Origin of the sequence: Nostoc sp. (assembly GCF_036917935.1) — a bacterium.
Taxonomy (GTDB): Bacteria; Cyanobacteriota; Cyanobacteriia; order Cyanobacteriales; family Nostocaceae; genus Nostoc.
Window position 1 is genome coordinate 115343 of sequence record NZ_JBALEL010000019.1, and the last position, 44466, is coordinate 159808.

A 44466-nucleotide genomic window follows, 5' to 3' on the forward strand; every position below is an offset into this window, starting at 1 on the left:
TTCTTCCCAATAAAATCCAGTACGTAAAATGGGATGTCGATCAATTACAAGTTGCCAAGCTTTTTCAAATGCCTCTATGTTAAGATTGCCACGTAAAATGAAAACGTGCTGGAAAAAATATAAGGACAATTCACTATCATACAAACAGTGGAAGAGCATACCTTTTTGTACAGGTGTGAGTTCGTATATATCTTCAATATTTTTTGTTGCCATTTGCTTGATTTTAATTATTTTGGTTAACTTTAGATAATAGATTATCCAATTGTTGCTGGCTCAACTTCGCTCTGGTAAAGTCAGAAGGCGTGTACCTTTTTACTTCAATAGACTGACAGTTAATAATCAAAGATTGCAGTGATTCTATAAAATCATCAGCTAAACTTTCAATTGTTTTTCGGCAGTGAATAGCTTTATTGTATGTCCAATGTAATAGCAACTCTTCGTTAACAATAACTCCATTGATCTCTAGTAAATAAGCTCGGTTTGTAGGTTTACTGTAGCTGAGTCCTTGCGAATTTTTAGCCAGAGAGAATAAAGACGACTCTGAAATCATTTGATCGTATTGACCTAAGTAGTTAAAACTCACTTCAGTCTGAGGAAGGGATTGAAGTTTTGATTTTATCTCTTGATCATTGCTTGAATAGCGTAGTATGCCATAGCCAATCCCAGTATTTGGAATCCCACGCAAATATTCTTTTACTGCTATTAATGCATTTCCTGGCTCAGAAGATTTTGGAATATCCAAAATAACTGGGAAACAAGTTGTAAATAAACCAACTGTACGAGATACATTTACATCTTTAAAGATTTTATCTCGACCATTACCTCTGATATCCACCCACAATCTTTGTTCTCCTGTCCATGCTGCAAAAGCTTGCGCCAAAGCTGTGAGTAACACATCGTCAATTTGAGTATTATAGGCTTTGTGTATTTCCTCCAGTAGAGCTTTTGTGTCTTGTTTATTGAGATAGACTGATACTATATCTGCATTAGCTACTGTTTTGTCACCTGTTGGATAGTCAATGGGTAAGTGGCTAAATGGTTTTTGCATTTCTGCCAGCCAATAGTCCCGTTCTGGGATCATTTCTGAAGATTCAGCATACTCCTGTAGACATTGTGTCCACTGCATGTATGAGGTAGTATTATCTGCCAAATCTATCGCCTTGCCCTGACTGATTTGCTGATAAGCTGTTTGCAAGTCTTCTAGCAAGATTTGCCAAGAGATATTATCAACTACCAGGTGGTGAATGACAATTAGCAAGTAGCTAGTTTGCTGTGGTACTAGGTCAAATAAGGCAAACCGTACAAGTGGCCCCTCAAATAAGTTCAAACTTTTTTCTAGTTCCGCAGCTACAGATTCAATAACAAGTTTTCGCTCAATTTCTGGTAGTGACGATAAATCGACTTGCTTCAATTCAATAGTATCATTATAACTAGCATAAATTTGTTGCCAAGCAGATTCTTTTTGGATAAAACGCAGCTGAAATACGTCATGATGTTTGAGCAAATGCTGTAAAGCCTGCTCTAATAAATTGCGATCGCATCCTTTTTGCATTACCAGTAGTAAAGACTGGTTGCAATGATGGATGTCGGGCTGATTCTCCTCAAGGAACCGATGCTGAATCGGTGTCAGGTGTAAATCTTTTGTTCCTAAACCCTGTTCCGGTTCGATGGTTTGAGCAATACATAAGTCTGTTGCTAATTCGGCAATTGTCTGGTAGTGAAAAAACTGTTGAGATGTTAACTTCAATCCTCCTTGGTTAGCTTTAGCAGCAATTTGAATTGTGTTGATCGAATTTCCTCCCAACTCAAAAAAGTTGTCGTGAATACCTATCTTGTCAATTCCCAAAATTTCTTGCCAAATCTCAGCCAGCATTTGCTCGATTTCATTTTCCGGAGCAACGTAATCATTACCTAAGTTAGGACGAGGATGTTTTGCTTTGGAAAGATTGACTGAAGATAATTTTGAATCCAAAAGCGTTAATTGCTCTTGCAAATACTGAGGAGAATTATTTTGCTTAATTAAAGCTGGTAAATCTTGGGTTGAAACAACAAGATGAGACAGTTTACTTCCGAGAATGCGATTAAAAGCATCGATACCTTCTTGAGGTAATATGCCTTTTTTGAGAATTTCTTCGCGTTCTTGCTTAATTTTCTCTGGTAATACAGTTTCCACCGCCAGCCCAACTTCTTGCCAAACATCCCAGCTAATTGATATTGTTAATCGATCGGATGTGGAAGTATGACGGTGAGCATAAGCATCGAGAAAGGCATTAGCTGCACAATAATCTATCTGTCCAAATTCACCCAAAATAGAAGTTTTAGATGAACAAAGCACAAAGAAATCTAAATTTATATTCTTGAAAACTTCCTCTAAAATTAATGTGCCTTTGACTTTTGCGGCTAAGACATTGCTTGCTATATCCCGTGTCTTGAATTGAGTAACACCACCACCAGCAATCCCAGCCGCATGGATTACACCGTTGATTTGACCAAATTTTTGTAATGCTTGAGCAATTACTGCCTGCATTTGTTCATAATTAGTTACATCGGCACTTTTTACCTCAACCTCTGCACCTAATTTTTCAAGCGATCGCACTTTTTGTATCTTCCGACTGATAGAATCTTGGCTATCATGAGTTTCTAGCCATTGTTCCCACTCGTCGCGTTCAGGTAGTCCCCCTCGTCCAATGAGTATTAACTTAGCTTGTAGTGTCTTTGCTAGATGTTCTGCTAATACTAAACCGATGCCACCGAGTCCACCAGTAATCAAGTAAACTCCATCTTGTTTTAACTTGTTTTTGCCTGCAATGCGGTCATCTAATGGGACTGCTTCAAAAGTTTGAATCCAACGGTGAGTTCCACGGTAGGCAACTATTTCATTAGTTTGTTGGAGTGTGAATTCTGCTACTAAATTATCTATGAGTTTTTTAGATAAAGGAGTTTGAGCAGAATGTATTAATAGATCGACAATACTGCAATTTATATTTCGATATTCCTTGGGAATTACTTTGCATGGCCCTAATATCGTAGCCTTCTGTGGGCATAAATTTTCATCGCCAGTTACATCATGTATATTACTGGTTACGACCATCAGCTTGATAGAATCCCAAATATCTTGTTTTCCTATTGCTTGTGCTAAAAATAGCAGACTATAGAAACCGAGATGCTGATAATCTTCAAATAATCCTGGCTCGTGATTGAGCAAAGAATCATTTGGTGTAACGCTCCAAAAATGCGCGAAATGCCATCCGGCACGCTCCGCGATCGCATTTGGTTTAAAATCCTGTTTTTGAAGTTCTTGAAGCAATGCATCATAATCATCTGGGCGCTGGGGATTGATGACATACATCCGGTCATTTAGCTTGCTAAACTGTTCGCCCACCCGCACGATAATGACATCTTGATTGTCTTCTTCAAGTCGTTTGATAAATTCAGTTCCCACTCCATAGTTATCCACAAAGACTAAGCAACGTAACTTTTGCTTGGCTTGTTCTTCTCCTTGGAAGAACTCAAGTGGCATGGATTGTTTCCATACTGGAATATAAAACCAGTCAGTGATATTTGGCTTTTTATCTAATGATTGCTGTGATGTTATTTCTGAGGTAGATGAGGAGTCTAGATCAATAGAGTAACGCTGATTTTCGACGGGATGATTTAGAGTATTTCGATCTAACGATTCCTGGGAAGCTGTTGATTCAAGCCAGTAACGCTGACGCTCGAAGGGATAGGTTGGTAAGGGGAGGCGATGACGGCGTTCATTGGTGTAAAAACTTGACCAATCAATCTTGATTCCCAACATCCACAGCTGACCCAAGGTGTTAAGTAAAAATGCTACATCTGAATGCTGCTCGTGAGGATGAGGTATTGAGGTCAGCACAGTTAATTCTTCAGTACTCAAAGTCTCTCCCCAACCAACTTCTAGCAGAATTCGCTGATTGTCTTTGAGTAACTCTGCAATTCCTTCATGAAAACGTTCTGGTTGCTGTGGTTGTGCCCAATATTTAGGGTCTGTTGCTTCAGCCTGAGTAATCCAAGTCCCAGTAACATTGGATATAAATGGAATTGCTGGAGGATTGAGTTGGACTTTTCCTAACAACTCAGTGGAAGACTGATTCACCACTAGTACCAGGGCATCTTCAAGAGAGAAAACTCCGGCTAAAGTAGCAGCGACGTATTCCCCAACACCTTGCCCAATCATTGCTTGAGGAGAAATACCCCAAGACATCCACAATTGCGCCAAGGCATACTCTATAACAAACAGGGCACTTTGAGCAAAGCAAATTTGTTGGAGTTTCTCTACTGCGGTTTCCTGCTCAGATTCGCTGGGATAAATTACCGATCGCAAATCTAACTCTAGATGTGGTTTTAATATGAGACAGCACCGTTCTACCTGTTTGCGAAACATCGGCTCAGTTTCGTAGAATTCTTTGCCCATGTCTGCATACAGCCCACCTTGTCCGCGAAAGATGAAAGCAATAGAGCGAGTTCCTGACTCTTGAAATTGAGTTAAAACTCCTTGTGAGGCTGGCTGATTCAATGCCTTAATTGCATCTTGGGCATCGGAGCAAACTAATATTTGCCGATGATTAAAGTCTCTGCGCCCCACTTGCAAGGTATATGCTACATCTGCGAGATTCAGATCGGGGTGTAGCATCAGATGTTGGCTCAGATTTTGCGTGGCAGTTTCTAGCGCCGACTCGGTTTTTGCAGAGAGTGCTAACAATTGCCAAGGACGGGAAGGACTAGAAGCTGGAAGTGTTGGGGCTTCTTCCAGAACTACGTGGGTATTGGTTCCACCCATTCCTAAAGAACTAACACCAGCACGGCGGGGAGTCGAGCCTGTTTTCCATTCCCTTAGCTTGGTGTTGACATAAAAAGGACTATTCGCAAAATCTATTTGAGGATTGGGCTGCTCAAAGTTTAAGCTTGGTGGAATTAACTGATGCTTTAGAGCCAAAGCAGTCTTGATTAATGCTGCAACTCCGGCGGCGGCATCTAAATGACCAATATTCGTCTTGACTGAACCAATAGCGCAGAAATTCTTTTTCTCGGTACTGGCACGAAAAACTTTAGTCAGCGCGGCAATTTCAATCGGATCGCCTAAAGCTGTACCGCTACCGTGAGCTTCAATATAGCTGATTGTCTCCGGTTCTACCTCTGCTAACATTACCGCTTCCGCGATCGCTTCTGCTTGACCATCTACACTAGGTGCTGTGTAGCCAACTTTCATCGAACCGTCATTGTTAATTGCAGTACCTTTAATCACAGCATATATGCAATCACCATCTGCGATCGCATCTTGGACTCGCTTGAGAACAACAACTCCTACACCGTTACCAATAGTTGTTCCCTGCGCTTTCGCATCAAAAGCATGACAATGACCATCAGGAGATAGTGCCCCTCCTGGTTCATACAAATAACCAGCTTTTTGTGGCAATCTGATTGAAACCCCTCCCGCTAAAGCCATATCGCATTGATAATTCTGCAAACTTTGGCACGCGAGGTTAGTAGCAACTAATGATGTAGAACAAGCGGTTTGAACTGTAATACTTGGCCCAGTAAGATTTAATTTATAAGAAACACGGGTAGAGAGAAACCCTTTATCATTTCCAATCATCTTTTGATATAATTGCGCCGATCCTATTTGGTCATTGTTTAAATCAAAAGAGAAATAGTTATTTAAGCTAGCACCAGCATAAACCCCAATTTTGCTTTCACACTTACTTGAGTCGTAACCAGCATTTTCTAAAGCTGACCAAGCGCATTCCAAAAATAGGCGATGTTGAGGATCAGTTACTTCCGCTTCTTTCGGATTCAGATCAAAGAATGCAGCATCAAATAAATCGATATTTTCTATAACACCACCAATCTTGACATAATTACGATCATTTACCAACGCCGAAGGTACACCAGCAGCGATTAACTCTTCATCTGTAAATAAAGATAATGACTCCACCCCATCTTGTAAATTTTGCCAAAAAGATTCTATGCTGATCGCTCCAGGAAAACGCCCTGCCATCCCAATAATAGCAACACCTTCCATCAAATCATAACTTTTTTCAATATCATCTTGTTTATTCATATCATTAAACCTTTCTTCTTTTCACTGGATTAAAACTCGGATACCAATTCTCTCTAAACTTGCACTAAATAATTATCTTCTCTCTTCCTCTGTGTTCTCTGCGCCTCTGCGGTTCGTCTAACCAAAATTCAGTGCATATTAATAAAAAAATATAATTCAATCAACTTGAAACTTTACATAGCTAGGCGCAGCTTGAATCCGACTTAAATCATTCTCAAAAATAACTGAATTACCATTTTTATCAACTTCCTTAAACCCGGCAAATTTATAAGATATATACATCATTCTGTTGCGATCGTTTGGTACAAACTCTGCCAAGAGACGAACATGATTGCTTTGAGCCAGACTCATAACATGATTCAACATAATTGTGCCAACTCCTCTCGACATAACGCGACAAGACATCAGCAAAAGCTTTATCGTCCATGACTTAGGCTGACATTCAATCAGAATTAAACCTATTTTTCCGTAGCTTCCATACTTATCTTCCAGACTTGCAATCAGTAATTTATGGTTTTCTGATTGGCGAAAATGATTGAGTTCGTCATAAGAGTAGGTATAACCAGTTGTGTTCAATTGGTTGGTTCTTAGTGTTAACTCTTCTGCACGCTGCAAATCTTCTTCTTGAGCAGAAGATATAGTGAAATTCATATTGAGAGTAGCTAAGAATTCGTCAGTTGTGCCAACAAATTCTTTCTCTGCATTTTGACGCTCAATATCACTGACATACATCAACCTTCTAATTCGTGAATCTTCCGTAATAAAACGGGGATTCATGACTGGCATATCTAAAATATTCCCGATTTCATCTGCGTTTATACACAGGATTTCTGGCAAGCTAAATTTAACTTCTTCTAGCTCAAATAATTGATCGTCGATAAATGCGATCGCATCCAGACCAATATTTAGTACCTTAGCAATTTCTTTCAAAGAAGTAGCTTTAGAGTTCCAATTTATCTGTGGATATAAAAAATACTCTTTTAAACCAAATTCTTCTAGTTTGGCTATTGCTGTAGCACGTTCGTTTTTACTAGCTATAGATTGTATAATACCACGACTATCTAAAGTCTGAATAAGATTTACAATATTTTCTTGCAGAGAAACTTGATCATCTTCCAACAAAACTCCCTGCCACACAGTATTATCTAAATCCCAAACGACACATTTAATAACTTTTTTGTCTTTTTGTTTACTATTTACTTCTTGTTCTTGATTAATAATCATCTCTTAAATTCTCTCTACTAATTTCTTTTCCAAGGCAGTAGTAACAGTTGAAAAAAGATAATCTTGATAACCTGACTCGGCGATAGTAATTTCTTGAATTTGAGTACTACCTTCAATGATTTCCATAATTTTAGAGTCTCGTAAATACCTTTCGACTGGGTACTCACTACTACAACCATTGCCACCATGAACCTGCACGGCATCATTTGCTATTTTGGTAGCTACTGTAGATGCAAAGTATTTAGCAATAGAAGTCTCTATAATTGAGTTAGGATCGTTAATCTCTTTAAGATAACCAGCTTGATAACATAACAATCTTGCTGCTTTCACATTAGTTATCATCTGAGTAATCTTTTGACGAATTAATTGATGTTCTTTAAGGTAAACACCAAACTGTTTTCGCTCGTTTGTATACTTGATACAAGCTTCTAAACAAGCTTGAGCAATACCTACACAACCCGATGCCACACTATATCTACCATAATCAAGTGCAGTAGAAGCAATGTAGGAAAATCCCAAACCTAATTTACCGACTAAATTTTCTTGAGGAATTTGACAATTATTAAACTGCAATTCTGCTGACATTGAAGCCCTAACACCTAAAATACCAGACATTGGTTTTACTGAAAGTCCTGGACTATTTTTTTCAACCAAGAAAGCAGTGGGTTTCCCCTCGCATTTGGCAAAGACCAAAAATATATCTGCTATTTGTCCATAGGTAATCCATTTCTTTTGCCCGTTTAAGATATAAGTGTCACCAGCAAGTGTAGCTGTGGTTTCTACACTTTTAGCATCGCTACCTACATTGGGTTCGCTTAATGCAAAAGCAGCGATGATTTCTCCAGATGCAAATTTGGGAAGCCAATACTGTTTTTGAGATTTATTACCCCATTTACACAAAGCATGAGCAACCATGTTGTGTACTGTCAGCAAACTTCGCACAGAAGAACATCCCCGGCCAATTTCTTCGTTGAGAATGCCATAAGTAATCATGTCCATTCCTTTACCGCCATATTCTTGGGGTAAGATAGCACCCAGAAAACCACGTTCAGCTATTTTTTTAATTAGTTCTGGCGGGGTAAATTCTTTTCTATCCCATTCGCCGGCGTTAGGGCATATTTCTTCATTAACAAAAGCTCTAAAATCAGCTTTAACGTTTTTTTGTTGAGCAGATAATTCTAGTTTCATGATATCACTATTGTCAATAAATTGAGCGATGCTCTCAAAAAACAGTCTTTAACAAATTTGTAAAAATTCCGGTATTTAAAACACAGTTAAATAGAAGCTTTTATAAAATTAGTTTTATTGTTTAGTTAAAACCCTACTTGCAATAAACTACTTTATAAAAATGATCTAAAAGTATTTTCGGCGTTCTACTCTTATATGAAACTACCCTGTTAGACAATACCTTTAAAAAAGTCCAAAGTATGCATCAGAGATCCAGAAGAGAATGCATGATAAAGATAATGAGGTGCGATGTTAAAAAAAACTGATAATATGTTATTTTGCTTTAAAAGTTCTTGAATTTTAACATCATACCAAAATGATAATGAGATATTCTCATCTACTGCTGTTACATGATGCCACCAAAAAGGTGGTATATAAAGTATTTCTCCTGGTTGAAGTATAACTTCTATTCTTTCTTGCCAAGGAAACTTCGGAAATGATTCCAAATCGAAAATATCTGGATTTACCTTACTATTATGTCCCATACCAGAACTATCCTCAAGAGGTGGATAGAATGACAAATAATTTGAAGGAGGAAATAAAAGTATTCTTTTTTTGCCTCGAATTTGAACAAAAATATTATGTATTCGGTCAAAATGAAGAGGACTAGCTGAAGTAAAATCTTTACTTGAGAACCCATGCCACAAGCTAACAAATGGCTTACTGCTTAAGTATTCTGGATAAGTTACATCTCCAACAATTTCAGGAAAATACTTTTCAATATCTGCCTCAATTAAATAACATCCTAAACCATCATTGTTATTACCTTTATTTTCTACATAGTCTTTTACATACTCCTTATATTTCATTTCTTTTTCAAGATTATAACCATCATGAAAAGCAAAGTTCTTATAATCAGTCAAAAAGGTTTTTTGAAAAAACCGTATAGGAACCAGATTATTTCCACAATGTTTTATCAGATAATCATTAGACCACTTCTTACAAGCGTCCCAATGTTTAGCAACATCTTCAATTATAAAAGGCTGATACTGTTTCCACGTCTCTAAAAATTGTTCTGTACTAGGTTTGTTGATTCTTAAAATTGATTCTCTAGCTTGAATTCTCATAAAACCTCTAACTACCTACTTGTTTTAACTGGAATTTTTGTGCTGTTTTATGGCTATTGCTCTATTGAATGAATATTAATTCTTTATTTACTCATAAATAACAAAAGTAGTTAAACTTTTTTCTTAAGATGCTCCAAAAAATAAATTATTATCGAACATCTGAATCACTATTCGTAATGATTTAAGCGTTTAAAGCGCAGTCACATAGATAATTTTAAAACTTTATTTTTGGTTGTGTTCTCAATGGAATTTACACTGTAAATTCCATTGAGAACACTGGTTTTCTTTTAACCTGGCATTCTGTCATCAATTAAACTACCTTTTATGAAAGATATAAAATTCATTAGACTTCTGGGAGAAGAGATTGCATGATAGATAAAATGAGGCGCGATTTTAAAAATAGTTGATAATATCTTTTTTTGCTTGAAAATATCTGCAATTTGAATATCATATAAAAATGATAATGAGATATTTTCATCTACTGCTGTTACATAATGCCACCAAAAAGGTGGTATATAAAGCATTTCTCCTGGTTGAAGTATAATTTCTATTTTTTCTTGCCAAGGAAACTTTGGAAATAATTCCAAATCTAGAATATCCGGATTTACCTTACTAAACTCTGGTATGCCAACACTATCCTCAATAGGCGGATAAAATGACAAATAATTTGAAGGAGGAAATAAAAGTATTCTTTTTCTACCCCTAATTTGCACAAAAATATTATGAAATCCGTCAAAGTGAAGGTTAGTAGTTGAAGAAAAGTTTTTACTTGAGAAACCTTGCCAAAAGAAAACAACTGGCTTCCTATTTAAGTATTCTGGAGAATTTACATCTTCAGCAATTTCAGGAAAACGCTCTGTTAAATATGCCTGGGGTAAATAGCAGCCTAAAATATCAGAATCATTTTTATTTTCATCAACTCTAGCTTCTACATAGTCTTTTATATACTCTTTATATGTCATTTCTCTATCAAGAGTATCATAATCACCACCTTCATAAGCAAAGTTCTTATAATCATCAAAAAAAGCTTTTGTATAAAACCGTACAGGAACTACGTTGTCCCCACAATGTTCCATCAGATAATCATTAGACCAATTCTTATAAGCACTCCAATGTTTAGCAACATCTTCAATTACAAAAGGCTGATATTGTTTCCACGCCTCTAAAAATTGTTTTGTGCTAGGATTTTGGATTCTTAAAACTGATTCTCTAGCTTGAACTTTCATAACAACTCCGACATCCTTACTTTCTTTAACTGGAAGTTTTGTGATATTACTTGGCTACTACAATAATGAACGTTAATTTTTTATTCATTTATGAATAACGAGAGGAGTTTTACGTTCAATTAGATTGGCAACAGATTTTATCGTCCGAAAATTTTCAAATTCCAAGTCTTCATTTTCAATAGCAATCTGAAACTCTTGCTCTACGAACAAAACAAGTTGCATGGCAAACATAGAATTGACAAAACCGAGAGCAAAAATATCTTCATCTGGTTGCAAATCATGATTGGGGAAAAATTTGGAAAGGAAAGTTTTGATCTTAGCTTGAATTTCGTTCATGAGTCTTGATATTCCCTATTTATTGATATACGTAAAAACCTTTACCAGTTTTTCTACCATGCAACCCTGCATCCACCATTTTTTTAAGTAAAGGGGATGGTCTGTATTTGCTATCGTTAAAGTTTTCATACAAGACTTCGATAGAAAATAAAATGGTGTCTAGACCAATCAAATCTGCTGTCTCTAAAGGCCCCATTTTATGACCGAAACAGCCTTTAAAGATTTTGTCTATATCTTCTGCTGTAGCAACTTGGTCTTGCAACAGAAAAACAGCTTCATTAATAGTTAACATCAACACGCGGTTAGAAACAAAACCCGGCGAATCATTAACAATAATGCATTCTTTATTCATTTGAGCCAGCATTTTTTTTGCTATCTCAATTGTTGCCTCCGAGGTATGATACCCACGAATCATCTCTACCATCGGCTTCATTGGCACAGGATTCATAAAGTGTATACCAACAACTTTATCGGCACGTTTAGTGACTGAAGCAATGCGGGTAATGGGAATTGCTGATGTGTTAGCGGCAAATACACAATCTGCTGGAGAAATAGAATCTAGCAGGGGATATATCTCTCTTTTAATATCCCATTTTTCGGTAACATTTTCAACTATAAAATCTGCACTATCTAAAATTTTATAATTTGTGGAAAACTCTATTTTTTCAATGATACTATCTGGGGTTTCTTGGCGTTCGCTTTTTTTGAAAAACCCCTGAAAGCGGATATTATTCCTGATTTCGTGTTTAGCTTTATCTAGGATATTTTCCGAAATATCTACTAGCTTGACTTGATGACCTGTTTGAGCAAGGTTTTGTGCAACTCCTATGCCCATTACCCCTGCACCAACAACACCTACTGTTTGAATATTCATAACTTCAACTCATCTCCACTTGGATATTTTTGTATTTAAAAAAGATACGCAGGTAAAGGTATAGAATCACGAAGCTCGTGAGCATAAAATTCTGCCCAATCTATTTGCACTCCTGCTAACCAAAGCCTACCTAATGTTTTAAGTAAGAATGCTAAGTCTGGTTTTCTATCGTAGGAATATCTGAGAGCGGGCAAGATAATCTGACTGACTGCTGGATTATTTTCTATACATTGCAGCGCAAAGCTACTTAGAGTTTGTCCAGGGCCTACTTCCAGCAAAATTGGATATTGCTCTTTCCACAATTTCTGCATACCCGAAGCAAACAACACAGGTTGACATAGATGCTTAACCCAATAATCGGGATTTGTAGCTGATGCTGCTGTTATCCAAGTTCCTGTAACGTTAGATATATAAGGAATTTTTGGTGCTTGAAGGTTAAATGTTTTTACCAACTCACGTAAATCAGAGGTAGCACCCTGCATCATATAAGAGTGAAAAGCATGAGAAGTTTCCAGACGGCGACAAGCTAAACCTTTTTGAGTTAGCTGTTGTTCCAAAACTTCTATAGCATTGGTTTCACCTGCAATTACACCCATAGATGGGCCATTAACCGCAGAGAGTGAAAGTTTGTCATTGAGTAGGGGCGATATTTCTGTTTGCGAAAGTGGAACTGCAAGCATTGCTCCACCTGGCAACTTTTGAATCATCTGCGCTCTTGCAGCAATCAGTGTTAAACCCTCTTCTAAAGATAAAACCTCTGCCAAAGTCGCTGCTACATATTCACCAATGCTATAGCCAATCATTGCCGAAGGACGAATTCCCCAGGATATCAATAGCTGTGCTAACGCATATTCAATGACAAAAATGGCTGGTTGAGCGAGGTTAGTTTGATTGAGTAAAGATGTTGCAGCTACCATCTTTGCATCAGTTGGTGTCTGACTGCGACCTAACATTTTTCGCAAATCTAGACCTGGAGAATTTTCTTGAGGCGATCGCTGCTCTTGTCCAGAAGTTCTGTGTGGATAGATTATATCTCGTAAATCATGACCCAAAAGGGGTTTGAGAAATTCACAACAGTAGTCAATTTGCTTTTGAAACACCGGTTCAACTTGGTAAAGTTCCCCAGCCATGTTGAGGTAATGAGTACCAAGTCCAGGAAACATAAAAGCTATAGGACGTTGTTTTGTTTCTTGGATGTTGGTAAGTACCCGCCTAGGATCTTCAAGTGCTACTACAGCATCTTCTATATCCCGACAAACAACCATTCGCCGATGCTTAAAAGCTGGTTGTTCGTGTTGCAATGTGTGAGCAACATTCGCAAGGTTAAAATCAGGATGCTGTCTCAAATAATCTGCAAGGTTTACAGTCGCAGTTTTTAGTGCTGAGTCAGTTTGAGCAGAAAGCACCAATAACTGCCAAGGACGAGAAGGGCTAGTAAGCATTTTTGACAAACTCCAAAATCTTCACTTCATCTTAGTGAGAATTATTTCTTGATTTCCTCATCAATAATTGTTTTTGTTTCTGACGCGCTTCTATTTGCTTTTGGACGCGATCGCGTGTTCCTATAAAAGAAAGCTGTTGCTCTTGACTTAAATACTGCGCCAAGGAATTAATAGTTGGATTCTGAAACATTTCTACAACTGATAAATCCCGTTGCAAAACTTCTTGTAATTTGCTATTAACTTGAACCATTAATAACGAATGACCACCGATGTCAAAGAAATTGTCATTCACGCCCACCTTTTCTAGGTGTAACATCTCTTGCCAAATAGTAGCGATGGTTCGTTCCATCTCAGTTTGTGGCATCACATAAGTAACTTCTAACTCTGATGGTGTAGGTAGCGTAGACGCATTGGCGAAGCCTCTCGCAGAGAAGCGGCTTGTCGCCAGACATTGCCTATCAACTTTGCCATTGGGCGTTAATGGCAGTGCTTCTAGGATCACAAAGGCATTTGGAATCATGTAGTTTGGTAACTTAAGCTCTAGAAAGCGGCGCAACTCAGTAACTGTGAGTGCTTGCTCTGGGTGAAGGACTTCATAAGCTACCAAACGCTTACAACCTGGCTCATCCTCACGAACTACAACCACACTTGTCTGTACTGCTGGGTGCTGGTTGATGAGTGTTTCAATTTCTTCGAGTTCGATGCGGAAGCCACGAATCTTCACCTGATTATCAATACGACCGAGAAACTCGATGTTCCCATCGCTTAAATAACGAGCCAGATCCCCGCTTTTGTATAACCATGCGCCTTGTTTGGTGCTAAAAGGATCAGAAACAAACTTAGCTAAAGTCAGATCAAGATTATTGATATAGCCTCGTCCGACTCCTTCACCACCAACATATAATTCACCTACCATACCCACCGGCAAAGGTTTGAGGTTTTCATCTAATACGTATACCTTGACATTATGGATCGGCTTCCCAATCGGTACTACTTTTTCTAGCCATTGTTCTGGTTGAGCTACCCGATAAGCCGCGCAGATGTCTGTACACTCGGTGGGGCCGTAGGTGTTTACAATTTGTGTTTTGCCGGGAATAGAGTTGAGCCATACCTTTAGCCGAGATATTGAAATAGGTTCACCACCCAAAAATACATACTTCAATGTCTTCTTCATACACAAGCTTTTATCACCCTGATCTATTAATGGATAAAAGGCACTGGGAGTGCAGTTGAGCCATGTCACTTGTTTGTTACAGACGGATTCAACGATTTGTGCAGCGTCATAGCATCCAGATGGCAAAAGGTGTAACTCACCTCCGACGAGCAGAGGGGCGTAAATATTCTTTTGCGTCAAATCAAAACTCAAAGAAGATATCAGTAAAACACGGTCGTTGCAGGTAAAATTGAATTCCGTCACAAACCAATTCAGGAGGTTGGTAAAGCTGCGCTGATAGACTCCTGCACCCTTGGGTTTACCTGTTGAACCAGAGGTGTAGATCACATAGATTAAATTGTCTGGTGTGACACCGCTGACTTGATTTTCTTGGCTCTGTTGGGCAATAGCTTCCGAATCCGCATCTAAACAAATCACATCCCCTTTGTACTCTGATAAGCGCTCTGCTAGCTGTTTTTGAGTCAACAAAATGAATATGTCGGCATTCTCTAGCATGAAAGTTAAGCGTTCCGGTGGGTACATTGGATCTAGCGGTACATAAGCACCACCGGCTTTGAGAATAGCCAAAAGTCCGATGACCATCTCTAGAGAGCGCTCTGTGCAGATTCCCACCAGTACCTCTGGCTTGACACCCAACTTTTGCAAGTAGTGCGCTAGTTGATTCGCTCGGTTGTTTAACTCGCGGTAGGTTAGTTGCTGGTTTTGAAAGACGACTGCAACAGCATTTGGTGTTTTTTCTACCTGTGCCTCAAACAATTGATGAATGCACTTATCTTGAGGATAGTTTGTCTTGGTATCATTCCATTCAACTAATAATTGCTCTACTTCCGATGGGGTAAGTAGTTGCAAATCGCAAATCCGTTGTTCGCGTAAGCGTTCGCGTAGCGTCTCGTAGAGAAGCTCGTCGTAGACATCGCTAACTATACTTGACAATAAAGTCTGGAAGTGTCCCAGCATCCGGGTAATAGTATCTGCATTAAATAAATCCGTGTTGTACTCACAAGTTGCAACCAACCCTTGCTCAAAATCCTGCATAAACAATGTCAAATCAAATTTAGATGTCCCGTTGTAACCTTCCTCATAAGTAACAGAGACATCTGACAGCCTGGGATTTGATATTGGCAGATTCTGGAGAACGAACATCACTTGAAATAGTGGATTGTAACTCAAATCTCTATTTGGCTGTAGTTCTTCTACTAACTTCTCAAAAGGTAAGTCTTGATGAATGTATGCCTCTAAAGCTGTTGACTTCACCCGCGCTAGTAACTCCAGAAAACTCAGGTCGCCAGAAAGGTCTGTACGTAGTACTAAAGCATTGACAAAAAATCCGATTAGTGATTTAACTTCTGCTCTGTTACGATTGGCGATTGGCGAACCTACTAAAATATCAGTCTGACCTGTGTAGCGATACAGCAAGGTTTTGAAGGCTGTAAGCAAGGTCATAAATAGAGTTACTCCCGAATGACGGCTCAAATTCTTTAGCTCTTTTGTCAGAGTTTGAGAAAGAACTAATTTCGCTTGAGCGCCTTGGAATGTTTGAACTGGCGATGTCTGACGATCGCTAGCTTTGCTTCTACGCGGACGGTCAGTTGGTAAATTTAGTATAGGCAGCTCACCACTTAACTTTTGTTTCCAATAGGCCAATAACGGTTGAATGCGTTCGCACAGCAGCCATTGTCGTTGCCAATTGACAAAATCTCTATACTGAATGGGTAGTTCAGGAAGTGGTAAGAGTTTGCCTGTGGAGAATGTTTCATATAGTGCAGCTAGTTCTTTAATCAGAAGACCGATAGACCAACCATCTGCAATTATATGATGTAGTGTCACCAACAATTGATAATTTTTATCATTTAATTTTAAAATTTTAGCACGTAAAAGCGATTGACAAGATAAGTCAAATGGCTGCTGTGCGAATTCTATAGCTAAACGTTGTGCTTCTGGGGTGCGATCGCCTAGCGTCTCCAAAGGACTCTCGCTATCAGATAGTGAACGCAAATCTTCAACCGCCAAAGTTAAGGGTACAGCTTGATTGACAACTTGCACAGGTTGTCCATCAACCACTGCAAAGCTTGTGCGTAATACTTCGTGTCGTCTAATAATTTCGTTCAGACTATCTTCTAAGGCTGTTAAGTTAACACAACCTTTTAGGCTAATAACTATCGGAATGTTATATGTAGGACTATCGGGATTTAGCTGATTGATGAACCACAATCCTTGCTGGGCAAAAGATAGAGGCTGAATGGATGTATTTTTATCCTGTTGAGTCAGGGACATTGATGGTAGTGCATCCATTGTCATTTGAGCGAGTATCTTGATAACAAGCGATCGCGTACTCATCCCTTCAAAGAAGTCTGCTACCGATACTTCTACTTCTAAGTCAACCTGAATCTGATTTTTCAACTCAAATACTTTTAAAGAATCAAGTCCGAGAGTGCTTAATGGCTCTTCAAGCTTGAGATCATCTGGTGCGATCGAAAGTACACCTGCCAAAAGTTCAATCAGATATGCTTCTAAAAGCGGTTGATATTCCCTTGGGGAAAGTGCCAAAAGTTCAGAACGCTGTAATCGAGTTTCCTTTATAGCAATATCACTAATCTTGAGAATGTTGCTTTCAACTACATTTAATTCGCCATTCTGAAACTGAGCGCGAGTTGTCCGTCGTTGAATCTTCCCACTGGAAGTTTTGGGGATACTACCTGGTTTAATTAAAACTACTGCATAAACTTGTAGTTCATGCTCCTCTGTAATTGCTTGTCGAATTGCACTAACAACTTCTTCTAAATTTGGCTTGGCACGAAACTCCAATTCTTGTACTATGACTAGCTTTTCTTCGTTGTTAACCTCTACTGTAAATGCTGCACTAGCACCAGAACGCAAGGATGGATGACTGCGTTCTGCGGTTAATTCTATATCTTGTGGGTAAAGATTTCTACCGCGAATAATAATTAAATCTTTGGCTCTACCTGTAATGAAAAGCTCGCTATTCTGCAAAAAACCTAAATCTCCCGTCCGCAGAAAAGGGCCTACACCTGTGTCAGATAGATAAGCATGGAAAGTTTCTGTTGTCTCTTGAAAACGATTCCAATAACCTTGACCAACACTCGGCCCAGATACCCAGATTTCCCCGATTTCACTAGATTTGCAACTACTGAGTGTTTCTGGATTTGCGATCGCCACTTCCAGTTGTGGTATGACTCGACCACAACTGACAAAATGAGAAATATCCTCATTGTTAACAGATGATTCAACTACCCGATTAGATTCTAATGCAGACTTTTGGACTGTTTTGATAATCGGTGATGTTGCCTTCTGTACACCAGAAACCATCAGAGTTGTTTCAGCCATTCCGTAACAAGGATAGAATGCCTCTTTACGGAAGCCACAATCGGCAAAAGCTGCGGCAAACCGCTCTAAAGTATCATAACGAATCGGTTCCGCGCCGTTAAATGCCACACTCCAACTACTCAAGTCAAGAGTTTCTTTTTGTTCAGGAGTAATTTTTTCAGTACATAACTGATATGCGAAGTTCGGGCCGCCACTGGTTGTACCTTTGTAGTCAGAGATAGCCTGCAACCAACGATAAGGACGTTGGAGAAAGGAAGCTGGAGGCATGATGATGCAAGGAAAACCTCCATACAAAGGTTGCAATATTCCCCCAATCAGACCCATATCGTGGTACATCGGCAACCATGTCACAAACTTACTTTCTGGAGAATGCTCCATAAATTGGTAAGTTGTGGCAGCATTGTGCAGTAGATTTCCATGACTAATCATTACACCCTTGGGTGTGCCTGTAGAACCAGAGGTGTATTGCAGAAAAGCTATGGTATCCCGATCAATAGAGGGTTGTTGCCAAGCATCTTCTATTCCCAGAGCAAGATTATCAGTAGTTAGCCACTGTAAGGATTCTAAGTCAGTCTTTTGTGACATTAAAGACTGCACTGTCGGCAGGATTTCTGTTGTCGTCAGAGCGATCGCTGCTTGTGCATCTATGGAAATAGCTTGTATTCTCGGTGTGTTACGCTCATTTCTAGGGGGATATGCAGTTACAGCCACAACTCCCGCATATAAACAACCGAAAAAAGCAACCAAAAAATCTAGTCCGGCGGGATAAAGTAGTAAAGCGCGTTCTCCAGTCAAACCCAATGCTTGTAATTGAGCAGCTATTCGACGCGATCGCCGATCTAATTCTTGATATGTTAGCGTTGTTTGTTCTGTTTCCCCATCTAACAAAAAGGTAAAAGCATCTCTATCTGGCTGCGTAGAGCTTCTTAAGCGCAGTACTTCGACAACTGTAGAAAAGTTGCCCACAATATCAAAGAAGCTATGAGAAGATTTATTCATTTTTATTTTCAACTCAACGCGATGTGCAACTTATTTTGTCATTCTGTGTTTCTCTAGGCACGCAAACATATCTAAAACCTTCTCTCTACAAGCATTACAGCATGAAGTTATATAGCTCCAACTACCACTACTTCTTAGTTGAGGAGAGTTATTAATTTCAAAATTTCAAGCCTACTAGTCAACAAAACCAATGATTCTAAGTCGAGTTAGAGAAGTATATGTACTTCCTTAACTTGGGTTTAAGCCTTTAATAATTAATTTAGCCAACCACTAAGAGCGCCTAAACACTAATTAATACTGAATAAATATCTTTATTATTGCAAGTAATTTTTATTTATCCTTGATTAGATTAACGAGAATAAGTCGCTTTAGCAATAGTCTTTTTATAGATAATTTTTATCTATAAATTATAACTTATTAGCTTTACTTATATAACTTTTTTAGTATGATGACGAGCAATATACTTTTTAAAATCTCATCTCAAAACAGATATCTAAGTTTTGCATAGAGCCACATCACCGATGAATTTCGTCCTTTTTGGGGCAAATTCGCAATTTATAAGACTATTTTGGCTTTTGGAAATATTTATTTGGAAAGCAGTTATAGCTGCTAATACAATCTCTGTTTATGTATCAAGCAAACAAATGGTTATAAGAATAATTGTTGGTTGGTATCCAGATTAAATAAAAAAGATTATTAATTAGCTTGTGTCTTGCATCACTTCATAATATGATTCAACTAGCTTAAATCTAAATGAGAATTCTTTTCAAGGATTGTCATTATGTCTTCGGGTACGGCCAAGTAGTGTGATTGAGTGTAAGCGGATAAATGAAGTTAGATAAATTTTTTCAAAGCCTGCTGCTAACAGGTGCAGTTGTTGTTGTTACTAGTACTCCTACTAAAGGTCAGGAAATACCAGAGGATATTCAAGGCAAACCTTTCACCGAAACGGTAGGAAAATCTGCATTAGATAAGAAGGTTACAGTTATAGATAAAGAGTTTGCGAAAGCAACACCCAAAGCAGGTATCGCTAAATCCCCAGTTGATCTCCTTCGTTCCAAAAAAAACCGACTTAAAGAGTCTCAAATTGTAAGTTCACCGCAAACAGCCAAGTCTGGTGAGGCAACTAAAAAGATTCTGCAAGTCAGCGAAATCGAACTTCCCGCTACTAGCGCTCAAATGCTGGTACAGACACCAACACCAACTAACCCCCCTAATCCAGGACAAACAAGTGGGGATCAAGTTGTACCAATCACGGGAGTTAAGGCAAATCCCACCAATACAGGTGTGGAGATAATTTTAGAGACAACTCAAGGGACTAAACTGCAAATCAAAAATCGCAGTACAGGTAATAATTTTATTGCAGATGTATCTGGCGGACAGTTGCGTTTACCGTCGGGTGATGCTTTTACGTTTCGTTCAGAGAAACCCACTGCGGCAATTACTGAGATAACAGTTACGAATATTGATGTAAATACTGTCCGAGTGACGGTAGTCGGTGAGAAGGCTTTGCCTACGGTTGAATTATTTGATGATGATGCCGGGCTGGTTTTTGGGATAACAACTGCTGCAACGGCGATGCAGCCACCACCGCAACCCCAAACACCGCAAGCTCAACAAAAACCTACTAGTGAGACACCGCAAGAGCAACCAGCAGCACAACAGGATCAGCCGATTGAGTTGGTGGTAACAGGTGAGCAAGATGGGTATCGTGTGCAGGATTCTACGACTGCAACAAGGACAGACACGCCTTTGCGCGATATTCCTCAATCAATTCAGGTAATACCGCGCCAGGTGCTAGAAGATCGTAAGCCCAGAACTCTGACGGAGGCAGTGGAAACGGTCAGTGGTGTTTCCAGTGGAGATACCAATTTTAACGCACCCGCAGGAAGCTATGTTATCAGAGGATTTGAACAGGCAGGAAATTTCCGAAATGGCTATCGAGATGTTAATAACAACTTTGGTCTAACAGGAATTAACACGATCGAGCGAGTGGAAGTTTTGAAAGGGCCTGCCTCGGTTTTGTTTGGAGCAGTAGAACCCGGTGGAATCATCAACGTAATCACCAAACAACCCCTCAGTGAACCCTATTACAATCTCGGATTTGAGGCAGGAAACCGGGGATATTATCAGCCCAGTATCGATTTTTCCGGCCCATTGAATGACGATAAAACTTTGCTCTATCGCCTCAATGCCAGCTATCAAAGTTCAGACAGTTTTCAAGATTTTGCCACCTCAAATTCAACCACGATCGCACCCTCAATCAGTTGGAAATTGGGAGATAGGACAGACCTAAATCTATACTATGAGTATATTAATTTCAATGGTATTCCGGAGACTTTTACTACTCTTTTCAGCGATAATACCTTCAAACTGCCTCGAAGTCGCTACTTAAGTTACCCTCTCGATGGCAATGATTATACCACTCAAAAATATGGCTATACGCTAACCCACAAGTTTAGCGAGAACTGGCAGCTCCGTAATAATTTTTCTATAGCTGCTAGTAATGCCACCGAAGAATATACGGTAGGAATAAATCTACTGGACGATCGTTTCTTGCAGCAATATGCTGCAAGACGTAACTACTTTCAAGACAACTATTTTGGACAGATCGACTTGCTTGGTAAGTTTAATACAGGCTCGATTTCACACCAAGTTTTGTTTGGCTTTGATGCCAACCGCTATGTGCAAAATTTCAATGCCATTCGCCTGGCTGTGCCTGCTCTAGATGTCTTCAACCCAAACTATAATATTCCAGAGCCACAAATTACTACTGGAGGTTATAGTTCCTTTCAGACTGTTCAATCTTATGGGTTCTACCTTCAAGATCAGATTAGCTTTCAAGATAATCTGAAGCTATTAATTGGCGGGCGCTTTGATTGGATTTCACAAAATACTGGTACAGACGAATCAGAACAGAATGATAGTGCGTTCAGCCCCAGAATCGGGTTGGTGTATCAGCCCAGCAAATCTATTTCTCTCTACACAAGTTACAGTCAATCTTTTAACCCTAGTCAGGGATTTAACGCTGATGATAGAGCGTTCGAGCCAACTAAAGGAACCCAATATGAAGCGGGCATTAAAGCTGACTTTCTAGAAGGCAAACTTTCGACAACGTTGGCAGTTTATCAAATTACCAAAACGAATGTTACAACAAGCGATCCCGATCCCGAACGAGCTGCTCAAGGTTTTTCCACTCAGGTGGGAGAACAAAGAAGTCGAGGGATTGAGCTAGATGTGGCAGGTGAGATTTTACCAGGGTGGAAGGTGAACGCTTCTTATGCTTATACCAATGCAGAAGTCAGCGAGGATAACTCCATTCCTGTAGGCAATAGATTGGAGGATGCGCCAAACAATCAAGCTAGCCTCTGGACAACTTATGAACTCCAAAATGGCGATTTCAAGGGTTTGGGATTTGGTCTAGGTCTGTTTTATGTGGATGCGCGGGCGGGAGATTTAGAGAACTCATTTGAAATACCCGATTACTTGCGTACCGATGCGGCAATTTACTACCGTAGGGATGCTTGGAAGGCTGGTATCAATATCCGTAATCTATTTGATACGGAATATTACAGTTCTAGCAATGGAGATAGAACAAGAATTAGAGAAGGTGCGCCCTTTACAATCATCGGTTCTATCAGCTGGGAGCTTTAAATTGCTCGCCTGTAGATAATCGGCCGAGCAACTTGCCTGAACACAGCACCAGTCTTCTGGACAACCTGCCAAATATTAGTTAAAGAAAAACATTCTTCGCAATGAGAAAGAGAGCCATTAGTACAATTATGCCATTGTTACTTGTTGTTAAAAGTGTTTGCCTTTTGACTTTTACTAAGGTTATTTGGGTTGTCCACACTGTTTTTTTCAGTTTGCGTAGATTATGGCAACCTCGGCAGATTTGGAGTAATTACAAATTTTTAGCATTCTTTCTGACAATAGTTGCTGTTTTAGCGATCGCAGCCTGTAACAGCAACACACCGCAGCTAGATCGAGGGCAAATAAGTGCAACTGCTATAGGAACTGACAAGTTAGCGCTTGCGCCAACGCCAATAGAAACAAAAGTAGTTAGCCATGCTTTAGGTGAAGTTGAAATTCCACTTAAACCACAACGAGTTGTTGTATTAGAAGAAAATCTGATTCTCGATTCTGTACTAGCGCTGGGTGTAAAGCCAGTTGGTGTCATGTCTTGTCGGGGCTGCGAGGAAAATTTTCGGGGTATACCCAGCGACTTACTTGCTGACATTCCAGTTGTGGGCAATATTGGCAGTCAACCTTCCCTAGAGAAAATTCTGAGTTTAAAACCAGATTTAATTTTGGGGTTAACGTGGCTCAAGAGTTCTTATAAACTCCTTTCCGACATCGCACCTACAGTACTGATCGATTTTCCGAGTATGCACGACTTTAAAGAAAGACTACGATATGTAGCCCAGGTGTTGGGAAAGAGCGATCGCGCCGAAGAACTTCTGACTCAGTACCAAGATCGAATCCAAAAATTGCGGCAACAATTAGGAAAAAAACTAGAAACAAGAACAATATCTGTCATTTATCTTGCAGGTTCAGCAGATATTTTCTATACCTATAGACCAGACTTTCTCGCTTTTGGTCAAATCATTAGTGACGTAGGTTTACGACTAATCCAACAAAATCAAAAACAACCTCAGTTAACATTAAGCATTGAAGTTTTACCCAAATCCGATGCCGATGTTTTATTTATTATGACAGAACTCTTAACAAAAGATTTTAAAAAAGCCAATCCTGAACCTTTACCTTTTTTGCAAAAGCCTATTTGGTCAACACTTAAAGCTGTTAAAAACAAACAGGTATACAAAGTAAATTGGACTGTCGGGGGGCCGATTGGAGCTAATAGAATAATTGATGACCTCTTCAAATATTTAGTAAAAGCATCTTAACTAAGTAAGTGGGGATCTTCGGGTTTAATAAGTAATCAAGCGAACATCATATCAAAGCATGTTGTGTAAAATTAATTAAATTGGCTCATAGTAAGTGGCTCTAGGCGCTTACTACAAACCAATTATTCATACCCACTTACTTATAGTAATCCGCTTTGATTTCTAAACTTACTTGTTACTCAAAATGATCATTCATGCACCATTTCTGTAACACTCTAGCTTTTATCTTACTCCTGACTGCACCCGCCAGAAATTAGCATAAATCCCGTTTTTATCCAACAATTCTTGATGAGTTCCCGACTCAATAAACTCCCCATGTTCCATCACATAAATACAATCAGCATTGCGGATAGTAGAAAGACGATGGGCTATAGCTATCGTTGTCCTATTTACAGTAATCTTTTCCAAAGAACGCTGAATCGCTGCTTCCGTTTCATTATCCACTGCTGATGTGGCTTCATCTAAAACTAAGATAGGTGGATTTTTCAAAACAGCCCTGGCTATAGCAATTCTTTGTCGTTGTCCACCAGATAATTTTTGACCTCGTTCTCCAACTATAGTCTCATAACCTTCAGGGAGTTGCATAATAAAATCATGAGCTTCGGCAATTTTGGCAGCTTCAATTATTTGTTTATCGGTAGCAGTAAAAGTACCGTAGGCAATATTTTCAGCAACGGTACCATGAAATAAAAATAAATCCTGACTTACCAAACCGATACTACGACGCAAATCACGCAAATTGAATTTTTGGATATCGATCCCATCAATAGTAATTGTTCCAGAAGAAATGTCATAAAATCGCAATAATAATTTGACTAAAGTGCTTTTACCGGAACCGGTAGATCCAACAATAGCAATAGTTTTGCCGTAGGGAATATGTAAGGATAGTTTTTTGATTACTGGTTCTCTATTTTGATAAGCAAAAGTAACTTGCTTAAACTTAATTTCACCACGCACCTGAGAAACATTTAAAGATAGATCTCCTCTAATAATGTTGATGGGAGCATCTAATAAATTCATAACGCGATTGACAGAAGCCATTGACCTTTGATATTTATCAAATATTTCTCCTAATGATACTAAAGGCCACAATAACCTCTGTACTAAAACAAGTAAAACACTGTAATTACCAATAGATATTTTACCAGTATATGTTGCCATACCTCCCCAAAACAATAAGGCTGTGAACCCTACTAAAACTAGCATTCTGATTAAGGGCACAAATGCAGCAGAAAGTTTAATTGCTTTGATGTTACTTTTTCTATATGCTTCGCTTTCTCCTGCCAATCTGGCACTTTCATATTCTTCGGCAGTGAAACTTTTAATTGTGTTAATTCCACTAAGATTATTTGCTAGTCGCGAATTCAAAAAACCTACCTTTTCCCGCACCTCAGCATAGCGGGCTTCCAGACGCTTTTGATAAGTAAAGGAACCCCAGACAATAAATGGCATTGGCAATATTACTACTAGGGTAATGGAAGGAGGTAAAATAAAGAAAGCACCACCAGTTAAAATGATCAGTGAAGTGCTAATCTGGATGATGTCATTAGCTCCAAAATTCAAAAAATCTTCTAGCTCGTTGATATCATCATTCAAAATTGACATCAATCCACCAGTGCTACTTTCTTCAAAGTAGGCTGAATCTAATTCTTGTACATGATTGTAAGCATCCAAGCGTAAAGTATGCTGGATATTTTGAGCTAAATTACGCCAAAGTCGATCATAAGCGTACTGCGAAAGTGATTCAAATATCCAAATAATGATAGTAATAAAAGAAAGCAATAAAAATTGCGAAAATACATCTTTAATTCCGAACTTTGCAATTACGGAATCTTGCTGCTTGACGAGAATATCTACCGCAGTACCAATCAACCACGGTGGTGCTAAGTCCAAGAGCGTATTGATCAGAGAAAATGTTGTTGCTTGCCAAATTTGTTGGCGATACCGACTTCCATAGTTTAGCAAGCGTTGTAAAGGATGGGCTGAATTCCCCCGCGGATTAGATACTCTAGAAGATTTTGATGTTATTGTCACGATTGTTTGTTGTTTGTAGTTACCGAAGAAAGGCAGAGGGCAGAAGAAAAGATGCATAATTCATGTTGAAAAGCAAGTCCTATATTCTCTGCCATAATGTCTAAAGTCCAAACCTCAGTTTTTCTTGGACTTCAACTTTTTGGGGAGACTGCTCTGGCTTTGGTTCTTTCTCCACCTTTTTCTCTTGGGGTGTATCAATAATTGCAATTTTGATTGGTTCTTCTTCGGCTTGAGGCACTCTGGTGAGGTAATTACCAATCCCAGAAGCCAGCACTCCCACATATAAGCCGAGGGAACCAATTAGACTCAGAACCGAATGGCACTAAGAAAAGCTATAAGCTTTGCCCTAACTGGTTAAGAGCCTCCAGGCTCTTAACCCATTCTCGGAGGGCTGCCGCCTCCAGTGGCTTGACCAGAGGCAGCAGCCCTCTTGGAATACATTCCCAGTCTTCAGACTGGGAACGAGATGACACAAGCCTTTCGCCTTTTCTTAGTGCCATTCGACTCAGAACCAGAAAACCCTTAAGCGCCTTTGTCTCTTTCTCGCCCTGCTCGAAAGTGGTGCCGGAAAAGCTCATAAGTATGTTGCTATCTATTCTCATTAAAAATGTTAAAATGTTCTGGTGCAAAAGTCAATCAATATCTATAAATATCCTGACATCACTTTTGCCTAAGTTTTCAGGTATGTTCTCTGAAAACCTGTAAAATTAGAACAATTGCATGAAGAGTACTTGAATAATCTATTAATTTCCTGTGATTATATTTTCACATTGAGTTGAGAAGTATTTACAGTATTCTATAACTTTTAATTGAGAGTCTATCTCAATTTAGCTGAAAACTGACCGGATCAGCATATTCAGTCAAATTCAGGGTAAGTGCAGCTAATTTTGTAGTGAAAATAACAGAATATTTGGCGCAATTGTAGCGTAGAGAAGGGGGTTTCCCCCATGAGCGACTGGCGTGTGGGGTGCAATGACTGTGGGAATCATAACTAATGATGCGGACATGACATAACAGAAAAAATGATATCGATTTTTAGTGAGATAGAAATGTTAGGATGTCGGTCGTAGAGTTGATTGCAGTTTGAATAAGCGATCGCTCGCTGTTTGTAATGTCTCAGGTCTTTTACTGAAGCAAAATCTGATCAATGAATGTCCTTTTTCTGGTTGGCTGAAAAAGCTGGAACCGGGAACTACAGCAACACCAATATCTTTAATTAGGTGGTAAGTAAATTCAATATCAGTTTTGTAGCCAAATTTGGAAATATCTGCAAGCACGTAATAGGCCCCTTGAGGAACGAAATAGGGAATGCCAACTTGGTCTAGAATTTGCAAAATGCTGTCTCGTTTCTGGTGATAAAGTTTGGCTAGTTCTTCATAATAGGATGGTGGCAGTTGCATGGCGGCAACTCCCGCTCGTTGTAATGGTGCAGGAGCGCCAACGGTGAGAAAATCATGGACTTTGCGAATCGCTCCTGTCAATTCGGGATTTGCCAGAATGTAGCCGACTCGCCATCCAGTAACGCTGTAAGTTTTAGATAAACCGTTAATAGTAACGGTGCGTTCTTCCATTCCGGGAAGGGTTGCTAAGGAAATATGTTGAGTACCGTCATAGAGAATATGTTCATAGATTTCGTCTGTGAACGCTAACACATCCCATTTTTGACAAAGTTCAGCAATAAAAGTGAGTTCTTCACGGGTGAAGACTTTACCTGTGGGGTTGTGGGGTGTGTTGATAATAATCGCTTTGGTATTGGCATTGAAAGCTTGACGCAACTGTGCTTGATCAAATGTCCAATGGGGGGGATGCAGTGTGACGTACCGGGGTATAGCACCAGCTAAAATGGCATCGGGGCCGTAGTTTTCGTAATATGGCTCAAACACAATTACTTCCTCACCAGGATCGACTGTTGCTAACATCACAGCTGCCATTGCTTCTGTGGAACCACAGGTAACGGTGATTTGGGTTTCGGGATCGACATCTAAGCCGAGATACCAACGGACTTTGTTAGCGATCGCATGACGAAATGGGCGATCGCCCCAAGTAATGGCATACTGATTTACATCTGCCTCTATTGCCTCATAAGCCGCCTGTTTCAACTCCGCAGGACAGGGAAAATCAGGGAAACCCTGCGCCAAATTCACCGCATCGTGTTGCAGTGCCACCCGCGTCATTTCTCGAATCACTGACTCTGTAAACTGTTCTGCCTTCGCTGATATTTTTTGGCGCTGCATCTGACTCACCCCTATACCTCCGTTGATCTCTATTGCGATGATGCGGGTATTTTTGTCAACCCAACAAAATCAACAATATCGATAGATTTATCGTAGTATACTCAAATTCCCGATCCAGGGGAAGGAGTAGGGGAGCAGGGAAAAAAGAACTATTGATTATTGCCCAATGCCCAATGCCCCATACCCAATGCCCTTATTATCTATATACTGAATTATTGAGATTAATAGTCAATTATTGAAGTACTGATCCAGAATCATCATGAAATCTTTGCACCGTCCCGATCTTTATAGCTGGTCTAATTTCAATCCGGCAAGAAATATTGATTTCAATGGGATTGCCTGGATTCGCCCAGATGGCAACATCTTGATTGACCCAGTAGCCCTATCAAACCATGATTGGAATCATCTAAAATCCCTCGGTGGTGTGGTTTGGATTGTGCTGACGAATTCTGAGCATGTCAGGGCAAGTAAAGAAATTGCCGATCAAACTTATGCTAAAATTGCTGGCCCTATTGCAGAAAAAGACACTTTTCCTATACCTTGCGATCGCTGGCTGTCTGATGGTGAAGAATTTGTCCCAGGACTGGAGGTGATTGAACTCCAAGGTTCTAAAACTCCCGGTGAATTGGCTCTGTTACTGGACGAGACAACTTTAATTACAGGGGATTTAGTCCGGGCACGTAAAGCAGGTAGTCTAACGATTTTACCCGATGACAAGCTGCTGAATCGAAAGGAGGCTGTTGCTTCTGTTCGCAGGTTGGCTCAACTAAGTCGGGTAGAAGCAGTGCTGGTGGGGGATGGTTGGCCCGTCTTTCGCGATGGACGCGATCGCTTGCAGGATCTTGCAGCGACGTTGTAAATGAGTAAGGTAGCACAGCTAGCTGTGCTACCTTACTAGAGATTGTGGTTCAAATAGATAAAAAGGCTGTCAGAAGAAAATCAAACAACACCGTATCATGGTAGTTAGTAGCATTTATGTCTGATACTTTCTTTTTTGCCTTAAAAGAATATCAGGTAAGTAATATCCTGATTTCCTGACGGCAGAATGTGAAAGCTTTTACCGATAAACCTAGTTGGAGAACGCTCATGTCGAAAGAAAGAAAAAGTAATAAAGAAGTTAAAAAACCTAAAAAAGATCCCAAAGACAAAAATGAGAAAAAAGACCCAAACAAATAGGATGATTTAGGTAGATAGCTCTAGCAAAGACCAAGAGTTGGATTTCCTTAAGTTGACAATACTTCGTCCAGTAGCACTGAGTCAACTGCCCCACCCACGAGGGGATGGGGCTTGTAACTAGGAAACAGAATTTCCTGAAACATACGGGGTATTGACTGACCCCTGCTCCTCCGACCCTTGAGTAGAGGAGAGAATATAGTCATCGCGGACATTTCTAGAAGCATTGAGATCCGCGTGAGTCTGGTATCCACAGTTTTTGCAATGGAACTTAGACTTATGGCGATTTGTTCTTTTAATATGCTTACAAATATTGCATTTCTGTGAGGTGTAACGAGGATCTTGGTGTACTACTCGTTTCCCTAGTGCTTCTGCCTTGTAAGCGAGAAACTGCTCTTGTTGGTAAAAAGCCCAACTACCCAACCATTTATTCATTTTCTTCCCGCGTCGCTGGGTGCGAATGCTGGACAAGTCCTCAAGCACAAAAATCGCTACCTCTTTTTGGTTGGCTAGGTTTTTACTTACACAATGGTTCGTATCCTTCATGAACCGCTTCTCGCGTCCAGACATTGCCTTGAGGCGACGTTTAGAACTACGAGTGCCTTTTTGTTGGAGTTTACGACGATTGAATAAGTAACGTCTTTGAGTGTTTCTAATCTGAGAACTTGAGAAAAACTGACCATCAGAGGTTACTGCTTGATGGTAAAGTCCCCGGTCAATTCCTTGAATCTTTCCGCTAACTGTTTGCGGATTATCTGATTCAAAAACTAAGCGCACCCAAAATTGTTTTGAATACTTTGAATAGGTTAAAGTTGCACCACAAAACTCCCAAGTCTCAAAAACTTGTTTAAAATAATCAGGAATTTCTAGAATTAATTTAACCCGCTTACCAACACAGGACAAAGTTAACTGATGACCTCTTAAAGTCATTGTGCGCTTGTCGTACCTTAATCCTGATGTTGGTTTTTTTCTGGGTACACGCTTGAATTTAGTAGCTTTAATTGCTTCTAATGCGTTGTCCCTGACTGTTTGCAACAAAGCAGAAGGCACACTCGGATATTGTAATCGCAATAATGCGTACAAGTCCTTGTGTGCCTTATTTTTGTTAAATGTTTTGTTCTCTATCGCCCAGTTAATATGTGCATTAAATATTTCTGCACACTGATTCATCAGATTTAAAAATCTTTCATCTGGTAATTTGACTGGGATAGAGACAGTGCGTTTCATCAGAATTAATTAAGTTTAAAAACTGTTTGTCCTAATGCTAACGAAGAGGTTTCGTCATACGAGTAACCAAGACTTTTTAGATGCTTACAGCAAGATTCAAAACTATTTCCGTAAGGTGAACTAAAAGTTCTATTGTCCCATCCCTGTGTAGGCATTTTCTTGTGGTCTAAATCTTCAGTATATGAATCGTCCAAAGACATAGCGAAATAAGAAATTGCATCTGTTGAACGTACTGCTAATAATTTTGGCAAGGCATTGATTATCTTGGTCATATTTTTAAACTTTTTTGATCTACAATCAAATTATCTCAAACTTTATATATTTTATAAATACACACTACTCAATGAAAATATTGTCATCCTCCCATGCTAAACACTGCCTTGGCTACCACATCATATTTTGCCCAAAGTACCGGAATCAGCTACTTGAGGGGGCAATAGAGATAGAACTAAAACGAATTCTTGGTGAAATCTGCCAAACTTACGGATGGACACTTCACGCGATTGAGATTATGCCTGACCACGTTCATGTATTTTTGCAAGCAGACCATACTACAGCACCAGTTCTTATTGCTAAAACAATGAAATCAATCTCTGCTGTGCATATATTCAGCACGTTTAAGGATTTGAAAAAGCGTAGATTTTGGGGTTCTGGATTGTGGAGCGATGGAACCTTTTACTCGTCTGTGGGTGGTGCGTCAGAGGAGGCTGTCAAACAATATATTGCAACCCAAAAACAACGCGGATAGGGTTAAATTATGGGGCAGACGCTCGTTCGCGCCAGCGTCCCGTAGGCAAGACTCGCTAACGCTTCGCTATCGAACCCCATAATTTAACCGCGCTTACATCCCCGCCCACAAGGGGACGGGGTTTTACGCACGTTGTATAAAAAAGTTATTGTCAAAAATTTATTCACCCTTGGTCAAGTTTCAAAATCTGATGATTTAGGTTGTGTGTGCAATGTCTACGACGGGCTACGCTGACGCAACTAGATCAAGCAGGATCAAACTTCAGCGAAACACCGTTCATGCAGTAGCGCTTGCCAGTTGGTGCAGGGCCGTCATCAAAAACATGACCCAGATGACCACCACAGCGACTACAATGCACTTCAGTTCTGGTCATCAACAACGACTTATCTACAGTTAAGGCGATCGCACCTTCAATTGGATTAAAGAAGCTAGGCCAGCCAGTACCACTGTTAAATTTGGTATCAGATGTAAACAGTGGTAGTTCACAGGCGGCACAAAAATAAGTGCCTTGGTCGTATTCCTTATCCAATGGGCTGGTGTAAGGGCGTTCAGTTCCATGTTTACGCAATACACTAAACTGTTCTGGCGTTAAAATCGTGCGCCATTCTGACTCTGGTTTGGTAACTTCAAATCCACTCTGAGAAGTTGTCATCGCTTGTGACTCCCAATTGATATACTTTGAGAACAATGCTGTGCCGACTATTGCTGCACTAGCCTGTAAAAAATACCGTTTGTCCATATATCTATTATTTTCTATTTTGCCGTTAACTGGCCAATCAACTCCAGTACGGGATTCCCTACTTCATAACTATAATCAGCGATCGCTCTGAATTATCCCTGATAAAGTCATTAAAATTGGCTAAGAAACAATAAATAATTCTTCCAAAAAATACTAGGCGGGAATCCGATCAATTTGACCCGATTTTGGACAGTTAAATCCAATCAAGCAACCAACTAGGAGCGCCAAAGACAATCTAAACGCTATATGTGGCCAATCGTTGGCAGCAATAAACATCGGCCCCATTGCCTTATTTATCCTAGAGATAGAACGGAATTTTGCGCCTATTGCCAGTGGACTGGATAGCTACCCACGTTTATAGCTGAAAACTAAGTACATTAAGTCAATCAGCTTGGCGTACATTAAGGTTAATTTAACAGAAGGTTAGGAATAAGTAAACTAATATACACAAAGCTGCTATTGCTGTATTCCTCCCAGAGACGGAAGGGAGATGAGGGAGAAGAACTATTGACCAATGCCCCAATTTTTTCGAGCAATTGAACACTGCCTAATATACATTGGTCTGATAGAGATACCGGAGTTTTCTAAAAAACTTCTTGCGGGCTTTTGTAGAATATGTGATACTCTAAAAACTATAAATAAAGCACGGTAATTCGATAGAAATTCCGTAGTTTAAAAGGACAGGACTCATGCAGCTACTATGGTTCATCCCAACCCACGGCGACGGACGTTACCTTGCAACTGCTACAGGCGGCAGGGCAGTAAGCTTTCCTTATCTGCGGCAGATAGCCCAAGCGGTGGATGACCTTGGTTATACAGGGGCATTGCTGCCTACGGGTCGCTCTTGTGAAGATGCTTGGATTGTAGCGTCAACGCTGGTATCACTGACACGACAGATGCGTTTTTTGGTGGCGATTCGTCCCGGACTGGTATCCCCTGGAGTGGCAGCGCGGATGGCGGCGACTTTTGATCGACTATCTGGGGGACGTTTGCTGATTAATGTCGTCACAGGTGGCGATCCCGTGGAGTTAGCGGGAGATGGCTTGCATTTGGATCACGATCAGCGCTATGAATTAACAGATGAATTTTTGACAGTATGGCGAGCGATCGCTAGTGGTGAACAAGCTAATTTCCAGGGCGACTATTTCAACATTCAGGATGGGAAACTGCTGTTTCCACCCGTTCAGAAGCCGCATCCGCCCTTGTGGTTTGGCGGTTCCTCTGGCGTTGCTCAAAAAATCGCTGCCAAGCATGTAGATGTCTATCTGACTTGGGGCGAACCACCGGCGCAAGTAGCCGAGAAAATTGCATCAGTTCGCAGACTTGCTTTATCAGAAGGCCGAACTTTGCGGTTTGGGATTCGCCTACATATTATTGTGCGCGAAACCGAGAGTGAAGCTTGGGATGCGGCGAATCAATTGATTAAGTATGTAGATGACGAAGCGATCGCTAAAGCTCAAAAAGCTTATGCCCGGATGGATTCAGTTGGACAACAGCGAATGACTCAATTACACCAGGGTAATCGTGAGGCATTAGAGATCAGCCCGAACCTGTGGGCGGGAGTCGGTTTGGTGCGGGGTGGTGCGGGAACGGCCTTAGTCGGCGATGCCCAAACCGTAGCTGCCAGGATATTGGAATACGCTTCTTTGGGTGTTGAGTCCTTTATCCTCTCTGGCTATCCCCACCTAGAAGAAGCTTATCGAGTTGCAGAACTGCTATTTCCCCATTTGCCATTAGAGAATTTACCCGCAGTGGAGAAGCAACATGTCTTAAGTCCATTTGGTGAGATTGTGGCAAATGAAGATTTCCCTAAGCAAAAGCCTCAAGAAACAGCAACCTCCATATCCTAGTAATTATGAACTAGGAGATTAACAGCCATGCTGCACCAACAAATCGACCAAAAAATCTCAGAAAAAGAAGCGTGGGCATTGCGTCGTCAGTTGGGAATACCTAACAATAAACGCTTGTGGGTGCTAGCTTGCATGGATGAACGTTTACCTGTGGAGAAAGCATTAGGAATTGGTGAAGGAGATGCTCATATTTTCCGTAATGCTGGGGGGTTAGTTACAGATGATGCAATTCGGTCAGCGATGTTAACTACACAGTTTTTTGGCACAAAAGAAATCATCGTTATTAATCATACCGAATGTGGCATGATGACAGCATCAGGAGACTTTCTTAGTGAGGTATTGCGAAATCAAGGTATTGACGTGGATCAAGTGAGTGTCGATCCTGCTTTGCCAGAATTGAAGCTACCAAAAGGCGTTTTTTCCAAATGGATCAAAACGTTTACCGATGTAGATGAAATCTGCACACAGCAGGTGGAATTACTGCGTAATTCTCCTTTAATTCCCCAAGATGTAGTTATTCACGGCTACATCTGGGAAGTAGAGAGTATGAGTTTGCGCCGTCCCTACAAACGTCTGAGCGATCAGGTCAATACAGCATCAGCTATGAAGACCAAAACCACAAAACATACTGAACCCGTTTGAGAAATTGGGAGTTTAATTGAATGACAAATATTTTAGCGATCGCAGGTAGTCCAACCCATCCATCTAGAACCTATGGTTTTGTCGAATACACTGCCAAGCTTTTACAACAAGAAGGCTTGCATGTAGACATTATTTCAGTTCGGGATTTACCTGCTGAAGATTTAGTTTTTGGACGATACGACAGCCCTGCTTTAGAACAGCCAAAAGCTTTATTAGCAAAGGCAGATGGTGTGATTATTGCCACACCAATTTACAAAGCTGCTTACACAGGAGTGCTAAAAACATTTCTAGATTTGCTGCCACAAAAATCATTAACAGGTAAACCCGTGTTACCAATTGCTCTGGGTGGAACGATCGCTCATTTATTGGCAATTGAATATGCTCTGAAACCTGTGTTATCTGAATTAGGAGCGCGGCATATCCTAGCTACTATTTATGCAGTAGACAAACAAGTTCAACGACAAGCTGATAACAGCGTCCTGTTAGATGAGGAAATTGAGCAAAGACTCAAAGACGTTCTCAAGGAATTTGTTACAGCTGTAGCTTATGATGCCGCAGCGCCTCAAGAATTGGTTCATGCCAATTAAATAATCAAGTTTATACCTCCGTTTGCTGGTAGCAGATGGGTAATTTCTACCCATCTGCTACCTTTCTCTAAAGGTCAAGAGTATATTGAATACAAACAATAACCGCTATAGACTACACCCATATTTCTCTTCATTCCTATCTAGTCTATTCAACTAACAACGCTGTAATTTCTAATTTTTCCCATACAAAATATAGTGTTTCCTAATCATACAAGGTACGTCATAGCCCCCTCATCGCTTGCTCTTAGGGGGTTGGGGGTGGGGTTCTTGTATCTCACTCAACTGAGAACCGCTATATCAAATTAATTATTTCTTGAACAACGTTAACCCACCGCGTCATCCGTGGTTGTAAAGTTTATCAAAATTATAGGTTGGATAAGGCTAATACCTTACCCAACCAAAGCGCGATCGCCTGAAAAACAAACTTTCTTTTATTTGCCGCTAGATTACAAGCTGGCGTTGACGTAGCCCGCTTTCTCTACGAGACGCTTTGCGAACGGCATCGCTTTTGATATTGAAGCCACCGTGTATTAATGGCAATGCGCTTTTTTGGTCAGGTTAGCCAGTAAATTAGAAGTAGGGCGTAAAAAAATAAACTAAATGAAAGCGATGTCTAACGACAAGCCGCAAGGCGTCTGCGCTTCTGATCTTGCATCTATCGTCGGCGAAAAAAATGCTGTTTGCCTTTGGGAAAAAATCGAACTCGGTCAGCAAAAACGTATCCAGCAGGCGATCGCTTCTGGAAAGCTTCCCATTTGTATTGTCTATCCGCGTACCCAAGAACAGCTAGCCGCAGTCATCGCCACCGCTCACACAAATAACTGGCGCGTCCTCCCCTGTGGTAGTGGTAGTAAACTCAGTTGGGGTGGTTTAGCCAAGGGCGTTGATATTGTAGTTAGTACAGAACGCATCAACCAACTGATAGAACACGCCGTTGGCGATTTGACTGTCACAGTAGAAGCTGGGATGAAATTCTCTGATCTCCAAGCACTTTTGGCAAAATCGCGGCAATTTCTCGCCCTTGACCCCACAGCACCAGAGTCGGCAACCATTGGCGGTATTGTCGCCACAGGTGATACAGGTTCTTTGCGGCAACGTTATGGTAGTGTGCGCGACCAGTTACTAGGTATTACCTTTGTGCGTGCCGATGGACAAATTGCCAAAGCTGGAGGAAGAGTAGTTAAAAATGTTGCCGGATATGACTTGATGAAGTTGCTTACTGGGTCTTATGGCACATTAGGCTTTATTAGTCAACTAACTTTTCGTCTGTATCCGCTAGCAGAGGCATCGGGAACGGTGGTACTAACTGGGAAAGCTGAGGCTGTATCTCAAGCGGCTGACATCCTTCGAGGTTCGGCGTTAACACCAGTCCAAGCTGATTTGCTATCAACTAAATTGGTGTCTAGTTTAGGATTGGGTCAAGGACTAGGATTAATTGCCCGCTTCCAAAGTATTAGTGAGAGTGTTAAAGAACAGTCAAACCGAGTTTTGGAAGTTGGGCAAAAGTTGGGCTTAGATGGGGCAATTTTTGCCGATGATGATGAGGCTAATCTATGGCAGAGATTGCAAAAACGAATACATAGTACTGCTACAGAATCAGTAATTACCTGCAAAATAGGAGTGTTGCCTACTGCTGCTGTAGAGATTTTAACTCAGGTGGAGTTAGGTTTGATTCATATTAGTAGTGGTTTGGGTTTGTTACAATTAGAGAGTAAAAATCAAGTTTTGAAAATCCGCGATCGCACTCAAGCTCATAGAGGTTTTTTAACAGTTTTGTCAGCACCAATAGCGGTTAAAGAACAAATAGATGTTTGGGGTTATACTGACAACGCATTGCCGTTGATGCGCCGTATCAAGGAACAGTTTGATAGTAAGAATATTTTAAGTCCTGGTCGGTTTGTGGGTGGGATTTAATTTGAAGAAAACGTAGACGCGAAGCGGCTTGCCGCAGGCTACCACCAAGGACTCCAAGGACGCAAAGGAAGAGGGGAGAAGAATTAATTATGCAAGTTTCAGAAAATTCTGTTAATAATACGGCTAGTTTAAAGAATTTGAAAGGGTTTGATGTTAATCATCCGCCTGACCCGAAGTTGATTGATAGTTGTGTACATTGTGGGTTTTGCCTCTCGACTTGTCCCAGTTATCGAGTGTTGGGTAAGGAGATGGATTCTCCAAGAGGACGTATCTATTTAATGGATGCAATTAATGAGGGTGAGATTGCCCTCAATACCGCAACAGTAGAACATTTTGATTCTTGTTTGGGGTGTCTTGCTTGTGTCAGTACTTGTCCTTCTGGTGTGCAGTATGACAAATTAATTTCTGCAACTCGTCACCAAATTGAACGGAATTATCCCCGCAGTTTACCAGATAGATTTATTCGTCAACTGATATTTTCTCTCTTTCCCTATCCCAACCTTTTACGGATTTTATTAGTTCCGTTATTGGTTTATCAAAAATTGGGGTTTTCTAAATTATTTCGCGCTACAGGTTTACTCAAGAAAATATCGCCCCGTTTGGCAGCAATGGAATCAATTCTGCCAGAAATTACTCTCAAATCTTTTGAAGATAATTTGCCTACGGTAATTCCGGCTAAAGGTGAGAAGCGCTACCGAGTCGGGGTAATTTTGGGTTGCGTGCAACGGCTGTTTTTCTCCTCAGTGAATGAAGCAACCGTGCGGGTTTTAACAGCGAATGGTTGTGAAGTTGTGATTCCCAAATCTCAAGGTTGTTGTGCGGCGCTTCCCGAACACCAAGGACAAACAGAACAGGCGAAAGCCTTAGCAAGGCAGATGATTGATAGTTTTGCTAATACTGATGTAGATTTCGTAATTATCAATGCTGCTGGTTGTGGTCATACTTTGAAGGAATACGGTCACATTTTAGAAAGTGACCCAGAATATCGGCAAAAGGCCAAGGATTTTGCAGCTAAAGTTAAAGATGCCCAAGAGTTTTTGGCAACTGTTGGGTTAACAGCAAAACTTTCGCCGCTGACTGATAAACCCTTGAATTTAGTTTATCAAGATGCTTGTCATTTATTGCATGGTCAAAAGATTAGTGTGCAACCACGTCAAGTGTTGCGACAAATTCCAGGGGTGAAGTTGAGAGAACCAATAGACGCAGCTTTATGTTGTGGCAGTGCTGGGGTTTATAATATGCTGCAACCAGAAGTTTCTGAAGAATTGGGTCAGCAAAAAGTGCAGAATTTGTTGAATACTGGTGCAGAGTTAATTGCTTCTGCTAATCCGGGGTGTACTTTGCAAATTACAAAGCATTTGCAGTTGCAAGGTAAGAAGATTTCAGTTATTCACCCGATGGAGTTGTTAGATTATTCGATTCGCGGTGAGAAGTTGGAATTATAGACATTTTTTGTAGGATAGACATCTTGTCATTGATTTTAAAGCAAAGAGCCAAACCTACGTTTTTAATCCTAGTTTCTACTCCTAGTTTTTACTCCCCTCCTCGCTTGCGGGGAGGGGTTGGGGGTGGGGTTCATCTGAATTCTGTTTAATTAAACAGACAAAAATAATCACTCAACCTGAACAAGTTTTTTCCGAAATAGCCGCTTTATCGTCTGTATAATCACTGAAATGGGCAAAAGCGTCAGGCTGATTTCAGGTAATTTGTGATGAAACTAGATTTAGTCAGGTTTTTTCAGGCTTGCAACCCCAGTAAGACTCTGGTTGTAAGCAAACCGGAGGATAGACAATATTATATTGATTTTTCTAAAGTGCGTGGTGCCAAGATTATTGAAGAACTTGGGCGAACTATTACCCGCCTTTCACCTGAGCAACCCACTTGTCAATTATTTACCGGACATATCGGTTGTGGCAAATCCACTGAATTACTGCGGCTAAAGGCAGAGTTAGAGCAGCAGGGATTTCATGTGGTTTATTTCGAGTCTAGCCAAAGCCTAGATATGGCTGATATTGATGTTACAGATATTTTATTAGCAGTAGCTCGTGAGGTGAGTCAAAGCCTGGAAGCAATCAAAATTAACCTTAAACCAGGATACTTTAAAAATCTGTTTACGGAAATTGCTGAGTTTTTGCAAACACCGCTAGATATAGGGGTTGAGGCTGAATTATCTGTAGGTATTGCCAAGATTACCGCCAAAACTAAAGATAGTCCCAAACTTCGCGGTCAGTTACGGCAATATTTAGAACCGCGCACCAATGGCATTTTAGAATCGATTAACAAAGAATTGCTCAGGCCTGCTAGAGAAAAACTCAAGCAGCAGGGTAAAAAAGGACTGGTGGTAATTATAGATAATCTCGACAGAGTGGATAATTCTCAGAAACCTTCCGGTCATTACCAGCCAGAATATCTCTTTGTGGAACGGGGTGAACAGTTAAACCAGCTAAATTGTCATGTTGTTTATACCATTCCGTTAGTGTTGATTTTTTCCAACGCTTTAGGAAGGTTAACAAATCGCTTTGGGGTAGACCCCAAGGTTTTGCCGATGGTTCCTGTGGAATTACAAGATGGTTCGCAATTTTCACAGGGAATTGTACTGCTGCAACAGATGGTTATGACCAGGGCTTTTCCTGGTGTCAGTTGGGAACAAAGTCGAAATTTAATTACTGAGGTTTTTGATAGTCCTGATACTTTAGAAAGGCTGTGCTTAGTTAGCGGTGGTCATTTGCGTAACTTGTTGATGTTATTATTTCGCTGTCTTCAGCAAGAAGACCCACCTTTGTCGCGTGAGTGTGTAAATAGAGTGATTAAACAACGCCGCAATGAGCTAACGTTGGCAATTACGCCCGATGAATGGGAATTACTGCGTGAGGTGGCGCAAGAGAAAAACTTGAGAGGTCATGAAAGATACGAACTTTTGCTCCGCAGTATGTTTGTATTTGAATACCGAAATGAGGATGGTTCATGGTTTGATATCAATCCGATTTTGGCAGAAGCTAAAGAATTTAGGTTATAAATCGGCTGTAGAGGCGTAGAGTTGTACGCTCTTATATCAGGTATTTTGTAAAATGGCACAACGTTAGCGGTGTCAGCAATTACGGGAGCCGTATCAGCAATTACGGGAGCCGTATCAGCAAGTGCGGGAGCCATATCAGCAAATGCGGGAGCTATATCAGCAAGTGCGGGAGCTATATCAGCAAGTGCAGGAGCTATATCAACAAGTGCGGGAGCCGTATCAGCAAATGCGGGAGCTATATCAGCAAGTGCAGGAGCTATATCAACAAGTGCGGGAGCGATATCAGCAAATGCGGGAGCTATATCAACAAGTGCGGAAGCCATATCAACAAGTGCGGGAGCCGTGTTAGTCGTCATCTTCACAACTACAGCTTTTTACAACTAGCAGAAATCGTCTGTTGTTCTTCCTGCCTCCTGCCTGCTGCCTCCTGCCTCAAAACCCGTAGCTTTGTACTTCATGCAAAAGAAAACTGCTGTATGTTAGAGGATGTTTTAAAAATTCTCTTGTCGGTAACAAAACGTTTTAGATCCCCCTAAATCCCCCGATAAATTGGGGGACTTTGATTCCGGTTCCCCCCTTTTTAAGGGGGGCTAGGGGGGATCAATAAGTGCCTAAAACTACAGCAAACTACTTTTAAAACATCCTCTTATGAGTAATCAGCAAGAACCGGAAAATTTAGCCTTTGACAATGAGGGTTCATTACAAACTTTAGTCAGAGCAATCACCTTTTCTCAGGGGCAATTTTCGCTGATTATATTGCGCTGTAATTATGTTGCTTTACGTCAGCGCATGGTAGAACGGCTGCACCAAATCTCTCCTGTACATATTTACGAAATTACTTTACCTGCATCAGTCAAAACGCTTTACACAAATATACGCGAACAACTGGGAGATGAACAGCCACCTGCATTGATGATTTTTGGTTTGGAGTCGGTTAAAGATATTGATATAGCTCTGACTTCAGCTAACCAAGTACGGGAGGAGTTTAGAAAGAACTTCCCGTTTCCGATATTGTTGTGGGTTAATGATTCAGTTCTGCAAAAATTTATTCGATTAGCAACTGATTTAGAAAATTGGGCAACTATCATTGAATTTGAAAACCCTACTGATGAGTTAGTCAACTTCCTTCAGCAAAAAAGTGATGAAATCTTTGCTGGTAATATAACGCCCAATCCCCAAATGTGCCGGGAACTAGAAACCGCCCGTCAAGATTTGCAAAATCGAGGAGAAGTATTAGAAGCAGCACTTCAAGCAAGTTTAGAGTTTTTGATTGGTTTAAATGATTATTTACATGACCAGATAGATTTTGCTTTAGGACATTATCAACAAAGCTTGGGGTTCTGGCAACAAAGTATTTATTTAGAGCGACAAGGTATATTACTGGCTAATATTGCTTTAGCCTATGACCGCCAAGCTGAAAAAAATCAGACAGAAAATCAACGCTATTGGCAAGAGTCTAAAATTTGCTTTCAGCAAGCTATTGATATTTTTGAACAAGCACAACGTTTAGATTTAGTTGCAAAACATATTACTAAACTGGGTGAAGTGCTACGACGTTTACAAGCATGGTCAGAGTTGCAAAGCCTTGTGGAAAAATCTCTGCCGCTACATCAAAATTATGGCACGTCGTTGCAATTAGCTAAAGATTATGGTTTTTTGGCAGAAGTAGCCTTAAAACAGTCACGCTGGGATGAAGCTAATCAACTCGCGGGGCAAGCATTGCAAATATTAACTGATATTCCTAATTTACAACCAGATGAATTTGGGTTGTATCGGTTTATTTTAGCTAAGTCGCAACAGGGCTTAGGTCAAATTCAAGCAGCAATTACTAATTTAGAAGCTGCGAAAAAGGAAAGTAATCATCAGTACAACCCGCATTTGTATATATCTATATTAGAGATATTACGTTTACTCTATTTTGAGCAAGGTGAATATCTCAAAGCTTTTTATATTAAGCAAGAGCAACTACAAATAGAACAACAGTATGGTTTCCGCGCCTTTGTTGGTGCATCTTATCTTAACCCGCAGCGACAGGCAATTAATTCTGCACAGTTGCAAGTAGAAAATCCTGAAACAATTGCTCAAGAAATTGCTGCTTCTGGTCGGGGAGAAGATGTAAAGCGGTTGCGAAAAAGAATTGGCGGGACTGAGCATAAATTGACTGTAATTCATGGTCAGTCAGGAGTGGGGAAAAGTTCAATTTTGCAGGGTGGATTAATCCCGGCGCTACAACAGGAAGCAATTGGTGAGCGAGATGCTTTACCTATTTTGTTGCGAGTGTATACAGATTGGGTGGGAATGTTGGGGCAGAGTTTAGCTAAAGCTTTTGAGGAAGTCAGAGGTAATCAATTATTTGCTAATCTTGATTCTTCAACAGCTATTTCAGGACAGTTACGAAAAAATGCTGACCGGAATTTGTTAACGGTTTTAATGTTTGACCAGTTTGAAGAGTTTTTCTTTGTTTATCCAGACCAAAGTCAAAGACGAGTATTCTATGAGTTTTTGCGAGTCTGTCTAGATATTCCTTTTGTGAAGGTTATTTTATCTTTGCGGGAAGATTATTTACATTATTTATTAGAGTTAGAAAGATTATTTGATTTAGGTGTTATTAATAATAATATTCTTGATAAAAACATTCGCTATTACTTGGGTAACTTTTCGCCCGCACATGCTAAAGCTGTTGTGCAGAGTTTAACAACACGCTCTCACTTTTATCTAGAGCCAGCATTGATTGATGAATTAGTCCGAGATTTAGCAGGTGATTTGGGGGAAGTACGCCCGATTGAGTTACAAATTGTCGGGACGCAATTGCAAACTGATAAAATTACAACTTTAGAAAAGTATCGTCAGTTTGGCACGAAAGAAAAACTGGTTGAGCGCTTTTTAGAAGAAGTTATTCATGATTGTGGTGCAGAGAATGAACAAGTTGCACGACTGGTTTTATATTTACTCACAGATGAAAATGGTACTCGTCCTTTGAAGACTCGTGCTGAGTTAGTAGCAGATTTAGCAGGAGAAGCCGATAAACTAGATTTGGTGTTAGAAATTTTTGTGGCATCAAGGTTAGTGTTGCTATTACCAGAATCTCCGGCTGACCGTTATCAATTGGTGCATGATTACCTTGTGTCATTTATTCGCCAACAACAAGGCAATGAGATATTAGCACAACTAGCTAGAGAGCGAGAACAACGCTTGCAAGCAGAAGAGAAGCTGAAGCGGGAACAAGATGCGAGGCAGATATTAATTGATGCTCAACAAGAAGCCAAGCGACAAATTCGCCAAGGGCGGATGCAGTTGATGGTGAGTTCTGGTTTAGCGGTATGTCTATTATTATTGGCAGGTATATCATCAAGATACGCATTGAGTCAAATTCAAGTGGTTAAAGATACTGATAGTCAAAAGCAACAGGCAAAGCAGAAGTTGCAAGAAGCGCAGAATGATCTGCAAGCCGCAGAAGTACAATTAAAATTCGCAAAACAACAAACTCAACAGGCAAACCAAAATTTCCTGGCTACTAAAGCAGGCTTGGAAGAGGAAAAGCAGCAAGCCTCAGAATTACAAGAGAAAAATGCCCAAGCCGAGGAAAGAATTAAAACGGCAAACGAAAAAATAAAAACTGCTGAAGTAAAATTACAACAAGCAGTGATAAAACAACAGCAAGCAGAATTTCAAGCTAAACAAGCCCAAACCACTCTCAACCAAATACAACCAAAACTTGCACAAGAAACGAAACGAACAAAAGCAGCAAAAGCAGCAGGTCAAAAAGCACGTCAAGAAGCAGAAGAAGCACGTCGACAAGTAGAAGCAGCACGTGGACAACTAGAAGAAGTACGTCAAGAAGGACGTCAAGAAGCACGTCAAAAAGCAGGAGAAGCACGTCAAGAAGGACGTCAAGATGCAGCACGTCAAGAAGCACAATATAATACATGGGCGGAAAATGATGCAAGAATTCAAAGGGCATCAAGGCGCTGTCAATAGTGTGAGTTTCAGCCCGGACGGCAAAACCATCGCCACGGCATCATCTGACAAGACAGCGCGGTTGTGGAACCTGCAAGGGCAACTGCTGCAAGAATTTAAAGGGCATCAAGGCATTGTCAGTAGTGTGAGTTTCAGCCCGGACGGCAAAACCATCGCCACGGCATCATCTGACAACACAGCGCGGTTGTGGAACCTGCAAGGGGAACTGCTGCAAGAATTCAAAGGGCATCAAGGCATTGTCAGTAGTGTGAGTTTCAGCCCGGACGGCAAAACCATCGCCACGGCATCAGATGACAACACAGCGCGGTTGTGGAACCTGCAAGGGCAACTGCTGCAAGAATTCAAAGGGCATCAAGGCATTGTCAGTAGTGTGAGTTTCAGCCCGGACGGCAAAACCATCGCCACGGCATCAGATGACAAC

27 protein-coding genes and 1 pseudogene (1 of these 28 running past the window's edge) are annotated in these 44466 nt (G+C 40.4%); 12 read left to right on the top strand and 16 right to left on the bottom strand.

All coding sequences use genetic code 11. The features are described 5' to 3' along the window. The 10 genes from V7K62_RS08890 to V7K62_RS08935 form a co-directional block, all read right to left on the bottom strand. Positions 1 to 213 carry the 5' portion of a condensation domain-containing protein gene (locus V7K62_RS08890; RefSeq protein ID WP_334863563.1) on the bottom strand. The gene continues 1188 nt to the left of window position 1, outside the view, so the window shows 213 of its 1401 coding nt (coding positions 1-213); the start codon lies at positions 211 to 213; the stop codon falls past the left edge of the window. A gap of 10 nt (positions 214 to 223) precedes the next feature. After that, positions 224 to 6082, bottom strand: coding sequence for a type I polyketide synthase (locus tag V7K62_RS08895; protein WP_334863564.1), 5859 nt, complete (start codon positions 6080 to 6082; stop codon positions 224 to 226). Between the two features lie 156 nt (positions 6083 to 6238). After that, complete coding sequence (locus tag V7K62_RS08900) at positions 6239 to 7306, bottom strand: HAD-IIIC family phosphatase (protein ID WP_334863565.1); 1068 nt, start codon at positions 7304 to 7306, stop codon at positions 6239 to 6241. Between the two features lie 3 nt (positions 7307 to 7309). Then, a complete protein-coding gene (locus tag V7K62_RS08905) occupies positions 7310 to 8494 on the bottom strand; it encodes an acyl-CoA dehydrogenase family protein (RefSeq protein WP_334863566.1) in 1185 nt (394 codons plus the stop codon). A gap of 209 nt (positions 8495 to 8703) precedes the next feature. Then, the gene (locus V7K62_RS08910) at positions 8704 to 9600 is read right to left on the bottom strand and encodes a cupin-like domain-containing protein (RefSeq protein WP_334863567.1); all 897 of its coding nucleotides are present in this window, start codon (positions 9598 to 9600) and stop codon (positions 8704 to 8706) included. Positions 9601 to 9887: 287 nt separating this feature from the next. Continuing rightward, a complete protein-coding gene (locus V7K62_RS08915; protein WP_334863568.1) occupies positions 9888 to 10826 on the bottom strand; it encodes a cupin-like domain-containing protein in 939 nt (312 codons plus the stop codon). 84 nt (positions 10827 to 10910) lie between these two features. Further along, positions 10911 to 11162: an acyl carrier protein gene (locus tag V7K62_RS08920; protein WP_334863569.1), complete on the bottom strand. Its 252-nt coding sequence runs from the start codon at positions 11160 to 11162 to the stop codon at positions 10911 to 10913. Between the two features lie 19 nt (positions 11163 to 11181). Beyond that, on the bottom strand, positions 11182 to 12036 hold the full coding sequence (locus V7K62_RS08925; RefSeq protein WP_334863570.1) for a 3-hydroxyacyl-CoA dehydrogenase family protein: 855 nt from the start codon (positions 12034 to 12036) through the stop codon (positions 11182 to 11184). Positions 12037 to 12071: 35 nt separating this feature from the next. Then, the gene (locus V7K62_RS08930; protein WP_334863571.1) at positions 12072 to 13478 is read right to left on the bottom strand and encodes an acyltransferase domain-containing protein; all 1407 of its coding nucleotides are present in this window, start codon (positions 13476 to 13478) and stop codon (positions 12072 to 12074) included. A 31-nt stretch (positions 13479 to 13509) separates the two neighbouring features. Then, positions 13510 to 18996, bottom strand: coding sequence for an amino acid adenylation domain-containing protein (locus tag V7K62_RS08935; RefSeq protein ID WP_334863573.1), 5487 nt, complete (start codon positions 18994 to 18996; stop codon positions 13510 to 13512). 828 nt (positions 18997 to 19824) lie between these two features. On the opposite strand from V7K62_RS08935, the gene V7K62_RS08940 reads away from it, so the two are divergent. Continuing rightward, positions 19825 to 22650, top strand: coding sequence for a TonB-dependent siderophore receptor (locus V7K62_RS08940; RefSeq protein WP_334863574.1), 2826 nt, complete (start codon positions 19825 to 19827; stop codon positions 22648 to 22650). A gap of 164 nt (positions 22651 to 22814) precedes the next feature. Beyond that, the gene (locus tag V7K62_RS08945; RefSeq protein ID WP_334863575.1) at positions 22815 to 23903 is read left to right on the top strand and encodes an iron-siderophore ABC transporter substrate-binding protein; all 1089 of its coding nucleotides are present in this window, start codon (positions 22815 to 22817) and stop codon (positions 23901 to 23903) included. 222 nt (positions 23904 to 24125) lie between these two features. Here the strand turns inward: V7K62_RS08945 and V7K62_RS08950 are convergent, their stop codons facing one another. The 4 genes from V7K62_RS08950 to V7K62_RS08965 all read right to left on the bottom strand — a co-directional run bounded on the left by V7K62_RS08950 (position 24126) and on the right by V7K62_RS08965 (position 28171). Then, positions 24126 to 25937 (bottom strand): ABC transporter ATP-binding protein, encoded by a 1812-nt coding sequence (locus V7K62_RS08950; protein ID WP_334863576.1) that lies wholly within the window; start codon positions 25935 to 25937, stop codon positions 24126 to 24128. A 100-nt stretch (positions 25938 to 26037) separates the two neighbouring features. After that, complete coding sequence (locus V7K62_RS08955; RefSeq protein ID WP_334863577.1) at positions 26038 to 26217, bottom strand: hypothetical protein; 180 nt, start codon at positions 26215 to 26217, stop codon at positions 26038 to 26040. Between the two features lie 52 nt (positions 26218 to 26269). Continuing rightward, positions 26270 to 26437: a hypothetical protein gene (locus V7K62_RS08960; RefSeq protein ID WP_334863578.1), complete on the bottom strand. Its 168-nt coding sequence runs from the start codon at positions 26435 to 26437 to the stop codon at positions 26270 to 26272. Positions 26438 to 26989: 552 nt separating this feature from the next. Further along, positions 26990 to 28171 carry a pyridoxal phosphate-dependent aminotransferase gene (locus V7K62_RS08965; protein WP_334863579.1) on the bottom strand — a complete coding sequence of 394 codons (1182 nt, stop codon included), beginning with the start codon at positions 28169 to 28171 and terminating at the stop codon, positions 26990 to 26992. Between the two features lie 259 nt (positions 28172 to 28430). On the opposite strand from V7K62_RS08965, the gene V7K62_RS08970 reads away from it, so the two are divergent. Then, a complete protein-coding gene (locus V7K62_RS08970; protein ID WP_334863580.1) occupies positions 28431 to 29030 on the top strand; it encodes an MBL fold metallo-hydrolase in 600 nt (199 codons plus the stop codon). A gap of 434 nt (positions 29031 to 29464) precedes the next feature. Here the strand turns inward: V7K62_RS08970 and V7K62_RS08975 are convergent, their stop codons facing one another. Then, positions 29465 to 30571: an RNA-guided endonuclease InsQ/TnpB family protein gene (locus V7K62_RS08975; protein ID WP_334863581.1), complete on the bottom strand. Its 1107-nt coding sequence runs from the start codon at positions 30569 to 30571 to the stop codon at positions 29465 to 29467. 343 nt (positions 30572 to 30914) lie between these two features. Here V7K62_RS08975 and tnpA point away from each other — a divergent pair, with 343 nt between their 5' ends. Next, entirely contained in the window at positions 30915 to 31319 is a 405-nt protein-coding gene (gene tnpA / locus V7K62_RS08980) for an IS200/IS605 family transposase (RefSeq protein ID WP_334863582.1), read from the top strand. A gap of 244 nt (positions 31320 to 31563) precedes the next feature. Here the strand turns inward: tnpA and msrB are convergent, their stop codons facing one another. Continuing rightward, positions 31564 to 32058, bottom strand: a complete 495-nt coding sequence (gene msrB / locus V7K62_RS08985; protein WP_334863583.1) for a peptide-methionine (R)-S-oxide reductase MsrB — start codon at positions 32056 to 32058, stop codon at positions 31564 to 31566. A 689-nt stretch (positions 32059 to 32747) separates the two neighbouring features. Between msrB and ssuD the strand changes: the two genes are divergently transcribed. The 8 genes and pseudogenes from ssuD to V7K62_RS09025 form a co-directional block, all read left to right on the top strand. Then, positions 32748 to 33908 carry an FMNH2-dependent alkanesulfonate monooxygenase gene (ssuD, locus tag V7K62_RS08990; protein ID WP_334863584.1) on the top strand — a complete coding sequence of 387 codons (1161 nt, stop codon included), beginning with the start codon at positions 32748 to 32750 and terminating at the stop codon, positions 33906 to 33908. 27 nt (positions 33909 to 33935) lie between these two features. Further along, positions 33936 to 34550, top strand: coding sequence for a beta-class carbonic anhydrase (locus V7K62_RS08995; RefSeq protein WP_334863585.1), 615 nt, complete (start codon positions 33936 to 33938; stop codon positions 34548 to 34550). 20 nt (positions 34551 to 34570) lie between these two features. Further along, entirely contained in the window at positions 34571 to 35137 is a 567-nt protein-coding gene (ssuE, locus tag V7K62_RS09000) for an NADPH-dependent FMN reductase (protein ID WP_334863586.1), read from the top strand. 600 nt (positions 35138 to 35737) lie between these two features. After that, positions 35738 to 37051, top strand: coding sequence for an FAD-binding oxidoreductase (locus V7K62_RS09005; RefSeq protein WP_334863587.1), 1314 nt, complete (start codon positions 35738 to 35740; stop codon positions 37049 to 37051). A gap of 89 nt (positions 37052 to 37140) precedes the next feature. Beyond that, positions 37141 to 38496 carry a (Fe-S)-binding protein gene (locus tag V7K62_RS09010; protein ID WP_334863589.1) on the top strand — a complete coding sequence of 452 codons (1356 nt, stop codon included), beginning with the start codon at positions 37141 to 37143 and terminating at the stop codon, positions 38494 to 38496. A 266-nt stretch (positions 38497 to 38762) separates the two neighbouring features. Further along, positions 38763 to 40067 carry a P-loop NTPase fold protein gene (locus tag V7K62_RS09015; protein ID WP_334863590.1) on the top strand — a complete coding sequence of 435 codons (1305 nt, stop codon included), beginning with the start codon at positions 38763 to 38765 and terminating at the stop codon, positions 40065 to 40067. 69 nt (positions 40068 to 40136) lie between these two features. Beyond that, positions 40137 to 40451: a hypothetical protein gene (locus tag V7K62_RS09020; protein ID WP_334863591.1), complete on the top strand. Its 315-nt coding sequence runs from the start codon at positions 40137 to 40139 to the stop codon at positions 40449 to 40451. Between the two features lie 264 nt (positions 40452 to 40715). After that, positions 40716 to 44466, top strand: a pseudogene (locus V7K62_RS09025) (nSTAND1 domain-containing NTPase); the annotation flags it as partial.

Excerpts from the sequence above, each read along its gene's own strand:
- V7K62_RS08895 (WP_334863564.1), bottom strand. The coding sequence starts at position 6,082 with ATGAATAAACAAGATGATATTGAAAAAAGTTATGATTTGATGGAAGGT.
- V7K62_RS08900 (WP_334863565.1), bottom strand. The coding sequence starts at position 7,306 with ATGATTATTAATCAAGAACAAGAAGTAAATAGTAAACAAAAAGACAAA.
- V7K62_RS08905 (WP_334863566.1), bottom strand. The coding sequence starts at position 8,494 with ATGAAACTAGAATTATCTGCTCAACAAAAAAACGTTAAAGCTGATTTT.
- V7K62_RS08910 (WP_334863567.1), bottom strand. The coding sequence starts at position 9,600 with ATGAGAATTCAAGCTAGAGAATCAATTTTAAGAATCAACAAACCTAGT.
- V7K62_RS08915 (WP_334863568.1), bottom strand. The coding sequence starts at position 10,826 with ATGAAAGTTCAAGCTAGAGAATCAGTTTTAAGAATCCAAAATCCTAGC.
- V7K62_RS08920 (WP_334863569.1), bottom strand. The coding sequence starts at position 11,162 with ATGAACGAAATTCAAGCTAAGATCAAAACTTTCCTTTCCAAATTTTTC.
- V7K62_RS08925 (WP_334863570.1), bottom strand. The coding sequence starts at position 12,036 with ATGAATATTCAAACAGTAGGTGTTGTTGGTGCAGGGGTAATGGGCATA.
- V7K62_RS08930 (WP_334863571.1), bottom strand. The coding sequence starts at position 13,478 with ATGCTTACTAGCCCTTCTCGTCCTTGGCAGTTATTGGTGCTTTCTGCT.
- V7K62_RS08935 (WP_334863573.1), bottom strand. The coding sequence starts at position 18,996 with ATGAATAAATCTTCTCATAGCTTCTTTGATATTGTGGGCAACTTTTCT.
- V7K62_RS08940 (WP_334863574.1), top strand. The coding sequence starts at position 19,825 with ATGAAGTTAGATAAATTTTTTCAAAGCCTGCTGCTAACAGGTGCAGTT.
- V7K62_RS08960 (WP_334863578.1), bottom strand. The coding sequence starts at position 26,437 with ATGGCACTAAGAAAAGGCGAAAGGCTTGTGTCATCTCGTTCCCAGTCT.
- V7K62_RS08965 (WP_334863579.1), bottom strand. The coding sequence starts at position 28,171 with ATGCAGCGCCAAAAAATATCAGCGAAGGCAGAACAGTTTACAGAGTCA.
- V7K62_RS08970 (WP_334863580.1), top strand. The coding sequence starts at position 28,431 with ATGAAATCTTTGCACCGTCCCGATCTTTATAGCTGGTCTAATTTCAAT.
- V7K62_RS08975 (WP_334863581.1), bottom strand. The coding sequence starts at position 30,571 with ATGAAACGCACTGTCTCTATCCCAGTCAAATTACCAGATGAAAGATTT.
- tnpA (WP_334863582.1), top strand. The coding sequence starts at position 30,915 with ATGAAAATATTGTCATCCTCCCATGCTAAACACTGCCTTGGCTACCAC.
- msrB (WP_334863583.1), bottom strand. The coding sequence starts at position 32,058 with ATGGACAAACGGTATTTTTTACAGGCTAGTGCAGCAATAGTCGGCACA.
- ssuD (WP_334863584.1), top strand. The coding sequence starts at position 32,748 with ATGCAGCTACTATGGTTCATCCCAACCCACGGCGACGGACGTTACCTT.
- V7K62_RS08995 (WP_334863585.1), top strand. The coding sequence starts at position 33,936 with ATGCTGCACCAACAAATCGACCAAAAAATCTCAGAAAAAGAAGCGTGG.
- ssuE (WP_334863586.1), top strand. The coding sequence starts at position 34,571 with ATGACAAATATTTTAGCGATCGCAGGTAGTCCAACCCATCCATCTAGA.
- V7K62_RS09005 (WP_334863587.1), top strand. The coding sequence starts at position 35,738 with ATGAAAGCGATGTCTAACGACAAGCCGCAAGGCGTCTGCGCTTCTGAT.
- V7K62_RS09010 (WP_334863589.1), top strand. The coding sequence starts at position 37,141 with ATGCAAGTTTCAGAAAATTCTGTTAATAATACGGCTAGTTTAAAGAAT.
- V7K62_RS09015 (WP_334863590.1), top strand. The coding sequence starts at position 38,763 with ATGAAACTAGATTTAGTCAGGTTTTTTCAGGCTTGCAACCCCAGTAAG.